General features: G+C 71.2%; 45 protein-coding genes. 19 read left to right on the forward strand and 26 right to left on the reverse strand.

Annotated features, from left to right (window positions below):
• Positions 1 to 87: 87 nt before the first annotated feature.
• From ddaH to AB0L00_RS07305, 4 genes are all read left to right on the forward strand, one after another.
• Positions 88 to 933, forward strand: a complete 846-nt coding sequence (ddaH, locus tag AB0L00_RS07290; RefSeq protein ID WP_364429643.1) for a dimethylargininase — start codon at positions 88 to 90, stop codon at positions 931 to 933.
• 49 nt (positions 934 to 982) lie between these two features.
• Complete coding sequence (gene rocD / locus AB0L00_RS07295) at positions 983 to 2,176, forward strand: ornithine--oxo-acid transaminase (RefSeq protein ID WP_364429646.1); 1,194 nt, start codon at positions 983 to 985, stop codon at positions 2,174 to 2,176.
• Between the two features lie 207 nt (positions 2,177 to 2,383).
• Positions 2,384 to 2,947, forward strand: a complete 564-nt coding sequence (locus AB0L00_RS07300) for a PadR family transcriptional regulator (protein ID WP_364429649.1) — start codon at positions 2,384 to 2,386, stop codon at positions 2,945 to 2,947.
• On the forward strand, positions 2,944 to 4,557 hold the full coding sequence (locus tag AB0L00_RS07305) for a DHA2 family efflux MFS transporter permease subunit (RefSeq protein WP_364429652.1): 1,614 nt from the start codon (positions 2,944 to 2,946) through the stop codon (positions 4,555 to 4,557). Before AB0L00_RS07300 ends, AB0L00_RS07305 begins: the two co-directional genes overlap by 4 nt.
• An 87-nt stretch (positions 4,558 to 4,644) precedes the next feature.
• Here the strand turns inward: AB0L00_RS07305 and AB0L00_RS07310 are convergent, their stop codons facing one another.
• Genes AB0L00_RS07310 through AB0L00_RS07320 form a run of 3 tightly spaced genes read right to left on the reverse strand, consistent with a single transcriptional unit; the run spans position 4,645 to position 7,394 of the window.
• Complete coding sequence (locus tag AB0L00_RS07310) at positions 4,645 to 5,085, reverse strand: DUF6113 family protein (RefSeq protein ID WP_364429655.1); 441 nt, start codon at positions 5,083 to 5,085, stop codon at positions 4,645 to 4,647.
• 6 nt (positions 5,086 to 5,091) lie between these two features.
• Complete coding sequence (gene mshB, locus AB0L00_RS07315) at positions 5,092 to 5,940, reverse strand: N-acetyl-1-D-myo-inositol-2-amino-2-deoxy-alpha-D-glucopyranoside deacetylase (RefSeq protein WP_364429657.1); 849 nt, start codon at positions 5,938 to 5,940, stop codon at positions 5,092 to 5,094.
• Between the two features lie 11 nt (positions 5,941 to 5,951).
• On the reverse strand, positions 5,952 to 7,394 hold the full coding sequence (locus tag AB0L00_RS07320) for a protein kinase (protein WP_364429662.1): 1,443 nt from the start codon (positions 7,392 to 7,394) through the stop codon (positions 5,952 to 5,954).
• Positions 7,395 to 7,492: 98 nt separating this feature from the next.
• Here AB0L00_RS07320 and AB0L00_RS07325 point away from each other — a divergent pair, with 98 nt between their 5' ends.
• The 4 genes from AB0L00_RS07325 to AB0L00_RS07340 all read left to right on the forward strand — a co-directional run bounded on the left by AB0L00_RS07325 (position 7,493) and on the right by AB0L00_RS07340 (position 12,965).
• Positions 7,493 to 9,589 carry a prolyl oligopeptidase family serine peptidase gene (locus tag AB0L00_RS07325; protein WP_364429665.1) on the forward strand — a complete coding sequence of 699 codons (2,097 nt, stop codon included), beginning with the start codon at positions 7,493 to 7,495 and terminating at the stop codon, positions 9,587 to 9,589.
• 73 nt (positions 9,590 to 9,662) lie between these two features.
• Positions 9,663 to 10,862: a SpoIIE family protein phosphatase gene (locus AB0L00_RS07330; RefSeq protein ID WP_364429668.1), complete on the forward strand. Its 1,200-nt coding sequence runs from the start codon at positions 9,663 to 9,665 to the stop codon at positions 10,860 to 10,862.
• Entirely contained in the window at positions 10,859 to 12,460 is a 1,602-nt protein-coding gene (locus AB0L00_RS07335; RefSeq protein ID WP_364429670.1) for an ATP-binding protein, read from the forward strand. Before AB0L00_RS07330 ends, AB0L00_RS07335 begins: the two co-directional genes overlap by 4 nt.
• A 64-nt stretch (positions 12,461 to 12,524) precedes the next feature.
• Positions 12,525 to 12,965 carry a response regulator gene (locus tag AB0L00_RS07340; protein WP_345354282.1) on the forward strand — a complete coding sequence of 147 codons (441 nt, stop codon included), beginning with the start codon at positions 12,525 to 12,527 and terminating at the stop codon, positions 12,963 to 12,965.
• A 15-nt stretch (positions 12,966 to 12,980) separates the two neighbouring features.
• Here AB0L00_RS07340 and AB0L00_RS07345 read toward each other — a convergent pair whose 3' ends face one another.
• The 10 genes from AB0L00_RS07345 to AB0L00_RS07390 all read right to left on the reverse strand — a co-directional run bounded on the left by AB0L00_RS07345 (position 12,981) and on the right by AB0L00_RS07390 (position 25,662).
• Entirely contained in the window at positions 12,981 to 14,720 is a 1,740-nt protein-coding gene (locus AB0L00_RS07345; RefSeq protein WP_364429673.1) for an ABC transporter ATP-binding protein, read from the reverse strand.
• Entirely contained in the window at positions 14,717 to 16,426 is a 1,710-nt protein-coding gene (locus AB0L00_RS07350; RefSeq protein WP_364429676.1) for an ABC transporter ATP-binding protein, read from the reverse strand. Before AB0L00_RS07350 ends, AB0L00_RS07345 begins: the two co-directional genes overlap by 4 nt.
• Before the next feature lie 54 nt (positions 16,427 to 16,480).
• The gene (locus tag AB0L00_RS07355) at positions 16,481 to 17,509 is read right to left on the reverse strand and encodes a dipeptide ABC transporter ATP-binding protein (protein ID WP_364429679.1); all 1,029 of its coding nucleotides are present in this window, start codon (positions 17,507 to 17,509) and stop codon (positions 16,481 to 16,483) included.
• Positions 17,502 to 18,515: an ABC transporter ATP-binding protein gene (locus AB0L00_RS07360; RefSeq protein ID WP_364429682.1), complete on the reverse strand. Its 1,014-nt coding sequence runs from the start codon at positions 18,513 to 18,515 to the stop codon at positions 17,502 to 17,504. The genes AB0L00_RS07355 and AB0L00_RS07360 overlap by 8 nt, the downstream gene beginning before the upstream one ends.
• Positions 18,512 to 19,438, reverse strand: coding sequence for an ABC transporter permease (locus AB0L00_RS07365; protein ID WP_364429685.1), 927 nt, complete (start codon positions 19,436 to 19,438; stop codon positions 18,512 to 18,514). The genes AB0L00_RS07360 and AB0L00_RS07365 overlap by 4 nt, the downstream gene beginning before the upstream one ends.
• Positions 19,439 to 19,498: 60 nt before the next feature.
• Entirely contained in the window at positions 19,499 to 20,425 is a 927-nt protein-coding gene (locus AB0L00_RS07370) for an ABC transporter permease (RefSeq protein WP_364429688.1), read from the reverse strand.
• A gap of 1 nt (position 20,426) precedes the next feature.
• Complete coding sequence (locus AB0L00_RS07375; RefSeq protein ID WP_364429691.1) at positions 20,427 to 22,013, reverse strand: ABC transporter substrate-binding protein; 1,587 nt, start codon at positions 22,011 to 22,013, stop codon at positions 20,427 to 20,429.
• Between the two features lie 231 nt (positions 22,014 to 22,244).
• Complete coding sequence (locus AB0L00_RS07380) at positions 22,245 to 22,985, reverse strand: succinate dehydrogenase/fumarate reductase iron-sulfur subunit (RefSeq protein WP_345354302.1); 741 nt, start codon at positions 22,983 to 22,985, stop codon at positions 22,245 to 22,247.
• Positions 22,985 to 24,919, reverse strand: a complete 1,935-nt coding sequence (locus AB0L00_RS07385) for a fumarate reductase/succinate dehydrogenase flavoprotein subunit (protein ID WP_364429694.1) — start codon at positions 24,917 to 24,919, stop codon at positions 22,985 to 22,987. Before AB0L00_RS07385 ends, AB0L00_RS07380 begins: the two co-directional genes overlap by 1 nt.
• Positions 24,920 to 24,921: 2 nt before the next feature.
• Positions 24,922 to 25,662 carry a succinate dehydrogenase cytochrome b subunit gene (locus tag AB0L00_RS07390; protein WP_364429697.1) on the reverse strand — a complete coding sequence of 247 codons (741 nt, stop codon included), beginning with the start codon at positions 25,660 to 25,662 and terminating at the stop codon, positions 24,922 to 24,924.
• An 87-nt stretch (positions 25,663 to 25,749) separates the two neighbouring features.
• On the opposite strand from AB0L00_RS07390, the gene AB0L00_RS07395 reads away from it, so the two are divergent.
• Positions 25,750 to 26,676, forward strand: coding sequence for a LysR substrate-binding domain-containing protein (locus AB0L00_RS07395; RefSeq protein WP_345354308.1), 927 nt, complete (start codon positions 25,750 to 25,752; stop codon positions 26,674 to 26,676).
• Between the two features lie 14 nt (positions 26,677 to 26,690).
• Here the strand turns inward: AB0L00_RS07395 and AB0L00_RS07400 are convergent, their stop codons facing one another.
• Entirely contained in the window at positions 26,691 to 27,245 is a 555-nt protein-coding gene (locus AB0L00_RS07400) for a hypothetical protein (RefSeq protein WP_364429700.1), read from the reverse strand.
• Between the two features lie 298 nt (positions 27,246 to 27,543).
• Here AB0L00_RS07400 and AB0L00_RS07405 point away from each other — a divergent pair, with 298 nt between their 5' ends.
• The 6 genes from AB0L00_RS07405 to AB0L00_RS07430 all read left to right on the forward strand — a co-directional run bounded on the left by AB0L00_RS07405 (position 27,544) and on the right by AB0L00_RS07430 (position 35,528).
• Complete coding sequence (locus tag AB0L00_RS07405) at positions 27,544 to 28,374, forward strand: hypothetical protein (RefSeq protein ID WP_364429703.1); 831 nt, start codon at positions 27,544 to 27,546, stop codon at positions 28,372 to 28,374.
• A 12-nt stretch (positions 28,375 to 28,386) separates the two neighbouring features.
• Entirely contained in the window at positions 28,387 to 30,297 is a 1,911-nt protein-coding gene (locus AB0L00_RS07410) for a fumarate reductase/succinate dehydrogenase flavoprotein subunit (RefSeq protein WP_364429705.1), read from the forward strand.
• A gap of 1 nt (position 30,298) precedes the next feature.
• Positions 30,299 to 31,069 (forward strand): succinate dehydrogenase/fumarate reductase iron-sulfur subunit, encoded by a 771-nt coding sequence (locus AB0L00_RS07415; protein WP_345354316.1) that lies wholly within the window; start codon positions 30,299 to 30,301, stop codon positions 31,067 to 31,069.
• Between the two features lie 205 nt (positions 31,070 to 31,274).
• Positions 31,275 to 31,856, forward strand: coding sequence for a DUF4282 domain-containing protein (locus AB0L00_RS07420; RefSeq protein ID WP_364429708.1), 582 nt, complete (start codon positions 31,275 to 31,277; stop codon positions 31,854 to 31,856).
• Positions 31,857 to 31,926: 70 nt separating this feature from the next.
• A complete protein-coding gene (locus AB0L00_RS07425; RefSeq protein WP_364429711.1) occupies positions 31,927 to 34,299 on the forward strand; it encodes a serine/threonine-protein kinase in 2,373 nt (790 codons plus the stop codon).
• Complete coding sequence (locus tag AB0L00_RS07430; protein ID WP_364429713.1) at positions 34,296 to 35,528, forward strand: response regulator receiver protein; 1,233 nt, start codon at positions 34,296 to 34,298, stop codon at positions 35,526 to 35,528. The genes AB0L00_RS07425 and AB0L00_RS07430 overlap by 4 nt, the downstream gene beginning before the upstream one ends.
• A 109-nt stretch (positions 35,529 to 35,637) precedes the next feature.
• Here AB0L00_RS07430 and typA read toward each other — a convergent pair whose 3' ends face one another.
• A complete protein-coding gene (typA, locus tag AB0L00_RS07435) occupies positions 35,638 to 37,494 on the reverse strand; it encodes a translational GTPase TypA (RefSeq protein ID WP_364429715.1) in 1,857 nt (618 codons plus the stop codon).
• A 305-nt stretch (positions 37,495 to 37,799) separates the two neighbouring features.
• On the opposite strand from typA, the gene AB0L00_RS07440 reads away from it, so the two are divergent.
• Positions 37,800 to 39,686 (forward strand): serine/threonine-protein kinase, encoded by a 1,887-nt coding sequence (locus tag AB0L00_RS07440; protein ID WP_364429718.1) that lies wholly within the window; start codon positions 37,800 to 37,802, stop codon positions 39,684 to 39,686.
• Here AB0L00_RS07440 and AB0L00_RS07445 read toward each other — a convergent pair.
• From AB0L00_RS07445 to ychF, 10 genes are all read right to left on the reverse strand, one after another.
• A complete protein-coding gene (locus AB0L00_RS07445; RefSeq protein WP_364429721.1) occupies positions 39,681 to 39,980 on the reverse strand; it encodes an MTH1187 family thiamine-binding protein in 300 nt (99 codons plus the stop codon). The two genes, AB0L00_RS07440 and AB0L00_RS07445, sit on opposite strands and share 6 nt — an antisense overlap.
• The gene (locus AB0L00_RS07450; protein WP_364429724.1) at positions 39,980 to 40,387 is read right to left on the reverse strand and encodes a (deoxy)nucleoside triphosphate pyrophosphohydrolase; all 408 of its coding nucleotides are present in this window, start codon (positions 40,385 to 40,387) and stop codon (positions 39,980 to 39,982) included. The genes AB0L00_RS07445 and AB0L00_RS07450 overlap by 1 nt, the downstream gene beginning before the upstream one ends.
• The gene (locus AB0L00_RS07455; protein ID WP_364429727.1) at positions 40,388 to 41,374 is read right to left on the reverse strand and encodes an NlpC/P60 family protein; all 987 of its coding nucleotides are present in this window, start codon (positions 41,372 to 41,374) and stop codon (positions 40,388 to 40,390) included.
• 163 nt (positions 41,375 to 41,537) lie between these two features.
• Positions 41,538 to 42,161 (reverse strand): hypothetical protein, encoded by a 624-nt coding sequence (locus AB0L00_RS07460; protein WP_364429730.1) that lies wholly within the window; start codon positions 42,159 to 42,161, stop codon positions 41,538 to 41,540.
• A gap of 7 nt (positions 42,162 to 42,168) precedes the next feature.
• On the reverse strand, positions 42,169 to 44,448 hold the full coding sequence (locus tag AB0L00_RS07465; protein WP_364429733.1) for a type IV secretion system protein: 2,280 nt from the start codon (positions 44,446 to 44,448) through the stop codon (positions 42,169 to 42,171).
• Positions 44,449 to 44,537: 89 nt separating this feature from the next.
• Positions 44,538 to 47,075, reverse strand: a complete 2,538-nt coding sequence (locus AB0L00_RS07470; protein WP_364429735.1) for an ATP-binding protein — start codon at positions 47,073 to 47,075, stop codon at positions 44,538 to 44,540.
• A 56-nt stretch (positions 47,076 to 47,131) separates the two neighbouring features.
• Positions 47,132 to 50,527, reverse strand: a complete 3,396-nt coding sequence (locus AB0L00_RS07475) for a TcpE family conjugal transfer membrane protein (protein WP_364429738.1) — start codon at positions 50,525 to 50,527, stop codon at positions 47,132 to 47,134.
• A gap of 61 nt (positions 50,528 to 50,588) precedes the next feature.
• Positions 50,589 to 50,852 (reverse strand): hypothetical protein, encoded by a 264-nt coding sequence (locus AB0L00_RS07480; protein ID WP_345355914.1) that lies wholly within the window; start codon positions 50,850 to 50,852, stop codon positions 50,589 to 50,591.
• A gap of 82 nt (positions 50,853 to 50,934) precedes the next feature.
• Positions 50,935 to 51,945 carry a conjugal transfer protein gene (locus AB0L00_RS07485; RefSeq protein WP_364429740.1) on the reverse strand — a complete coding sequence of 337 codons (1,011 nt, stop codon included), beginning with the start codon at positions 51,943 to 51,945 and terminating at the stop codon, positions 50,935 to 50,937.
• 197 nt (positions 51,946 to 52,142) lie between these two features.
• The gene (gene ychF / locus AB0L00_RS07490) at positions 52,143 to 53,222 is read right to left on the reverse strand and encodes a redox-regulated ATPase YchF (protein WP_364429743.1); all 1,080 of its coding nucleotides are present in this window, start codon (positions 53,220 to 53,222) and stop codon (positions 52,143 to 52,145) included.
• Between the two features lie 251 nt (positions 53,223 to 53,473).
• Here ychF and AB0L00_RS07495 point away from each other — a divergent pair, with 251 nt between their 5' ends.
• Complete coding sequence (locus AB0L00_RS07495; RefSeq protein ID WP_364429746.1) at positions 53,474 to 54,688, forward strand: DNA recombination protein RmuC; 1,215 nt, start codon at positions 53,474 to 53,476, stop codon at positions 54,686 to 54,688.
• A gap of 179 nt (positions 54,689 to 54,867) precedes the next feature.
• Complete coding sequence (locus AB0L00_RS07500) at positions 54,868 to 55,392, forward strand: DUF6542 domain-containing protein (RefSeq protein ID WP_364429748.1); 525 nt, start codon at positions 54,868 to 54,870, stop codon at positions 55,390 to 55,392.
• A 7-nt stretch (positions 55,393 to 55,399) separates the two neighbouring features.
• Here the strand turns inward: AB0L00_RS07500 and AB0L00_RS07505 are convergent, their stop codons facing one another.
• Positions 55,400 to 56,347 carry a 4-hydroxy-3-methylbut-2-enyl diphosphate reductase gene (locus tag AB0L00_RS07505; RefSeq protein ID WP_345354349.1) on the reverse strand — a complete coding sequence of 316 codons (948 nt, stop codon included), beginning with the start codon at positions 56,345 to 56,347 and terminating at the stop codon, positions 55,400 to 55,402.
• A 179-nt stretch (positions 56,348 to 56,526) separates the two neighbouring features.
• Between AB0L00_RS07505 and AB0L00_RS07510 the strand changes: the two genes are divergently transcribed.
• Entirely contained in the window at positions 56,527 to 57,519 is a 993-nt protein-coding gene (locus AB0L00_RS07510) for a hypothetical protein (RefSeq protein ID WP_364429751.1), read from the forward strand.
• The last annotated feature ends 152 nt before the right edge of the window (positions 57,520 to 57,671 follow it).

Below are 57,671 nucleotides of genomic sequence, written 5' to 3' on the forward strand. Positions count from 1 at the left end.
CGGACAAGCCGACCTTACGCTGCGGGTGGTGCCTCACCAACCCACTGGGCGCGTAATCGGGCCCGCATTGCCAGGAGCACAACATCGATGACGATGCAGACCCTTGCCCGCGATGGCGCGGGCATCTCGGCGGGGCAGCCGGCACGGACCTACCTGATGTGCCCGCCGACCTACTTCGACGTCCAGTACGCGATCAACGCGTGGATGGACCCGACCACCCCGGTCGACCGTGACCGGGCCCGCCACGAGTGGGAACGCCTGCGCGCGACCTACGTCTCACTCGGCCACACCGTGCACGTCCTCCCGCCCGTCCCCGGCCTGCCGGACATGGTCTTCGCCGCGAACGGTGCGACCGTCGTCGGCGGCATGGTGCTGGGCGCGAGGTTCCGCCACCCCGAGCGCGCCGCCGAGGCGGACGCGCACCGGATGTGGTTCGAGGAGCACGGCTACCGGCGCATCCGCACCGCCGAGGCCGTGAACGAGGGTGAGGGCGACTACGCCTTCGCCTACCGCGCGATCGTCGCGGGCCACGGCTTCCGTACGGACCCGGTCGCGCACAACGAACTGCACGACGCGTTCGGGCTGCCGGTCGTCAGCGTCCGCCTGATCGACCCGCGGTTCTACCACCTCGACACCGCACTGTGCGTGATCGACCCCTTCACGGCGGCGTACTACCCCGGCGCCTTCGACGAGGACGGCCTGATCAAGCTGCAGGCGCTCTTCCCCGAGCTGATCGAGGCGACCGAGGAGGACGCCCTGGCGTTCGGGTTGAACGCGGTCAGCGACGGCCGGAACGTGATCGTTCCGGACGACGCCATGACGCTGATCGCACGGCTCACGGAGCGCGGCTTCCACGTCATCCCGATCGAGATGACGGAGCTGCGCAAGGCGGGGGGCGGCCCGAAGTGCTGCACCCTCGAACTACGCCCGTAGCAGGGACAATGGGACTCGGGAGACCCCGCGGGTCCGAGAAGGAGCACTGTTGAACACGCAGGAGCTGCGGGCGCTGTCGGAACTGCACAGCGCGCACAACTACCACCCGCTGCCGATCGTGATCGCCGACGCCGAGGGCGCCTGGGTGACCGACGTCGAGGGCAAGCGGTACCTCGACATGCTGTCGGCGTACTCCGCCGTCAACTTCGGGCACCGCCACCCGCGGCTGGTCGAGGCCGCGCGGCGGCAGCTCGACCGCGTCACGCTGGTCAGCCGGGCGTTCGACCACGACCAGTTCGGGCCGTTCGTCGCCGAGCTGGCCGAGCTGGCCGGCAAGGAGATGGTCCTGCCGATGAACAGCGGCGCGGAGGCCGTCGAGACCGCGCTGAAGACCGCCCGCAAGTGGGGGTACGAGGTCAAGGGCGTGCCCGCCGAGCAGGCGAACATCGTCACGTTCGAGGGCAACTTCCACGGCCGGACGACGACGATCGTCAGCTTCTCCACCGACCCGGACGCCCGCAACTCCTACGGCCCGTTCACGCCCGGGTTCCGCACCGTGCCGTACGGCGACGTCGAGGCGCTGCGCGCGGCCGTCGACGAGAACACGGTCGGCGTGCTGATCGAGCCGATCCAGGGCGAGGCCGGCGTGAACGTCCCGCCGAGCGGGTTCCTGGCCGCGGTACGCGAGATCTGCACCACCAACGGCGCCCTGATGATCGCCGACGAGATCCAGTCGGGCCTGGGCCGTACCGGCACGACGTTCGCGGTCGAGCACGAGAACGTCGTGCCCGACGTCTACATCCTCGGCAAGGCGCTCGGCGGCGGCATCCTGCCGGTCTCCGCCGTCGTCGCCGACCGCGACATCCTCGGCGTCTTCAAGCCCGGCCAGCACGGGTCGACGTTCGGCGGCAACCCGCTCGCCTGCGCGGTGGGCCGCGAGGTCATCGCGATGCTGAAGACCGGGGAGTTCCAGGAGCGCTCCCGCACGCTGGGGGCGCACCTGCACGCCCGGCTCGGCGCGCTGCCGCCGGAGCACGTCCGCGAGGTGCGGGGCCGCGGCCTGTGGGCCGGCGTGGAGCTGAACGGCAAGGCGCGCCCGGTCAGCGAGCGGCTGATGGAGCGCGGCGTGCTGGCGAAGGAGACGCATGAGACGACGCTCCGGCTGGCGCCGCCGCTGGTCGTGAGCCAGGAGGACCTGGACTGGGCGCTCGACCAGCTGGAGGCGGTCCTCGCCGAGGTGTGAGACTCCCGGCGGCCGACGTGAGGCTGCCGACCGGTCGTTCGCGGAGGTCCGGACCCCGAGGGGTCCGGACCTCCGTCCGTATTACCCCATATCGCCGTAAATGCATTTGCGATCCGTCGAACCGGAGTTCTATCGTCCAAGTGGATTAATCAGTACGGACCAGAAAAGACGACGATGCCACGACCGCTCACGCCTCTCGGATTGGCGGTGCTCAGGCTGCTCCACGACGAGCCCATGCACCCGTACGAGATGCAGCAGCGCATCCGCGACCACGCCATCGACCAGGTGGTCAAGGTCGCGCACGGGTCGCTCTACCACACGGTCGAACGGCTCGCCGGACAAGGACTGATCGAGTCCGTGGAGACGACGCGCGAAGGGCGCCGCCCCGAGCGCACCGTCTACGCGATCACCGAACAAGGCCGGGACGAGGCGCATTCCCGGCTCCGCGACTTCATTCGCCGCCCAACGCAGGAGTACCCGGTCATCGGCATGGCGCTGTCCTTCCTGGCCATGCTGCCGCCGGACGACGCCGCCCACCTGCTCGACCTCCGCGCGGTCGCCATCGAGGGCAAGCTCGCCGCGCACGACATCGTCGTCGACGGCCTGTTCAAGCAGGGGCTGCAGCGGATCCAGCTGATCGAGGTCGAGTACTGCAACGCACAGCTGCGGTCCGAGCTGGAGTTCCTGCGCGCGCTCAGCGAGGACATCAAGAGCGGCCGGCTGACCTGGCGGCCTCCCGGCCGCCCGAACGGGGAGAACAACGTCACATGAGGAAATGGCACGGCAACCCCTGGGCGATCTTGTTGACGCTCAGTCTCGGGTTCTTCATGACACTGCTGGACCTGACGATCGTGAACATCGCGATGCCCAGCATGATCGACAAACTGGGCGCATCGCTGGACGAGGTCCTCTGGGTGGTCAACGCCTACGTCCTCGTCCTCGCGGTCCTGCTGATCACCGCGGGCCGTCTCGGCGACCTGCGCGGCCAGCGGAACCTGTTCATCGCGGGCGTGACCGTCTTCACCATCGCCAGCCTGCTGTGCGGCATCTCGCAGAACCCGGCCGAGCTGATCGCCGCCCGCGCGGTGCAGGGCCTCGGCTCCGCCCTGCTGATGCCGCAGACGATGGCGATCATCATCGCCACCTTCCCGGCCGAACGCCGGGGTGCGGCACTCGGCATCTGGGGCGCCGTGGCGGGGGTCGCGACGATCGCCGGGCCCACGCTCGGCGGGCTCCTGGTGACCGCCTTCGACTGGCGGTGGATCTTCTTCGTCAACCTGCCGATCGGCGTGCTCGTCCTCGTGCTGGCGTTCACGGTCATCCCCAGCGTCCGGATCGAGCGCTCCCACCGTCTCGACCTCGTCGGCGTTCTGATCGCCACGGTCGCGCTGTTCTGCCTCGTCTTCGCCCTGACCGAGGGCCAGCGGTACGACTGGAACGGCGTCATCTGGGCGCTGTTCGCCGCGGCGGCCGTCATCTTCGCGATCTTCCTGGTGCAGCAGCGCACCCAGCAGACCCGCGACCCGCTGGTCCCCTTCGTCCTGTTCAAGGACCGCAACTTCACGGTCCTGAACTTCGTCGGCGCGGTCCTGTCCATCGGGATGATCGGCGTTTTCCTGCCGCTCACCATCTACCTGCAGTCCGTGCTCGGCTTCAGCGCGCTCAAGGCGGGCCTGGTCATGGCCCCGTCCTCCGTCGTCTCGATGTTCCTCGCGCCGGTCGCCGGCCGGATGGCCGACAAGATCGGCGGCAAGTTCATCCTCATGGCCGGGCTCACGCTGTACGCGGTCGGCATGGGCTGGATCGTGCTGATCGCCGACGTCGACTCGAGTTGGCCGACCTTCCTGCCCGGACTGATCGTCTCCGGGATCGGCATCGGCGGCGTCTTCGCGCCGATGGCCACCGAGGCGATGCGCGGCGTCGACCCCCGCATGGCCGGCGCGGCCTCGGGCGTCAACAACACCACCCGCCAGATCGGTTCGGTGGTGGGCAGCGCCGCCGCGGGCGCCATCCTGCAGAACCAGCTCGCCTCCCACCTCCGGGACGAGGCCCAGAAGCGCGCCGGCGCGCTTCCCGCCGAGGCACGCGGCCCGTTCGTCCAGGGGTTCAAGGACGCCGCCAAGGGCGGGCTCGAGGTGGGCGCCGGCCAGACCGGAGCGGCTCAGCACCTGCCGCACGGCCTCCCCCAGCAGGTCGTCCACCAGATCACCCAGGCGGCCCAGAGCGTGTTCGGACACGGCTTCGTCGACGCGATGAAGCCGACGATGCTCCTGCCGCTCGCCCTCGTCTTCGTCGGAGCCGCGTCCTGCTTCGCGGTGCGGGGCTACCGGCGGAACACCGCCGACCGCTCGCCCGAGACGGTCGAGGCGACCACCGGCTGACCTCGGCGGCGGGGTCCCGCGACCCGCGACTCACGAGCACCGAGCGCGCACGTCCACCGGGCGGGCGCGCTCCGTGCGTCCTACGGGTCAGCCGCGGGGCGTCGGCACGGACGTCGTGCCGCGCAGGATCCAGGGACGCGGCGAACGGGTCACCGCGACCGCGACGACGGCGGCGATCGACCCGCCGAAGATGAAGACGTACCCGGCGGTGGTGCCGGTCACGATGAGGTCGCCCTCCGGACGCCGGCTCGACAGCAGCACGACGACGATCAGCCACGGCACGGCCAGGGCGCCCACGCCGAGCTTGCTCTCCATCGCCCACCCGGCGAGCCGGAACGCCGCGAACTCGGCGAGGGACAGGAGGACGGCGGCCACCGGGAAGCCCGCGAGCGTCCAGGAGAACTGGAACGACGTGATCACGCCGAAGATCAGACCGAGCACGACGAGCACGCCGTACGCGACACCCGTCACCAGGGCTGACTCACGCGACGGCTCCTGAGGGGCGTACGGGCCCGTCCATTGCTCCACAGCGGCTCAGGCTACCGGGTGCCTCAGACCGGTCTCGCGGCCGTCCGCTCCGAGCGGGCCCGGCTCCCCGGCGAGGAGCATGTAGTACTCGACGCCCGGGAGCGGCTGGCCGACGTCGTTGGACAGCGCGAAGTACGGCGGATCGACGGTGATCTGCGTACGGTGCGCCCGCATCGCGGCGATCTTGGCCGGCAGGTGGTCGCGGGCGTCGACCCGTGTGGTCACCTGCTCGTCCGGGACGCCGAAGCCGAACTCGGCGACCGAGGCGACCTTCTCGAACGGCCCCCGGCCCACCGCCTCCTCGAGCGTCGACAAGGGCACGGCGGTGGCGTAGAACCGCGCGGGCCGCCACGGCTCGCCGGTGCCGAAGGACGGGTCCGCCGCCCGCTCGAACGCCCGCCACGCGACCCGGTGCGCCTGGATGTGGTCCGGGTGACCGTAGAAGCCGTTCGCGTCGTAGGTGACGACGACCTGCGGGCGGACCTCGCGCATGACGGCGACGAGCTCGGCGGCGGCCTCGTCGACGTCGGCCCGCCAGAAGGCGCGCGGATGGTCGTTGGACGGCACGCCCATCATCCCGGAGTCGCGCCAGCGCCCCGGGCCGCCGAGGAACCGGTGGTCGGTCACCCCGAGCGCGGCGCACGCCTCGGCCAGCTCGCCGACGCGGTACTCCCCCAGCGCGTCGCCGCTCAGGTGACGCAGCTCCTCGGGGATGACCTCGCCCTCCTCACCGCGCGTGCAGGTGACCAGGCAGACGTGGGCGCCCTCGGCGGCGTACTTCGCCATGGTCGCCCCGGTCTCGATCGACTCGTCGTCCGGATGGGCGTGGACGAACAGGATGCGCAGGTCGGCCATGGCCCGCAACGCTATCCGGCGGGCAGGCTCGCCTTGCCGCCACCCTGGTCCTTCCCACCGCCCGTCGGGTCTCCGGTCGGCTCCTTCGGGCCGCCGGTCGTCGGCTCGTCGGTGGGCGCCGAGGTGGTCGGCTCGTGGCTGGTGGGCGCCGCCGTCGCCGTCCGGGTGGGCGACCAACGGTGCGTCGGCCGCTGGCTGTAGCTCGGCTCGGGCCGCGAGCCGCTCTGGACCGGCTGCTGCGGCTCCCCGCTGTCATCGGGCTGCTCGCTGGAGGCCTGGGCGCTCGGCGCCGGGCCGGGCGCCGGCTTGTTCCCATGGTGGCCGGCCGCCCAGACGACCACCGCGGCGAGCGCCACCGCGAGGACGAGCCCGGCCACCGCCGCCAGGACCAGCCCCGGCGACGTGCCGCGGCGGGCCACGCCGGCCGGCTGCGTCATCCCGGCCTGATGCGGCATCGTCGGACCTCCGGCGCCCGCGCCCGCCGCCGCCATGGCTCCGAGGCCGCCCGCCGCGATCGTGGGCGCGGCCGGGGTGACCGGCGTGGTCGGGACGGCGCCGGCCGCCCTGGTCTCGGCGAACGCGGCGCCCTGGTCCAGGATCGCCGTCTGCGGGCCGCCGCCGACCACCGGAGCGGCCGGGGTGACACCCTCCTCGCCCAGCAGGCGCATCAGCAGTTGCTGGGCGGTGGGCCGTACGGCCGGGTCCTTGGCGAGGCAGTCGGCGACGATGCCGCGCAGCGGCTCGTGCACGCCGCCGAGGTCCGGCGGCTCGCTCAGGATGCGGTTGATCACCGCCATCACGGTGTCCTGCCCGAACGGCGCGGTGCCGGTGGCGGCGTACGCCATCGTCGAGCCCCAGGCGAAGATGTCCGCGGCCGGGGTGATCTCCTTGCCGGTGAGCTGCTCGGGCGCCATGTAGGCGGGGGTCCCGATGGCGGAGTTGGTCATCGTCGCGGCCGCGTCGAGGGCCTTGGCGATGCCGAAGTCGATGACCCGCGGCCCGTCGGGACCGATCAGGACGTTCTGCGGCTTGAAATCACGGTGGACGATGCCCGCCTGGTGGATGGCGACGAGCGCGGTGACCGTGCCGATGGCCAGCCGCTCCAGCTCGGCGCCGGACCGGGGGGACTCTCCGGTGACGAGTTGCTGCAGTGACGGGCCGGGGACGTACTCGCTGACGATGTACGGCCGGTCACCGTCCACGTCGGCCTCCAGGACCTGCGCGGTGCAGAACCGGGCGACGCGCTTGACGGCGGCCAGTTCGCGCAGGAACCGGCCCCGCGCGGTGTCGTCCTGAGCGAGGTCACCGCGCAGCAGCTTGATGGCCACCGGGTCCCCGGTGGCCGAGCGGCCGAGGTAGACCGTGCCCTGGCCGCCCTCCCCGAGGCGGCCCGTCACTTCGTAAGACCCCAACCGGTCCGGATCACCGGGCTGTAGGGGACGGGCGTCGGGCATCAATACTCCTGGGGGAAACGGCTTATGGACGGCAACAGTCTTCCGCATGACCGGCGGGCTTGCACGGAGCATGAGCGGCCTGCTGGCAGGATCGAGACATGACGACGAGCTTTCCCCGGCAGAGCGCGCGTACACGGCGTTTCACCCTCGGAGCGCCCCGCGGTTTCCTGGTCTCCCCCGACGGTTCACGCGTCGTGTTCCTCCGCACGCGCGGCGGCACCGATCCCGTCACCTGCCTGTGGGCGCTCGACGTCCCGCGCGACGGCGCCGAGGCGAAGGAACGCCTGATCGTCGACCCGCGCGGCCTCGACCTGCCCGGCGAGGAGGACCTGCCCGCCGAGGAGAGGGCCCGCCGGGAACGCGCCCGCGAGCAGGCGGGCGGCATCGTCACGTACGCCACCGACGAGGGGCTCACGCTCGCCGCGTTCGCGCTGTCCGGGCGGCTGTTCGTCACCGACCTCGGCGCCACCGTCCGCCCCCTGGACGCCGCCGTCCCGGCCTTCGACCCGCGTCCGGACCCGACCGGCGCCCACGTGGCGTACGTCTCCGGCCGCGCCCTGCGCGTGATCGAGGTGGCGACCGGCGCGGACCGCGCGCTGGCCGAGCCGGAGGGCGAGCAGGTCTCGTACGGCCTCGCGGAGTTCATCGCCGCCGAGGAGATGCAGCGCATGCGCGGGTACTGGTGGGCTCCCGACGGCACCGCCGTCCTCGCCGCCCGCGTCGACGAGTCGCCGGTGCGCCGCTGGCACATCGCCGACCCCGCGAACCCGGGGACGCCGGCCCGGGAGGTCGCCTACCCCGCCGCGGGCACGCCCAACGCCGACGTCTCCCTCTTCGTCCTCGGGCTGGACGGCGCGCGGCAGGAGGTCGAGTGGGACCGGGAGACGTTCCCGTACCTCGTCACCGCCCGCTGGGACTCCCGCGGCGTGCTGCTCGTCGTCCAGACCCGCGACCAGAAGACGATGCGGATCCTGGCGGCCGACCCGTCCACCGGCCGGACCACGCTCGTCCGGGAGGACACCGACCCGGTCTGGCTGGACATCGTCCCCGGCGCGCCCGCCCGCACCGGCGAGGGCGACCTCGTCTGGGTGGCCGAAGACGGCCACGACGCGCGCGGGCTGATCGTCGGCGGCGAGCGCGTCACCCCGGACGGCCTGCACGTGCGCGCCGTGCTCGACGTGGACGGCGACACCGTCCTGTTCACCGCCTCCGAGGAGCCCACCGAGATCCACGTCTGGGCGTACGGCCCCGGCGGCCTCGCCCGGCTGAGCGACGGCGCGGGGGTGTACGGCGGCCGCCGGCGCGGCGGCACGACCGTCGTCACCGGAAGCCGGCTCGACCGGTTCGGCGCCGAGACGACCGTGCTGCGCGACGGCGCCCTCGTCGGCCGGATCGCCTCCCACGCCGAGCAGCCGTCCCTGAACGTCGGCGTCACCCTGATCCGGGCCGGCGAGCGCGAGCTGCGCACCGCCGTGCTGCTGCCGACCGGCCACACCGGGGACGAACCGCTGCCCGTGCTCATGGACCCCTATGGCGGGCCGCACGCGCAGCGGGTCCTCGCCGCACGCCGCGCCTTCGCCGAGCCGCAGTGGCTCGCCGACCAGGGGTTCGCGGTCGTCGTCGCCGACGGACGGGGCAGCCCCGGCCGGGGGCACGACTGGGAGCGCGCGATCCACCACGACCTCGCCGGACCGGTCCTGGACGACCAGATCGCGGCGCTGCGCGGGGCGGCCGAGCGATTCCCCCTCGACCTGTCGCGGGTGGCCATCCGGGGCTGGTCGTTCGGCGGGTACCTCGCCGCGCTCGCGGTGCTGCGCCGCCCGGACGTCTTCCACGCGGCGATCGCGGGCGCGCCGGTGACCGACTGGACGCTGTACGACACCCACTACACGGAGCGTTACCTCGGTGACCCCGGCGCGGACCCGGAGCCGTACGAGCGGTCGAGCCTCTTCGGCGCCGTTTCCGGCGGTGACGCGCCCGCGGACGTGACGCGGCCGCTGCTGCTCATCCACGGGCTGGCCGACGATAACGTCGTCGCCGCGCACACGCTGCGTCTATCCTCGGCATTGCTGGCCGCCGGCCGGCCGCACGCCGTCCTACCGCTGTCCGGCGTCACCCACATGACGCCGCAGGAGGTCGTCGCCGAGAACCTCCTGCTCCTCCAGATCAGGTTCCTTAAGGAAGCGCTCGCGTGACCGTTGCCCCCGCGCCCGGTACAGGGCACCATTCTTCAGACGGTGCGACCGGCACCCCGACCCCCGACGAGACGTGAGCGAGATAATCGAGCACTCGACCTCGGTCGTTCCCGGCGACGGCAAGCTGGAGATCCTCCTCATCGAGGACGACCCGGGCGACGCCTTCCTGTTCGAGGAGCTCCTCGACGAGGAGTTGCCCGACGCCGGCATCATCCAGGCGCGCACGCTCCGTGAGGCCCGTGAGCGCCTGCGACCCGGCGTCCACTGCGTCGTGGTCGACCTTTCGCTGCCCGACGCCGAAGGGCTCGACCTGCTGCGTCAGGTGCTCGACATGGCCCCGCGCTCGGCCGTCCTGGTCCTGACCGGCCGCAGCGACGCCGCGGTGGGCGTCGCCGCCGTCGCCGCGGGCGCCGAGGACTACCTGATCAAGCACGAGGTCGACGGTCCGCTGCTGGCCCGCGCCATCCGCTACGCCCTGGAGCGCAAGCGCGCCGAGGACTCCGAGCGCGAGCTCATGGAGGCCCAGATCCGGAGCGAGGAGAACGCCCGGATCGAGCTGGGGCTGCTGCCCGTGCCGCTGATCAGCGACCCGGCCCTGCACCACCACACGCGCTACCGGCCGGGCCGGGAGCGCGCCCTCCTCGGCGGCGACTTCTACGACACCGTGCAGACCTCCGACGGGTCGGTGCACCTCGTCATCGGTGACGTCTGCGGGCACGGGCCGGACGAGGCGTCGCTCGGCGTGCGCCTGCGGATGGCCTGGCGCACCCTCGTCCTGGCCGGGCACTCCGGGACGGACCTGCTGGACACCCTGGACACGGTCCTGTGCCACGAACGCTGGTCCGAGGAGATCTTCACGACACTCAGCATGATCACGATCGCGCCGGACCGGCGGAGCGCGCGGTTCCACATGGCCGGCCATCCCGCGCCGGTGCTGTTCGCCGACACGACGGCCAAGGCGCTGCCCGACGACGCGTACGGGCCGGCGCTCGGCCTGTTCCCCGGGTCCGAGTGGCCGGCGGCGGAGATCGAGCTGACCGGCGACTGGTCGCTCATGCTCTACACCGACGGGCTGATCGAGGGCCGCATCGGCGGCGGGCCGGACCGGCTCGGCACCGAAGGGCTCGTCGAGCTCGCGGCGAGCGCCCGCGCCCGGGGCCTCAGCGGCGACCTCCTCATCGACCACCTCGTCGCCGAGGTGGAGTCCCTCAACGGCGAGGCCCTCACCGACGACCTCGCCGTCGTGATGCTCTCCGGAAAGGCCACCCGGTGACCGCTCCCTCGACACGCCGCCCGCGCCAGGCGCCCGCGTTCCAGGTGGACGCGGAGGGCGTGCCGAGGCTGGGCGTCGGCCACTGGTACAGCCTCGGTCTCGTCCTCCTGCTGCTCGCCGTCGTCGCCGTGGCCACCGCCGTCGGACTCGCGGTCCGGGACGGCAGCGCCGCCCGCTCCGCGCTGCTCCGCCACGTCGACCCCGCCGTGCTGGAGTCCGGCCGGCTCAGCACGTCCGTCTCCACGGAGGGCGGCGCGGTGCGGACCTACGGCCTGACCGGTGACAAGACCGCCCCCGCCGAGTACCGAGCCGCCGAGAACGAGACGGCGGCCTCCCTCGCCGAGCTCACCCGGCTGCTTCGGAGCACCCCCCACGCCGGCCCGGCCCGGGAAGCGGTCGCGGAGGCCGGCTCCCAGGTGGCCGCCTGGCGGCGCGACTACGCCGACCCGCTCACCGCCGGGACCGCGAAGCCGTCCGCCGCCTTCGGCGAACAGCGGTTCGCCGCGGTCCGTACCGCCGTGGCGGCCGCCCGCACGCGGCTGGCCGAGCTGCAGCACCGGTCCGCCGACCGGCTGGACCATCAGGTCGACCGGCTCTACGAGACGCTGGCCGGCGGAGCGATCGTGCTGATCGTCGGCGCGCTCGGCCTCACCCTCCTCATCCGGCGCACCGTGCTGCGCCCGGTCTCCGCGCTCACCGGCCAGGTCCGCCGGGTCTCCCAGGGCGACCTGACGCACCCGCTGCGGGTCTCCGGGCCCGCCGAGCTCGCCGAGCTCGCGGCGCACGTCGACGCGATGCGCAACCACATCCTGGAGGAGTGGCGGGAGGCGTCCGAGGCACGCGCCAAGCTCGACGAGCAGACCAAGGAGCTGCGCCGTTCCAACGCGGAGCTGGAGCAGTTCGCCTATGTCGCCAGCCACGACCTCCAGGAGCCGCTGCGCAAGGTGGCGAGCTTCTGCCAGATGCTCGAACGCCGCTACTCCGACGTCCTGGACGACCGTGGCCGGCAGTACATCGACTTCGCGGTCGACGGCGCCAAGCGGATGCAGTCGCTCATCAACGACCTGCTGAACTTCTCCCGCGTCGGCCGGGTCAACCGCGACATGACGGTCGTGAACTGCGAGACCGTCCTCGCGGCCGCCATGGACAACCTGGGACTGGCCCGTTCCGAGTCGGACGCCGGCATCACCTGGGATCCACTGCCCAAGGTGATCGGCGACGCGACGCTGCTCACCCAGCTCCTCCAGAACCTCATCGGCAACGCGATCAAGTTCCGCAGCGAGGAGCCGCCCCGGGTACGGATCTCGGCCGAGCGCGACGGCGACTTCTGGGAGTTCGCCTGCAGCGACAACGGGATCGGCATCGACGCCGCGTACGCCGAGCGGATCTTCCTCATCTTCCAGCGCCTGCACCCGAAGGACGAGTACACCGGAACCGGGATCGGTCTGGCGCTCTGCAAGAAGATCGTCGAATACCATGGCGGACGGATCTGGCTGGACACCGAGCCGGAGCAGCAGGGCACGACGATCCGATGGACGCTGCCCGCCATCGAGGACACCGACGGCAGCGACGACAGCACGGAGACCTCCGAAGCATGAACGAGCGGAGCGAGCGAATCATAAGCACAGCGACTCTGGTCACTCCTCCGACGAAGGAGGGCGCATGGACCTGACGGTACGGCCCATCGAAGTCCTGCTCGTCGAGGACGATCCCGGCGACGTGGTGCTGACCAAAGAGGCGTTCGACGACAACAAGGTCAGCAACAAGCTGTCGGTCGTCAGCGACGGTGAAGAGGCGATGCGGTTCCTGCGGCGCGAGGCCGACTACGCCGACGCCCCGCGCCCGGACCTCGTCCTCCTCGACCTGAACCTCCCGCGCATGGACGGCCGGCAGGTGCTGGAGGAGATCAAGGCCGACGAGACGCTGCGCACCATTCCGGTCGTCGTCCTCACCACCTCCGAGGCCGAGGAGGACATCCTCCGCAGCTACCGGCTGCACGCGAACGCGTACGTCACCAAGCCGGTGGACTTCGACCAGTTCATCAAGGTCGTCCGCCAGATCGACGACTTCTTCGTCAGCGTCGTCAAGCTCCCGCGCGGCTGACGACCGGCTCCTCGGTCACTCCTGGCCGTGCCAGGAGCGCCACAGCGCCGCGTAGGAGCCCTCCCGGGCGATGAGCTCGTGGTGGTCGCCCAGCTCGGTGATCCGGCCGTCCTCCACCACGGCGACCCGGTCGGCGTCGTGCGCCGTGTGCAGCCGGTGCGCGATCGCCACCACCGTACGGCCGTCGAGGACCGCGGACAGGCTGCGTTCGAGGTGCCGGGCGGCCCGCGGGTCCAGCAGTGAGGTCGCCTCGTCCAGCACGAGCGTGTGCGGATCGGCCAGTACGAGACGGGCGAGCGCGAGCTGCTGCGCCCGGGCGGGCGACAGCGCCGCGTTGCCGGTCCCGACCTCGGTGTCCAGCATCGCGTGGGCCCAGGACGCGTCGACCGCGTCCAGCGCCCGCGCCAGCTCCTCGTCGGTCGCGTCGGGGCGGGCCAGCTTCAGGTTGTCGCGGACCGTGCCCCGGAACACGTGGTGTTCCTGGGTGACCAGGGCGACGTTACGGCGCAGGTCCTCCAGCGGGAGATCCACCAGCGGCACCCCGCCGACGGTGACCGCGCCGGCGCGCGGCCGCAGCACGCCGACCAGCAGCCGGCCGAGCGTGGACTTGCCCGCGCCGCTCGGCCCGACCATCGCGAGCCGCTCGCCCGGGCGCAGCCGCAGGTCCACCCCGTGCAGGACGTCCTGGCCCTCCCGGTAGGAGTAGCGCACACCGTCGACGGCCATCCGCTCGCCGTCGGGCCGCCGGCCGCTCGGCGTACGGTCCGCCGGCACCTCGGCGACGCCGAGCAACCGGGCCAGCGACGCCCCGCCGACCTGCAGCTCGTCGACCCAGGACAGGAACCGGTCGAGCGGGTCGATGAGCTGCTGGACGTACAGCGTCGCGGCGGTGACCTGCGCCAGCGACGCCATGCCGTGCAGGTAGAACAGGCCGCCGATCAGCAGCGTCGCCGCCACCGGCAGCACGTAACCGATCTCCACCAGCGGGAACCACACAGTGCGCAGCCCGAGGGTGTAGCGCTCGGCCTCCCACGCGACGGCGAGGTCGGCGTCCGTGCGCGCGACACGGCGGCCCTCCAGCCCCAGCGCCTCGACGGTGCGGGCGCCGTCGACGGTCTCGCTGAGGCCGGCGGTGACGCCGCCCCACGCCTGGTTCTCCCGGAGGTAGCCGTCACGGGCCCGCTTGAGGTACCAGCGGGTGCCGGCCCACAGCAGGGGCACCCCGACCACGCACGGCAGCGCCGTCAGCGGCCCGACGAGGATCAGCGCCCCGATCGCGAACGCGCCGGTGACCATCGCGATCAGCGTCTCGGGCACGGCGTGCCGGACGGTCCGCGCCAGGGCGTCCACGTCGCGGGACGTGCGGGTGACCAGGTCACCGGTGCCCGCCCGCTCCACCGTGGACAGCGGCAGCTCCAGGACCCGGTCGACGAACTCCTCCCGCAGCCGGGCCAGCACCTTCTCGCCGAGCCGCGCGGACAAGTAGACGGCGTACCGCAGCAGCACGCCCTGCACGACGACGAACGCAAGAATGGCGAGCGCGATCCGGTCGACCGCCGCGTGCGAGGACCCGTCGCGTACGTCCTGGACGAGCTCGCCCAGGAGCCGTGGGGCGACCAGCCCGGCGACGGCGGCGAGGCCGTGCACGGCCAGCACCGTCGCGAGCTCCCGCGGGTAGGCCAGCGTCAGCCGCCGCGCGTAGGCCCGCACCTGGGCGACCGAGGCGACCGGCAGGATCCCCGTCGCTTCGTTCATGACACGCGCTCCTCACTGATCAGGTCTTCGCGGTTCACGGTGGCGGCGTAGGCGGGCTCGGTGCCGAGCAATCCACGGTGGGAGCCGGTCGCCGCCGCCTTGCCGTCCTCGACGAAGACGACCTCGTCCGCGTGGTCGAGCACCAGCGGGCTGGTCGTGCACACCACGGTCGTGCGGCCGTCGCGGAACGCCCGGAGGCGGCCGGCGATCCGGGCCTCGGTGTGGGCGTCGACCGCGGAGGTCGGCTCGACGAGGATCAGCACCTCCGGGTCGGCGGCGAGGGCACGGGCGAGCCGCAGCCGCTGCTGCTGGCCGCCGGAGAACTCCCGGCCGCCCTCGGTGACCGTGGAGCGCAGGCCGTCGGGGAGCTCCTCCACGACGTCCGCCGCGCAGGCGGCGCGCAGGGCCGCCTCGACCCGGGGCGCCGCCCTGTCGCCGCCGAGTTCGTCGGCCAGCCGCCCGGAGAACAGCCGCGCCTCATTGTCGGCGACCAGTACGGCCTCCCGAACGGCGCGCAGGGACAGCTCGCCCAGAGGGATCCCGCTCCAGGTGACCGGACCGTCGGCGAAGCGCCCGAGCCGGTCCGCGATGGCCTGCGCGTCCTCCGGCGAGGTCGCGGCGACGGCGGTGAGCCGCCCCGGCCGGACGACGACACCGGACTCCTCGTCGACCAGGTCGCCGCGGGCCGGAGACCGGGTCCCCTCGTCGGGCAGCTCCGGCGTCATCTGGAGGATCCGGACGACCCGGCGGGCGGCGACGTGCGCCTTGGTGATCTTGTCGGCGGCCTCGGTAAGAGTCCGCAGCGGGTCGATGAGGAACACCGCGTACCCGTAGAAGGACACGAGCTGGCCCGTCGTGATCTCGCCGTTCAGCGCGAACCGCGCCCCCGCCCAGGTCACCAGCGCCACCAGCAGTCCGGGCAGCAGCACCTGCGCGCCGTCCAGCAGCGACTCGGTGCGCGCGACGCGGACGCCCGCCGCGCGGACGGCCTGGGACTCGGCGCGGTAGCGGGCCGCGACGACCTGCTCGCCGCCGATCCCGCGCAGCACGCGCAGGCCGGCCACGATGTCGCCCGCCCGGGTGGCCAGCTCGCCGTTCAGGTCCCGCTGCCGCTGCTGGTACCGGTGCAGCGGGCGCAGCAGCGGCCCGACCGCGAGGGCCAGCAGTGGCACCCCGGCCAGCACGATCAGGCCGAGCTGCCAGGAGGTCGTCAGCAGGATCACTCCGGCCACGGCGATCGAGACCACCGCCCCGCTGCCGCGCCCGACGATGTCCATCGCCGAGCCGATGTGCGACACGTCGGCGATCCCGACGCTGACCACCTCGCCGGTGGCCAGCCGTTTCGGCAGCGTCGCGCCGAGCCGTACGACCTGCCGGGTCGTCACCTGGATCGTGCGGAACGCCGCGCCCAGCCAGTTGACCGTGGAGAAACGGTGCCGCAGCACGCCGGCCGCCGCCTGGACGAGGCCGAGGGCCAGCAGCGCCCCGGACCAGGTCACCAGCGCGCCGGCATCGCGGGCGCTCAGACCCGCGTCGATCGCCCGTCCGATCACGGCGGGCATCAGGGCCTGGCTCACCATCCACAGAATCCCGCACCCGGCGGCGCCGACCATCGTGCCGGCCTGGGCGCGCGCCGCCCACAGCAGGTAGCGCGCGGCCGACCGGTGGTCGGGCGTGCCGGGATCCGCCACTGGAAACGAGCGCATGGGAGACCCCGTTCGAGAGACGGCAGATCCCCCGACGCTACCCAGGCCTCGAGATCAGCCGCGAACGATTTTCTCGTCGGCGAAGTGGCACGCGCTCGGGTGCGACGAGCCCGTCGTGGCGCCGTCCGCGCTCTCCTCGGCGCCGTGCGCGGCCCTCACCTGCAGGAGAGGTTCGTCTGTGGCGCAAACGTCCTGAGCCTTCCAGCAGCGCGTACGGAACCGGCAGCCGGACGGCGGGTTCGTCGGGCTCGGGACGTCGCCCTCGAGTACGACCGGGGTCCCCCGCCGCGTCGGGTCCGGCACGGGCACGGCGGACAGCAGCGCCTGCGTGTACGGGTGCGTCGGGTGGTCGTAGATCTGCTCCTCGTCGCCGATCTCGACGACCTTCCCGAGGTACATCACCGCGACCCGGTCGGAGATGTGCCGGACGACGGCCAGGTCGTGCGCGATGAACACGTACGACAGGCCGAACTCCTGCTGCAGATCGGCCAGGAGGTTCATGACCTGCGCCTGCACCGAGACGTCCAGCGCGGAGACCGGCTCGTCGCAGATGATGACGTCGGGCCGCAGCGCGAGCGCGCGGGCGATGCCGATCCGCTGCCGCTGCCCGCCGGAGAACTGGTGCGGATAACGGTTCACGTGGTCGGGATCGAGGCCGACCACCTCCAGCAGCTCCTGGACCCGGCGGCGGCGCCCGCCCTCCGGGTCCCCGTGGATCGCGAACGGCTCGCCGACGATGTCGCCGACCGTCATGCGCGGGTTCAGCGAGGTGTAGGGGTCCTGCAGGACCATCTGCACCCGGCGGCGCAGCCGCCGCAGCTCCGCCCGGGACAGCGCGAACACGTCCTGGTCCTCGAAGCGCACGGAGCCGGAGGTGGGGCGTTCGAGGGCCATGAGCAGCTTGGCGAGCGTGCTCTTGCCGCAGCCGGACTCCCCGACCAGGCCGAGCGTCTCGCCCCTGCGCAGCCCGAAGGACACGCCGTCGACCGCCTTGACCTGGCCCACCTGGCGCTTGAACACGACCCCCTGGGTGAGCGGGAAGTGCTTGACCAGGTTCTCGATCTGAAGGATCTCGTCAGCCACCGAGCACCTCCTCCGCGTAGTGACAGGCGCTCCAGTGCGCGGTACCGGTCGCGTCGCGCAGCGCGGGCACCTCGTCCGGGCAGCGCTCCTCCCGCACCCTCGGGCAGCGCGGATGGAACGGGCAGCCCGCCGGGATCGCCGCGAGGTTCGGCGGCGACCCCTTGATCGGGGTCAGCGCCCGGTCCCGTACGTCGACGCGCGGCACCGACGCCAGCAGGCCCTCGGTGTACGGGTGCGCGGGCCGGGCGTACAGCTCCTTCACCTCGGCCTGCTCGACGACGCGGCCGGCGTACATCACGACGATGCGGTCGGCGACGTCGGCGACGACGCCGAGGTCGTGGGTGATGAGGATCAGCCCCATCGCCATCTCGTCCTGCAGGTCCCGCAGCAGCTTCATGATCTGCGCCTGGACCGTGACGTCGAGGGCCGTCGTGGGCTCGTCGGCGATCAGCACGTCCGGCTCCAGGGCCAGCGCCATCGCGATCATCACGCGCTGGCGCATGCCGCCGGAGAACTGGTGGGGATAGTCGCCCGCCCGCGCGGCGGCCGAGGGGATCCGCACCCGGTCCATGAGCTCGATCGCGCGCTTGCGCGCGTCGCCGCGGGACATCCCCCGGTGCACGATCAGCATCTCGGCGATCTGGTCGCCGACCCGGTGCACCGGGTTCAGCGCCGACAGGGCGTCCTGGAAGATCATCGCGATCTTCGCGCCGCGGTAGATCCGGCGCTTCTTCTCCGGCAGGCCGAGCAGCTCCGTGCCCCGGAATCGCACGGCGCCTCCGGTGACGTACGCCGGCGGGGTGTCGAGGATGCCCATCACGGCCTGCGCGCTGACGCTCTTGCCGGACCCGGACTCGCCCAGGATCGCGAGGGTCTCGCCCTCGGCGAGCGTGTAGGAGAGCCCGTTCACGGCGTTCACCGTCGAGCCGCGCATGCGGAACTCGACGTGCAGGTCCTCGACCTGGAGCAGCGGTGTCCCCGGAGCGGGGTCGGGTGTGTTCGTCATCGCAGTTTCGGGTCCAGGGCGTCGCGTACGGCGTCGCCGAGCAGCAGGAAGCTCAGCACGGTCGCCGTCAGGAGTACCGCGGGATAGATCAGGAGGTACGGGTAGTCGGTGAAGACGTCCTGAGCCTGGCTGAGCTGCAGCCCCCAGGAGACGGTGGGGTACCGCAGGCCGACACCGAGGTAGTCGAGCGTCGCCTCGTACCCGATCACCACGCCGACGTTCAGCATGGCGTAGACGAAGACCGGCGCGACGGCGTTCGGCAGGATGTGCCGGACCATGATCCGCACGTCGCCCGCACCGAGCATCCGGGCGGCCTGGACGTAGTCGGCGTCCCGGACCGCCAGCACCTGCCCGCGCATGAGGCGGGTCATGGTCGGCCACCACAGCACGCCCAGCACCAGGGACATCGACCAGACGCCGTGGTCCGGGAAGGCGGTCAGGATGACCAGCGCGCCGAGCACGAGCGGCAGCCCGAAGAAGATGTCGGTGATCCGCGAGATCAGCGCGTCCAGCCAGCGGCCGAAGTAGCCGGACAGCGAACCCAACGTGATCGACAGGGTCAGCGCGATCCCGGTCACGACGAAGCCCACGATCATCGGGGCGCGGGCGCCGTGCACGATCTGCGCCCAGTAGTCACAGCCGTGGGTGTCGTAGCCGAACGGGTGGCCACCGGCCCCGAAGGGGTTCCACGACGACGGTTTGTGCTTGGCGAACCGCACGTCGCACCGGTCGTTGACCCCGCGACCGGTGAACAGCCCCGGGAAGACCGCCATCAGGCCCATCACGAACAGGATGGCCATCGACACCCAGAAGATCACCCGGCGGCGCAGGTCGCGCCAGGCGTCGCTCCACAGCGACGCGGACGCTCCCACGACCTCCGATCCGGTCTGGGCGACGGCGAGGGTGTCGGTGGATTCACTCATGCGCCCTCCTTCGTCGGAGGAGTGACCGGGCACGCTGTGTCGTCGATTCGCTCGCTGCGCTCACTCATAGCGGATCCTCGGGTCCAGGGCGCCGTACAGGATGTCGACCACCAGGTTGGCCAGCAGGAAGATCAGCACCAGGAAGGTGGAGATGCCCACGACCGTCGGGCCGTCCTTGATCTGGACCGCCTGAAAGATCTGCTGACCGATCCCGGGCAGGTTGAAGATGCCCTCGATGACGATCGCGCCGGCGAGCAGGTTGCCCAGGTCGACGCCCAGGTAGGTGACCACCGGGATGAGCGAGTTGCGCAGCGTGTGCCGGACGATGACCCGCCGCCGCGGCAGACCCTTGGCCCGCGCGGTGCGCACGTAGTCGGCACGCGTGTTCTCCACCAGGCTGGTGCGCGTCAGCCGGGCGATGTAGGCCAGGCTCAGCGAGCCGAGGATCATCCCCGGCAGCAGGTAGCTGTACGGCCAGCCGTCGTCGGTACCGGCCGTCGGGAACCAGCCGAGCTTCAACCCGAAGATCAGCTGCGCCGAGTAGGCCAGCACGAAGGTCGGGATGGCGATGACGAAGGTCGTGCCGCTCAGCACCAGGGAGTCGATGATCCCGCCCTTGCGCAGGCCGGCGAGCACGCCGAGCCCGATGCCCACGACCAGTTCGAAGATCCAGGCGGTGAGGGCGAGCTGGACCGTGACGGTCCAGCCCGTCGCCATCAGGCTGGCGACGGACTGGCCGTTCAGGGTCTCGCCGAAGTCCCCGCGGGCGATGCCGAGCAGATACCGGCCGTACTGCGTGATCAGCGGCTCGTCGAGGTGGTAGTGGTGCCGGAGCGCCTCGTAGACCGACGGCGGCATCGGCTTGTCGCCGCCCAGTGCCCGGATCGGGTCACCGGGCAGCGCGAACACCGCCACATAGATCAGAAACGTCGTGCCGATGAGCACGGGCACCATCTGCAGCAGGCGCCGGAGGACGAAACGCCACACGCTACTTGACCGTCACCTGGTCAAGGTGAACCAGCGGCTGCACGTACGGGTCGACGTGCACGTCGCCGATGTGGCTGGAGTAGCCGGCCTGGTCCTGCCAGTTCCACAGCGGGGTGAGCGGCAGGTCCTTCAGCACGAGGTCCTCGGCCTGCTGGTAGTACTTCTGGCCCTCCTCGGGCGTGCTCGCCGCGTTGCCCTTCATGATCAGCGCCTCGCAGGCCGCGCCGTCGTACCCGCTGCGGGTCGGCTTGGCGCACCGGGGCGTGAGGTAGTCCTCCGCGCTCGGGTAGTCCATCGTCCAGTTGCTGCGGTACGGGCCGGTGGCCTTGTGGTCGACCAGCTTGGAGATGTAGTCCGACGCCTGGATCTTGTCGAAGGTGATGTCCTTGATGCCGAGGTTCTGCTTGAGCTGGTTGGCCACGTCGGTCATCCACTGCTCGTACGTCGGGTCGGCGTTGGAGAACAGCAGGTGCAGCGTGCCGTTGAAGCCGCCGGCCTTGTCGAACAGCTGCTTGGCCGCCGTCGGGTTGTACGTGCAGGCCTCCCCGCACGCGCCGGCCCGGTAGCCCGGCACGATCGGCGCCAGCAGCGAGCCGGTGGGCTTGTAGACCCCGTTGAAGACGGCGTTCACGATCGACTGCCGGTCGATCGCCATCGAGATCGCCTTGCGCAGGTCCGGGTTGTTGAACCGGCTGTCGTAGAGCGGGAACTCCAGGAAGTCCATCGTGCCGCTCGGCACGCTGAGGTACCGGTTGCCCAGCAGTCGCTTCGCCTGGGGCACCTGGGCCGCCGGGATCTGGGTGTCGAAGTCGACCCGGCCGGCCCGCAGGTCGGTGTAGGCGGCGTCGCGGCTGGCGTACGTCTTGAAGATGACGCCGTCGGACTTGGCCGGTCGCGGCCCCTTGTAACCGGGGAACTTCTTGGTCTTGATCTGCCGGTTGTGCTCCCACGAGCCGTCCATCATGAACGGGCCGTTGCCGATCGGCTTCTCCTCGTACGCCTTCAGGTCCGTGAAGGCCGCCTTGGGCATCGGCGCGGTGCCGAGGAACGACAAGATGTAGGGGAGCTGGCTGAACGGCTGCGACAGCGTCACCTGCAGCGTCTGCGGGTCGACGACCTTGAGGCCCTTGAGCGTGTCGACCTTGGGCTTGCCCTTGTCCGGGTTGAGGTCGGCGTAGCCGTCGATGGCGGAGAAGTAGTAGTTGTTGCCCCAGCCGTTGGCGCCGTTCGCGGTGTAGTTCCACGCGTCGGCGTAGCTCTGCGCGGTCACCGGCTCGCCGTTGTGGAACGTCAGGCCCGGCTTGATCTTGATCGTCCAGACCTTCTGGTCGGTCGAGTCGACCGACGCCGCGTCCTGCGGAACCGGCTTGCCGTTCGCGTCCAGCGTCATCAACGTGTCGAACAGCGCGCTCTCCACGTTGAGGCCGTACGCATCATTGGTATTGCCGGGGATGAGGTGCTCGGGCTCGATGTTGGCGAAGGTGAAGACCTTCGGCTTGTCACCACCACCGCCACCGCCACCGCAGGCGGACGCCGCGAGCGCCACCGCGGTCAGGGAGATGAGCCAGCGGCTCTTTTTCACGGTCATCAGGCCGTCCACCTCCGGGATCGTACGGGGATCGGCCCTAGCCTGGAGTAATACGGCCACACAACGGTAGATGTTAACGTCAACCGTTTCGATATTGAAATATACCTACCAACGTTCCCGTCCCCGCTGGTCGCGGAAGCACCACAAAGTGCTCACGGCCCGGGGGGAAGGGGGGACGTACCTTCCGCCCGGGCCGTGAAGTCCGGTCGCCGCGCGGTGCGCGGCGGGGTTTCAGCCTCGCGACGCCTTGAGCAGGTCGGCGTTGAGGCGGGAGATGGTCTCGAACGGGATGCCCTTCGGGCAGACCGCGGTGCACTCGCCGGTGTTCGTGCAGCCGCCGAAGCCCTCGGCGTCCATCTGGTCCACCATCGAGGTCACCCGGTCGTACCGCTCGGGCTGGCCCTGCGGCAGCAGTCCGAGGTGGGTGATCTTCGCGGCGGTGAACAGCATCGCGGAGGCGTTCGGGCACGCCGCCACGCAGGCACCGCAGCCGATGCAGGTGGCCGCGTCGAACGCGTCGTTGGCGTCGGCCTTCGGCACCGGGATGGCCGCCGCGTCGGGTGCCGAGCCGGTCGGCGCGCTGACGTAGCCGCCGGCCTGGATGATCCGGTCGAACGCCGACCGGTCCACGACCAGGTCCTTGATGACCGGGAACGCCCGCGCCCGCCACGGCTCGATCGTGATGACGTCGCCGTCCTTGAAATGCCGCATGTGCAGCTGGCAGGTGGTCGTGGCCTTCTCCGGGCCGTGCGGCGTGCCGTCGATGACCAGCGAGCACATGCCGCAGATGCCCTCGCGGCAGTCGTGGTCGAACGCGACCGGGTCCTCGCCCTCGAGGATGAGCCGCTCGTTGAGGACGTCGAGCATCTCCAGGAACGACATGTCCGGCGAGACGTCGTCGACCTCGTACGAGGCCATGCGGCCCCCGTCGGCGGCGTTCTTCTGCCGCCAGATCTTCAGCGTGAGCTTCATTACTTGTACGACCTCTGGGTCATCTTGACGTACTCGTACTCGAGGTTCTCCTTGTGGAGGACGGGCGCGTGGCCCGTGTACTCCCAGGCCGCCACGTAGGCGAACCTCTCGTCGTCACGGAGCGCCTCGCCGTCCGGGGTCTGCGACTCGGCGCGGAAGTGGCCGCCGCAGGACTCCTCGCGGTGCAGCGCGTCGATGCACATCAGCTCGGCCAGCTCGAAGAAGTCGGCGATGCGGCCGGCCTTCTCAAGGTTCTGGTTGAGCTCCTCGTTCTCACCGGGGACCTTGACACGGGTCCAGAACTCCTCACGCAGCTCGCGGATCCGGTCGAGGGCCTTGCGCAGGCCCGCGTCGGTCCGCTCCATCCCGCAGTACTCCCACATCACCGCGCCGAGCTCACGGTGGAAGGAGTCCGGCGTACGGTCGCCGTCGATCGACAGCAGCTTCTCGATGCGGCCCTCGACCGCCGCGCGCGCCTCGACGACGGCCTCGTGGTCCTCGCCGATCTTCTCGAACGGGCCCTTGGCGAGGTAGTCGCTGATGGTGTTCGGCAGCACGAAGTAGCCGTCGGCCAGGCCCTGCATCAGCGCGGACGCGCCGAGCCGGTTGGCGCCGTGGTCGGAGAAGTTCGCCTCGCCGACCACGAACAGGCCCGGGATCGTGGACTGCAGGTCGTAGTCGACCCACAGGCCGCCCATCGTGTAGTGCACCGCCGGGTAGATGCGCATCGGCACCTCGAACGGGTCCTCGCCGGTGATGCGCTCGTACATCTCGAAGAGGTTGCCGTACTTGGCCGCGACCGCGTCCCGGCCCAGCCGCGCGATCGCGTCGGCGAAGTCCAGGTAGACGCCCAGACCGCCGGGGCCGACGCCGCGGCCCTCGTCGCAGACGTTCTTGGCGGCGCGGGAGGCGATGTCACGCGGGACGAGGTTGCCGAAGGACGGGTAGATGCGCTCCAGGTAGTAGTCGCGCTCGTCCTCGGGGATGTCGGCCGGCCTGCGGGTGTCGCCCTTCGTGACCGGCACCCAGACCCGGCCGTCGTTGCGCAGCGACTCCGACATCAGCGTCAGCTTGGACTGGTGCTCGCCGCTCTGCGGGATGCAGGTCGGGTGGATCTGCGTGTAGCAGGGGTTGGCGAACAGCGCGCCCTTGCGGTGCGCCCGCCAGGTCGCGGTGACGTTGCAGCCCTTGGCGTTGGTCGACAGGAAGAAGACGTTGCCGTACCCGCCGGAGGCCAGTACGACGGCGTCGGCGAGGTGCGTCTCGATCTCGCCGGTGACCATGTCGCGGGCCACGATGCCGCGCGCCACGCCGTCCACGACGATCAGCTCGAGCATCTCGTGCCGGGAGAACATCTCCACCGTGCCGGCCGCGATCTGCCGCTCGAGGGCCTGGTACGCGCCGAGCAGCAGCTGCTGGCCCGTCTGGCCGCGGGCGTAAAACGTCCGGGAGACCTGCACGCCGCCGAACGACCGCGTGTCGAGCAGGCCACCGTAGTCGCGGGCGAACGGCACGCCCTGCGCCACGCACTGGTCGATGATCTCGACGCTGACCTGGGCGAGACGGTAGACGTTCGACTCGCGGGACCGGTAGTCGCCGCCCTTGACCGTGTCGTAGAACAGGCGCTGGATGCTGTCGCCGTCGTTGCGGTAGTTCTTCGCCGCGTTGATGCCGCCCTGCGCCGCGATGCTGTGCGCGCGCCGCGGGCTGTCCTGGTAGCAGAACGACTTGACCTGGTAGCCCAGCTCGCCCAGCGTCGCGGCGGCCGAGCCGCCGGCCAGGCCGGTGCCGACCACGATGACCGACAGCTTGCGCCGGTTGGCGGGGTTGACCAGCTTGCCGCCGAAGCGCCGCTTGTCCCAGCGCTCCTCGATCGGGCCGGCCGGCGCCCTGGTGTCCTCGATCGGGGCGCCCTCGGTGAACAGTTCGCTCATGGCTAGTTCAGCACTCCGATCGTGACCATGACGGGAACGGACACGAAGCCGATCACCAGCAGCGCCGCGACGACGTCGGCGACCAGCCGGACGGCGGGGTACCGGCGCTGCCGCCCCCACCCGAGCGTCTGGACCGCGCTGAACAGGCCGTGCCGCAGGTGCAGGCCCACGAGGATGACGGCGACGACGTAGAAGAGCGTGATGTACCAGCGGGACGGGTCGAAGTCCGCGATGACCTTGTCGTACGGCTGGGCGTCGCCGCCCTTCGGGTTCACGGCGCCGAACGTCAGGTCCAGTAGGTGCCAGATGACGAACAGCAGGATGACGATTCCGCCGTACCGCATGACGTGCGTGGCGTACCGGTTCTCGTGCGCCTTCGGCCGCGCGGCGTACCGGACGGGACGGGCCTGCCGCGCCTGGCGGGCCAGGGACACCGCCGCCCAGATGTGCAGGAGCACGGCGACGGTGAGGACCACCTCGAGGATGGTCAGGAAGACGCGGTGCGGGATCGCGGGCTCACCGACCGACCGCAGCCAGTGCGAGTAGTGGTTGAAGTCCTCGCGACCCAGGAAGACCTTCAGGTTGCCGATCGCGTGGGCGATGAGGAACAGGACGAGGATGGCGCCGGTCACCGCCATGACGGCCTTCTTGCCGACGGAGGAGCGGTACCGCTTCAGCGGACCGGCCGCCGGCGACGGCGTCTTGGGGCGAGGGCGGGTGGCCACCGGCGTGGATCGAGACACGGACGACACATCGCGGAAGGTATGTCCGTTTCCATGGTGGCGTCCAAGACATGATGACGCTCGTTTCCATAGCCGTAGGCTATAGAGGTGCAGTTGCAGCAGCTTTCGTACTTCGTCGCCGTGGCCGAGGTGAGGCACTTCACACAGGCGGCGGAGACGCTCCGGGTCGCCCAGCCGTCCCTGTCCAAGCAGATCAGGACGCTGGAGGCGGAGCTGGGCGCCCCGCTGTTCAGCCGGGCCCGGGGCAACATCACGCTGACGCCGGCCGGCGAGGCGCTGCTACCCCTCGCGCGGCGGATCCTCGCGGACGTCGAGACCGCCCGGCGGGAGATCCAGGATCTGACCGGCCTGCGCCGCGGGCGCGTACGGCTCGGCGCGACCCCGTCGCTGTTCGCCGGGCTGCTCGCCGACGCGCTGATGCGCTTCCGCACCCGCTACCCGGGCATCGAGCTGCGCGTCGAGGAGGGCGGCTCCCGAGACCTCGTCCGCGACCTGGCCCGCGGCCAGCTCGACCTCGCCCTGATCATCCTGCCGCTGCAGAGCACGGACCCCGCCCTGGAGACGACGCCGATCCTGCGGGAGGACCTCGTCGTCGTCTCCCCGCACACCGACGCGCCGGAGCGGTCGTCGCTGCGGATCGAGGACCTGCGGTCACGGCCCCTGGTGATGTTCCGCCGGGGGTACGACCTGCGGGAGGCGACCCAGGCGGCGTGCCGGCAGGCGGGGTTCGAGCCGCGGTTCGCGGTCGAGGGCGGCGAGATGGACGCCGTGCTGCGGTTCGTCGAGGCCGGGATGGGGTCGGCCGTCGTGCCGTCGATGGTGCTCGCCGGGCGTCCCGGGCTGGTGGCCACTCCCCTGGCGCCTCCCGGGCTGCAGCGCACGATCGCGCTGGCTCACCGTAAGGACGTCGACCCGACGCACGCCGCGCGGGCGTTCCGCGAGACCCTGCTCGGGTTCCTGTGCGACGCGGAGGCCGACGCCGCGCTGCCGCCCGGCGTCACGCGGCTCGACTGAACCGGAACGTCACCTCAGCTGATCAGTTCGACGTGCGGGGCGAACTCGCGCAGCGCTCTGACCAGGCGGCGCCGGCCGATCCGCCAGCCGCCGAGGCGCGTGGAGACCAGGCGCGGCCGCTCTTCCTCCTCCGGGGCGTACCCGCGCAGCGCCACGGCGCCGTGGCCGGTCGAACCGCCCTCGGCCGGGTGGAACTCGATCGCCGCGACGTCGTCCCAGGAGAACCACTGCCCCTTGGCGCCGTCCCCGGACGGACACCAGTAGACGCCCTTGCGCGCGACCGCGAACGCCACCCGCCCCCGTACGACGCGGCGCAGGTAGACGACCGCGAGGACGAACAGCCCGAGAGCGATGAGCGGCATCAGACAGCGGGCGGCGAAGTTCACCCAGTCGTCGACCCCCGGATGCGCGGCGGGCCGCCAGCGCGCGTTCGCGGGGCGGCGCAGCTCTCCGATGACGAATCCGGCGACGAGCACCGCGCCGACGACGGTGGGAACGAGCGGGCTCCACCAGGCGTATCGAACGACGTACGCCCCCGGGCCGAAGCTCGACCGTGACCGCTGTCCCATCTTTGCACTCCTGTCCGGCCGGTCCCAGAAGTCGCATCTTAGGCCGTCTCAGAAGAATGCAATCGGACACTGGCGGACCAAGCGCTCATTAGGTAGCATAGTTAGCAAATGTGGATTTCTGCCACATTAGGCACATAATTAGCGTGGTTACTCGCCAGTAAGTGGGCAGTTTCACATTCGGTGACCGCGCCTCGTATCTTGCTCGTGACAACTCCCTAATAACGTGGAGCGCCCCGCAGAGGAGAGGCTGGAGTATAGGCGGCCCTCCCAGGCGATGTGCCTTCGATGGAGACTCCGGATGACGCAGACGACGGTGGACGCGCCGGCCAAGGATCGGGCCCGGATCCCGGCGCGCACCCTACGTACGGACCGCTGGTGGAACTACCCGCTGACCACGTTCATCGTGTTCACGGCCTGGGTGATCTACGCGACCGTGCGCTCGATGATGGGCAGCAGTTTCTGGGTCGAGAAATATCACTACCTGACGCCGTTCTACTCGCCGTGCGTCAGCAAGGCGTGCCCGGCCGAGGCCGCGGACTTCGGCAGGTTCGTACCCGACCACCTGCCGTTCTTCATCCCGTACGCCCTCATCTCGCTGCCGTTCCTGCTCGGGTTCCGGCTGACCTGCTATTACTACCGTAAGGCGTACTACCGGTCGTTCTGGCTGAGCCCGTCGGCGTGCGCGGTGCCGGACAAGAGCCCGGTCCGTAAGACGCCCGGCGGCTACTCCGGCGAGACGCGGTTCCCGCTCATCCTGCAGAACGCCCACCGCTACTTCTGGGTGATCGCGGGGCTCATCTCCATCGTCAACACCTGGGACGCCATCAACGCCTTCCACGGCAAGGACGGCGGCTTCGGCATCGGGCTCGGCACCATCATCCTGTGGATCAACGTGATCCTGCTGTGGGGCTACACCCTGTCCTGCCACTCGTGCCGGCACGTCATGGGCGGGCGCCTGAAGAGCTTCTCCAAGCACCCCGTCCGCTACTGGCTGTGGACGCAGATCAGCAAGCTGAACACCCGGCACGGGCAGTTCGCGCTGATCACGCTCGGCACGCTGGCGCTGACCGACGCGTACGTCGCGCTCGTCGCGCACGGCTCATTCTCCGACCTGCGGATCTTCAACTAAGGACGACCACAAGTGACTGACATCGAGAGGCTGCAGTACGACGTCGTCGTCATCGGCGCCGGCGGCGCCGGGTTGCGCGCCGCGATCGAGGCGCGGCTGCAGGGCAAGAAGACCGCGATCATCTCCAAGTCGCTGTTCGGCAAGGCCCACACGGTCATGGCCGAGGGCGGCGCGGCGGCCGCCATGGGCAACGCCAACCCGAACGACAACTGGCAGGTCCACTTCCGCGACACCATGCGCGGCGGGAAGTTCCTCAACAGCTGGCGGATGGCCGAGTTGCACGCCAAGGAGGCCCCCGACCGCATCTGGGAGCTGGAGGCCTGGGGCGCGCTGTTCGACCGCACCAAGGACGGCAAGATCAGCCAGCGCAACTTCGGCGGCCACGAGTACCCGCGCCTCGCCCACGTCGGCGACCGCACCGGCCTGGAGCTGATCCGCACCTGCCAGCAGAAGATCGTCGCCCTCCAGCAGCAGGACCACGCCGAGTTCGGCGACTACGACGCCCGGCTGAAGGTCTTCGCCGAGACGACGATCACCCGGCTCCTCAAGGACGAGCAGGGCCGGATCTGCGGTGCCTTCGGCTACATCCGGGAGACCGGGAGATTCGTCGTCTTCGAGGCGCCCGCCGTCGTCCTGGCCACCGGCGGCATCGGCAAGTCCTTCAAGGTGACCTCCAACTCCTGGGAGTACACCGGGGACGGCCACGCGCTCGCGCTGCTCGCCGGCGCGTCGCTGATCAACATGGAGTTCGTGCAGTTCCACCCGACCGGCATGGTCTGGCCGCCGTCGGTGAAGGGCATCCTCGTCACCGAGTCCGTACGCGGCGACGGCGGCGTGCTGAAGAACTCCGACGGCAAGCGCTTCATGTTCGACTACATCCCGGACGTCTTCAAGGACAAGTACGCCACGTCCGAGGAAGAGGCCGACGGCTGGTACGACGACCCGGACAACAACCGGCGTCCGCCCGAGCTGCTGCCCCGTGACGAGGTCGCCCGCGCGATCAACTCCGAGGTGAAGGCCGGCCGCGGATCCCCCCACGGCGGCGTCTTCCTCGACATCGCCTCGCGGCTCAAGCCGGAGCAGATCATCAAGCGGCTGCCGTCGATGCACCACCAGTTCAAGGAGCTGGCCGACGTCGACATCACGGCCGAGCCGATGGAGGTCGGCCCGACCTGCCACTACGTCATGGGCGGCGTCGAGGTCGACCCCGACACCGGGGCCGCGCTGGTGCCCGGGCTGTTCGCGGCCGGCGAGGTGTCCGGCGGCATGCACGGGTCGAACCGCCTCGGCGGCAACTCACTGTCCGACCTGCTGGTCTTCGGCCGCCGGGCCGGGCTGGGCGCCGCCGAGTACGCCTCCGCGACCACCGTCTCCGTCCCGGACGCCGAGGTCGAGGCCGCGGTGGCCGAGGCCCTCGAGCCGTACGAGCGGGGAACCGGGGAGAACCCCTACGCGGTCCACCAGGAGCTCCAGCAGACGATGAACGACCTCGTCGGCATCATCCGCCGCGAGGACGAGCTGGAGCAGGCGATCGAGGCGCTCGGCAAGCTCCGCGACCGCGTCAAGAACGTCGCGGTCGCGCCCTCGGCGGGCGCGACGGTCAAGGAGGGGCAGGGGCCCGCCTACCACCCCGGCTGGCACCTCGCGCTCGACCTGCGCAACATGATGATCGTCTCGGAGTGCGTCGCGCGCGCCGCCCTCGAACGCCAGGAGAGCCGCGGCGGCCACACCCGCGACGACTACCCGAAGATGTCCGCCGACTGGCGCAAGGTCAACCTGGTGTGCTCGTTCCGCGACGGCGGCGTCGAGCTGAAGCGCCAGGAGATGGAGCCGATGCGCGAGGACCTGCTCTCGCTCTTCGAACTCGACGAGCTGAAGAAGTACCTGACCGAGGGCGAGCTCCCCGCTGAGGAGAAGAACTGAGATGGGCTACAAGGCGAAGTTCCGGGTCTGGCGCGGCGACGCGGGCGAGGGCGAGCTCAAGGACTACACCGTCGAGGTCAACGAGGGCGAGGTCGTCCTCGACGTCATCCACCGGTTGCAGGCCACCGAGGCGCCCGACCTGGCCGTCCGGTGGAACTGCAAGGCCGGCAAGTGCGGCTCCTGTTCCGCGGAGATCAACGGCAGGCCGCGGCTGATGTGCATGACGCGGATGTCGACGTTCACCGAGGACGAGACCGTCACGGTCACGCCGATGCGGACGTTCCCCGTCATCCGCGACCTGGTCACCGACGTCTCCTACAACTACGAGAAGGCCCGCGAGATCCCGGCCTTCGACGGCGGCGACGTCAAGCCCGGCGAGTTCCGGATGCAGCAGGTCGACGTCGAGCGCTCGCAGGAGTTCCGGAAGTGCATCGAGTGCTTCCTGTGCAACAACACCTGCCACGTCATCCGTGACCACGAGGAGAACAAGGAGCACTTCTCCGGCCCCCGCTTCCTCATGCGGGTGGCGGAGCTGGAGATGCACCCGGCCGACGTCCACGACCGCCGGCAGATCGCCCAGGACGACTTCGGGCTCGGCTACTGCAACATCACCAAGTGCTGCACCGAGGTCTGCCCCGAGCACATCAAGATCACCGACAACGCGCTGATCCCGATGAAGGAGCGCGTCGTCGGCCGCCGGTACGACCCGCTGGTCTGGCTCGGCTCCAAGATCGGCGTGGTCAAGCGGGGCAAGGAGACCCCGAAGGCCTGACACTTCTCGTCCGCACTGCGCCCCGGCCGTCGGCCGGGGCGCAGTCGCGGTTCGGGCCCGAAGGCGGCGGCGTCGCCCGGCCGGCGTAGGAGGGACGGCCGACGTGATCGGATTAAGCGGACAAACGGGATCAGCACGGCCTGGTCATGTGAACTGAGACCCGCGGCGCTCTAGCCTTTGACGCGTGGAAGCCGAGGAGACAGAGATGTCCAACGCCCCTGACGATCCCGGGCACCGCCCCCCACCCCCGCGGCAGGGCGACCCTCAGCCGTACCAGGGCGACCCTCGGCCGTACCAAGGCGATCCTCCGCCTTACCAGGGCGATCCTCAGTCCTACCAAGGCGGACCACCGTACGGCGGATACGCTCCTCCGCCACCGAACCAGCCACCGCCTCCGGCCGGCCCCTGGCAGGGCCCCCCGCCGGGTTACGGTCCTCCTCAACCCGGCCCCCAGGGCTCACCCCCCTATACCCCCCGCCCCACCGGCAAGGGCTTCTTCGGCGCACTGCTCGACGCCAACTTCGACCACATGGTCACGGTCAAGCTGGCGAAATTCATCTACTTGGTCTTTCTGACGTTGATCAGCCTGTTCGCCCTGGTCATCCTGTGGTACGGGTACTCGATCCTCAAGTGGAACACGATCCTGGGCATCATGGTGATCTTTGCGGCACCACTGACCTGGATCTTCTACGTCCTCATCGTTCGGGTCTCCATGGAGTTCGTGATCAATCAGTTCAAGATCACTGAGCATCTGAAGGCGATCCGTGAGCGGGGAGATCTGCGCTGATCGCTGTGGTCGGCCGGGGTGGGGGCGTTAGGCTCTCGGAGGCACCTACTGATGGGGCGAAGGACGGGTAGTGGCGGACATCGAAGGGCCGTCCGAGACGCGGCGCGAGGAGTACGAAACCCGCCGGGACACGGTCCCCTCCCAGCGTGACGCACCGGGTGTCACCCGCCGCGACGGCGAAGTGCCCGCGCCCTCCCTCGTCCGCCTCCCCGCCGACCTCGCCGACCGGTTCACGGTGCTGGGGGAACTCCCCGCGCAGGGCGCCGAGTCCGACCTGTTGCGCGTCCAGGACGGCACCGGAGCAGAACTCGTCGTCAAGATCTTCCGACGGGGCTTCACGGCCGACCGCTCGGTCTGGCAGAAGCTGCCGACGCTGGACTCCCCTCATGTCGTACGCATCCTCGAGACGGGGCATGCGGAGGGCCGCGACTACGAGGTCATGGAGTACGTCCCCGCGGGCAACCTGCGGATCCTGGGGTCCCCGTTGCCGCCCGCTCTGGTCGCCGAGGTGGTGGCCCAGCTCGCGGGCGGTCTGGAACGGCTCCACGCGGCCGGGATCGTGCACCGCGACCTGAAGCCGGAGAACATCCTGGTCCGGAGCACGGCCCCGCTCCGCCTCGCCATCACCGACTTCGGCCTGAGCCGAGTGATCGAGCAGAGCGTCGTGTTCGCCTCCTCGTCGCGGACCCTCGCGTACGCCGCACCGGAGTCGCTGTCCGGGCAGGTCTCGCCGGCGCGTGACTGGTGGTCGCTCGGCATCATCGTGCGGGAGCTGCTGACCGGCCGGACCCCGTTCGCGGGCATGAGCGAGACCGCGGTGGTCGACCACCTCGCGACCCGCACGATCGACTGTAACGACATCGCCGACCCACGGATGCGCCTGATCTCCCAGGGCCTGTTGACCCGCGATCCACGTCGGCGATGGGGCGGTGCGGAGGTCGGACGGTGGCTCGACGGCGAGAACCCCGCGGTCGCGGCGCCGACCCCGCCCAACGCGTCGCCACTCGCCGCCGGCACCGCAGCGGGCGCCATCGCCTTCGGCGGCCGGACGTACACCGACCGAACCGAGTTCGCGCGCGCGGTGGTGGCCGACTGGGAGTCCGCGGCCCGCTACTTCTTCGGGACCATGTACACCCCGGTGGGGCCGAGCGAGGCATGGCAGGCGCTGCGCGGCTGGCTGAACGGCTTCGACGACGATCCGGAAGGCCGCATCCGCCTCATCGACCAGCACCTCACCGGCGACGCTCCGCCCGACGTCAAGCTGCTGCACCTCCTGCGCTGGTCGGATCCCACCCTCGAGCCCCACTTCCTCGGGCTCCGGATGCTCCCCGAAGACCTGCCTGTTCTCGCCGCCATCGTCGATGACGAGCGGCATCCGGACCACCGCACCGCGGCGCGTGCGGTCCGTGCCCTCTGGGAGCACCGGTTGCCGCCCGTCCTGGCGGGTTTCTCCGGGACGGAGGAACTCGTCGCCGTCGACCACCGCTGGCGGGGGCTGGTGACGGCGTGGAACCGGCAGGCGGAGTGGCTGCGGTCCCAGTTGCCCCGATCGGCGAACCGCCTTCCCGACGCCGGCGCGGTCGGCCTGGACGAGCCCCCCGCCGTGCTGGCCACGCTGCTCGCACTGGCCGGACGCCCGGAAGAGGCGCAGGAATCGCTGGCGGGGGCGGCCGGCCGGGCCCGGGACTCGGTGCGGGAACCCGTGCCCTGGTTCTCGTGGCTGTCCGATCAGGCGGGGGACGATCCCCTCCGGTTGCTCGCGGTGGTCCGGACGGCGCCGGACGCCGCGTTGGAGGTCGAGGCCGCCGCTCGCCACCGGTTCGAGACCGAACAACGATCCGCCGAAGGCCACCGACGCTGGGAGCAGCGCGAGCGGCACCGGCTGGCCGGCCGCCGGTCGGCGGTGATCCGCGCCGCGCTGTGGACGCTCCCGCTGGCGGTCCTGTGGATCGGCGGGAGCCAGGTGATCCTGGGCATCGTCCGGCTGGCGTCTTCGGAGCGCGGTAGTCAGGCGGTCGACACCTCCGGGTTCACCGTGCCGTTCCTCCTGATCGGCGTCTTCGCCTGGCTGATCGACACCGGGGCCGAGGTCTTCCTCGCTTCCAGGCTCGGCGCCGACTACCTGAACTCCGGGCCATGGGGACCGCTGGCGAAGTTCTTCGGTTCGACGAGTCGGGCGTTGTCCGGCGCTTCGCAGGCCGTGTCGCGAAGGAACCGGCGCACGAGCAATCGGGGCTGCGGAGTCGTGGTCCTCATCTGTGTCCTACCGCTCCTCATGATCCTGATCCTGATCCCCGCCTTGATCGCCGTTTCGTGGCTGCTCTGGCTGGCGGCACTGGTCATGGTGCCGCTCGCGCACCTCGTGGTGACGGGAGTGCGCATGCAACGGTGGCGACAAGGACATGAGCAGGCGCGACAGCAGACCGTGGGAGGACGACTGTGAGCAGCGGTGTGGAGGCGGACATCGCCCTGGACGCGGCGGTCATCGCGTCGCTCGGCCTCGTGCGTGTCATGGGGGGTGCGGCCGGGCTGGCGGCGACCGGCGCCGGCGCGCTCGCCGCCCTCGCCGAGGGACGCGCCGAGGCGCAGGAGGAACGCCTCCGCGAGGCGCAGCAGTTGGAGGAGACCGTCAGTGAGGCGCTGAACCGCACCGCTCGGATCGCCGCGCTGGCACAGTCGGCTCGCGACCACGGCGTCGCCGTCGAGTTGCCGGTCCCCATCGAGGTCGCCGGCCGGTCCGCCGAGGAGCTCGCAGCCTGGATCACCGAGGCGGACGCGCGGCTGGCGGTCGCGGAGGAGTCTCTGGCTTCGGCGATCGCCGAAGCGGCCACCGGACGCATCTTCGAGGCCGCCGCACGGTCGCTCCGGGCGACGCCGGAGAACGGCCGGTCGGCCGCCGCATCTCGCCCCGCGACCTCCCCGGACGAGCTGACCCGCCTGCTCAGGCGGTTGGTGCCGGACGCCGCCGACGCGGACCGGCGGGCCGTCACGGAAGCCGCCGAACAGGCCGCGCACGCACCGACGGCGTCGGAGACCGAAGGGCGACTCACCGAGGTCCGGATCCGCATCCAGGACGCCAACGAACGCGCCCGAGAGCGCCGCGACGGCCGGGCCGCCGCCCTGCGGTTCCTCCGGGAACTGGAGGGCCACCCCGCCGCGGATTCCGTACGGCCGCGGCTCGGCGAGGTGGCCGACGGCACCCGCGCCTTCGACCAGGTGCTGCGCGCCGAAGCCGCGTGTCTCGTCGAGGAGGCGCAGCGGCAGGCCGAACAGCGATACGTGGCCGAGGTCCTCCGCGCGGCGTTCGGGGAGCTGGGCTACGAGGTCGACGAGGGCTTCGAGACCTTGACCGCCCAGGACGGGGAGGCGGTGCTGACGCGAGGCGACTGGCCGCAGCACGCGGTCAAGGTCCGCGTCGACGGGACGCGGCAGGTGCGCATGGCCCTACTGCGGACCGAACCCGCGGAGAGCGACGAGCAGCGCCGCCTCGACGTCGAACGCGAGGAGCAGTGGTGCGCCTCGTTCGACGCCGCCAGAGAGCGCCTGGCCGAGGCGGGCGTCCACGCGGACGTACGGTGGCGGGTCGAGCCGGGCACGCAGCGACTGCCGGTGGCGGGACGACAGCGGTCGGACCGGCAGCAGCACGAACGCCTTCGCGAGCGCGGCAGGTGAAGCGGGGCACCGGGCGGCTGCTCGGTACCCCGCCGTACGTCGTCGGGCCCGGTACGGGATGACCCGGACCGGGAGGTCGGCCATGGCCGCACCCGGTGCGGCCCCGGTCTCAGGCCTGGCCGCGCTTGGCGCGGGCCCGGGCGCGCTCCCGCTCCTTCGAGTCGAGGATGACCTTGCGCAGCCGGATCGCGTTCGGCGTCAGCTCGACGCACTCGTCGTCGGCGACGAACTCCAGCGCGGCCTCCAGGCTCAGCACGCGCGGCGGGGTGAGCCGCTCGAACGTCTCCGCCGTCGAGGACCGGATGTTCGTCTTCTGCTTCTCCTTGGTGATGTTGACGTCCATGTCGTCGGCGCGGGAGTTCTCCCCGACGATCATGCCTTCGTACACCTCGGTGCCGGGCTCGACGAAGAGCGAGCCGCGTTCCTGCAGGTTGAACATGGCGTACGCGGTGGCGGCGCCGGTGCGGTCGGACACGAGCGAACCGGTCGGCCGGGTGCGCAGCTCGCCGAACCACGGCTCGTAACCCTCGAAGACCTGGTGCGCGATGCCCGTTCCGCGCGTCTCGGTGAGGAACTCGGTGCGGAACCCGATCAGGCCGCGGGCCGGCACGATGAACTCCATCCGGATCCAGCCGGTGCCGTGGTTCGTCATCTGCTCCATGCGGCCCTTACGGACGGCGAGCAGCTGGGTGATCGCTCCGAGGTACTCCTCCGGGGCGTCGACGGTCAGGTGCTCGACGGGCTCGTGCAGCTTCCCGTCGATCTCCCTCGTCACGACGCGGGGCTTGCCGATCGTCAGCTCGTACCCCTCCCGGCGCATGGTCTCGACCAGGATGGCGAGCGCCAGCTCGCCGCGGCCCTGGACCTCCCAGGAGTCCGGACGCTCGGTCGGCAGCACCCGGATGGAGACGTTGCCGACGAGCTCACGGTCCAGCCGGTCCTTGACCAGCCGCGCGGTGACCTTGGTGCCCTTCTCCCGGCCCGCCAGCGGCCCGGTGTTGACGCCGAGGGTCATGGAGATGGCCGGCTCGTCGACGGTGATGAACGGGAGCGGCCGCGGGTCCTCGGGGTCGGCGAGCGTGTCGCCGATCATGATGTCCGGGATGCCGGCGATGGCGATGATGTCGCCCGGGCCCGCCTGCTCGGCCGGCTTGCGCTCCAGCGCCTCCGTCATCATCAGCTCAGTGATCTTGACGCGCTCGATGGTGCCGTCGTGCTTGCACCAGGCGACCTGCTGGCCCTTCTTGATCTGCCCGGCGTGCACGCGGCACAGGGCGATACGGCCGAGGTAGGAGCTGGCGTCGAGGTTCGTGACGTGCGCCTGCAGCGGCGTGTCCGGGTCGTACGCCGGCGCCGGGATCGTCTCCCGGATCACCTGGAAGAGCGGTTCGAGGTCCTCGGAGTCCGGCAGGCCGCCGTCCTCCGGCTTGGTCAGGCTCGCCCGGCCGGCCTTGGCCGAGGCGTACACGATCGGGAAGTCGATCTGGTCCTCGGAGGCGTCGAGGTCCATGAACAGCTCGTACGTCTCGTCGACCACCTCGGCGATCCGCGCGTCCGGCCGGTCGACCTTGTTGACGACGAGGATGACCGGCAGCTTGGCGGCCAGGGCCTTGCGCAGCACGAAGCGGGTCTGCGGCAGCGGCCCCTCGGAGGCGTCGACGAGCAGGACCACGCCGTCGACCATCGACAGGCCTCGCTCGACCTCGCCACCGAAGTCGGCGTGCCCGGGCGTGTCGATGATGTTGATCGTCATGCCGCCGTGCCGGACGGCGGTGTTCTTCGCGAGAATGGTGATGCCCTTCTCGCGTTCGAGGTCGTTCGAGTCCATGACCCGCTCGTCGACGTCCTGGTTCTCACGGAACGCGCCGGACTGCCAGAGCATGGCGTCGACGAGCGTTGTCTTGCCGTGGTCGACATGGGCGACGATGGCGACGTTACGGAGATCGTCCCGGGTGGCGATGGGCATACGTGCGGGTCTCGCTTCGTGGTGTGGGATTCGCCGCGGGATCCACGCGGCACCCCCATTCTACTTGGCCTGCCGAGGACGCCGATCGCGTCGCCGTACGCCGGACCGGCCGGCCGCCGGGGAGGGCGAAATCGCCTCGCGAAGCAGCCGTTCCCGTGGCAACCGAACACCAGGGCCGGGCGTCGAATGTTGGGCGGGACGTCTCGATCCTGGCCGGAGCATTCAACGAGGCGTCCCGCCCACGATCTTGCGCCTCCGGCGCCGGGGTCACATGATGTGCCCTCGACGGCATCGAGGAGCGCACAGTGAGCCAGTGGACACTCCCGGGTCACACGGAGCTGCGCGAGCTGGGTTCCGGTGGTTTCGGGCGCGTCGTGCTCGCGCGCGACGACGCGTCCGGCGGCCTCGTCGCGATCAAGTACCTGTTCACCGACCGACTCGGCGGGGACGCCTTCCTGACCGCGTTCCGGGACGAGGCCCGCGTTCTGGCCATGCTGGACAGCCCGTACGTCACGCGGCTGTACGGATACGTCGAGGAAGGCGACCACGCGGCCATCGTCATGGAGGCCGTCGACGGCGCCTCCCTCCGCGCCGTGCTCGACGAGCACGGCCCGGCGGGACCCGAGGCCGCCCTCGCAGTACTGAGGGGATCCCTGCTGGGGCTCGCCACGGCACACGCCGCCTCGGTTATCCACCGCGACTACAAACCGGCGAACGTCCTCGTCCGGCAGGACGGCCAGAGCAAGGTCGCCGACTTCGGCATCGCCGTGCGATCCGGGCGATCGAGTGCGCCCGCCGGTACGCCGTCGTACATGGCGCCGGAACAGTGGGCCGGCGAACCGGCCGGCCCCGCGACCGATGTGTACGCCGCGACCTGTGTCTTCTTCGAGTGCGTCACCGGCCACCGACCGTACGGCGGAGACCAGGCGGCCCTTCGGAGCGCGCACCTGACCGCACCGGTTCCGCTGGACGAGCTCCCCGAGCCGGTGCGGCCGCTCGTCGCCCGCGGGATGGCCAAGGATCCGGCCGACCGGCCACCGGGAGCGTCGGCCTTCGTGGCCGAGCTCGAGGAGGCCGCGAGGGCGGCCTACGGACCGGACTGGGAGCGCAACGGCTGGAAGCGCCTCGCCGAGGCCGTCGCGGGACTGGCCGCGTTGCTGCCTCTGTCCGTGCTGCTCGGCACTGCTCCGGGTGGCGCAGGCGGAGCGGGAGCCGGCGCCGGCGCGTCGGGAGCCGGTGCCGGCGGAGCAGGCGCGGGCAGCGGTGCCGGCGCGGGCGGCTCGACGGGTACCGGGGCGGGCGCCGCCACCGGGTCAGGCGGATCCGCCGGTCGTGCGATGGGCGGAAGGCTGCTCGGCAGGACCGGCGTCAAGATCGGCGCCGGCGCCGCCGGAGCGATCGCCGTCGGCGTCATCGGGACGATCGCGGCACTGCCACACGGCAAGGACCACGCGACCCGGCCCGCGCCGGTCGCCGCGCGGACGCCCTTCACCATCTCCTACGGCTCGGTGGAACGGACGTACACACATCCGGCGCTCACCGTCGCAGGCAGCTACGTCCGTGTCGGCGGACTACGGGATCCGGCGATCGAGCAGGCGGTCAACCGGGTTCTGCGGCTACCGCTCGACCAGCAGCTGCGCCGATACGAGAGCGCCCGGCAGTCGGACGGCCCGGCCTCGGGACGCCCTCGGGTCACCACCACCGTCGAGCTCGGAGTGGGCGGTCCTCGGCTGGTGTCGGCCCGGTACCGGTTCACCGCGCGCCAGGCCCCCCTGACCGCGTTCGACTCCGGTGGCACGCGCGCTGTGACCGTCGACCTGGTCACGGGTCGGCGGCTGAGAGCCGGAGACATCCTCCGCGACACCGTCTTCACGAGATCCGGCCTGCGGGATCTCGAACGGCGGGTCGGCACGGCGGCTCCCGGCGGGGCGTTCTGCGGCGGGGAACAGAAGATCGACCCGATCACGCTCACGGCGTCGGCGATCGACACCGACGACAAGGACAAGCGGGCGATGGATCTGATGCCGACCAGGGACGGGCTCGAGTTCGACGTCGTGCCGCCTATGCTGGGTTACGTCTGGGCGTGCGCCGACACCGTGGTCACCGTGCCGTACGGCAGGATCTCCGACCTCGTGCGGCCGGAGATCCTCGCGCTCATCCGCGCCGCGTCGCCCGCGCCCTCGCCGTCATGAGTCCGTCCTCAGGTGACGTTCGACGGACTCGACCTTGCTCGTGAGTCCGTCCGTGATTCCCTCGCGGATGTCCGCCTTCAGGACGAGGCTGACTCTCGGGCTGTGGGCGGCGACCGCCTCGACGGCGCGCTTCACCACGTCCATCACCTCGTCCCACTCGCCTTCGACACTGGTGAACATGGCGTCCGTGCGGTTGGGCAGGCCGCTCTCCCGGACGACGCGTACCGCCTCGGCGACGGACTCTCCCACCGACTCGCCGACGCCCAGCGGTGAGACCGAGAAGGCGACGATCATCAATACTCCTTGAGGTGCTCGCGTACGGCCTCGACGACGGGTACGTCGGCCGGCAACCACGGGACGTCGAACAGCTCGGCCGCGGTCAGCCAGCGCAGCGCGGAGTGCTCTCGAGCCTCCGGCTCTCCGCGCACGATCGCGGCCGTCCAGACCCGCATCACCAGTCCATTGTGCAGCGGGCAGTCCGCGCCGATCCGGGTGCCCACCGCCACGTCGACGCCGAGTTCCTCGCGGCATTCCCGAACGAGCGCGTCCTCTTCCGTCTCGCCGGGTTCGACCTTGCCACCGGGGAACTCCCACCCGCCGGCCAGCTCCGGCGGGTCGGCGCGCTGCGCCGCCAGGAGCCGCCCATTGTCGATTATCGCCGCCCCCACCACCAGAGACGGACCCGTTCTCGCGAGTCCCACTCAGAGCCTCTTCGTCGGTCCGTTGTGACCGTTGTGCGCGGTCGGACGGGTGAAGCCGACTGCACCACCGGGATAGGTCTTGTAGTTCTGCAGTTTGACCACGTCGCCGGTGTGCGGCGCCACGATCATGATCCCCTTCTGCGGGTTGTAGACCATGCCGACGTGACCGGGACCGGTGTGCCCCGGCAGGTACTCGAAGAACACGAGGTCGCCCGGTTGTTCCTGCCCTCGCGGCACCGAGGCGCCCCACCAGTACTGATCGTCGGACAGCCGCGGGATGGTCACCCCCGCGGTCTTGTAGGCGGTCATCGTCAGGCCGGAGCAGTCGAAGCTGTTCGGCCCGGTCGCCCCGTAGACGTACGGCTTGCCCAACTGCGCCTTGGCGAAGGAGATCACCTTGGCGGCGACCGCGTTCGGCGCGACGGGCGCTCCGTTCATGTCATTGCAGTCCGGGCCGTTCGCCTGGACGACGTTGAAGCTGCCGGACGCGTACTTCTTCGCCCAGGACAGCACGTTGTTGACGTAGGACGTGAGGTGGTTGTACGCGAAGATGGCGTCGCGCATCCGGTCCGGCGCGCCGCTGGCCTTCAGGTAGCGAGCGGCGGCGGGGATGGCGTCGGCCGGGTCGTAGCGGCTCTTCTTGCCGTCCCCGTTGCCGTCCACGCCGTACGTCGCCCACGTGCCGGGGATGAACTGCATCGGCCCACCGGCGTGCGCGTAGTTCTCACCGCTGGAGACCCCGGGCGCCTTGAGCTGACCGTGGTGGGTCTCCACGTAGCCGATGCCCGCGAGCACGTTCCACGGGATGCCGTACTGCTGACCGGCCTTCTTGTAGAGCGCCAGATAGTTGGACGGGATGCCGTTGGCGTCGCCGGACTGCTGGGGCTGCGATGCCGCCCCGGAGGTGTTCGTGCAGTTCGCACCGTTCGTCGCGTTCTGGAAGAACTGGTTGGCCCCGAAGAACAGCGGGATCGACACCAGACTCATGAAGAACAGCGCCGCAGCGCCGCCGGCGATGATGATCGGCAGCCGGACCGCACCGTGGTCCGATCGCGTGAAATGAAGAAGAGAGACAATACGACGGCCTTCGTTCCGGCCCCTCGAGCCGACGCCGATCCGCAAGTGCCGGCGAAGCCTCATCTCTTTCCTTTCACTTGTCACCTACGTTGGCCTGGGCGAACGCGTAGACGACCCAGCCTCCACCGGACCTCGTCACCGTGACGGCGTACTGCTGGCTGGTGTCGCTGGAAGCTCCTCCCTTGTTGATGTGCTGGGTTCCGGTGACGAGGAAGATGAACTGGTCCTTCTCCATGTCGCGGAGCGAGTCCAGATGCGCGTCGGAGGTCGAGACCTCCCTGTCCTGCTTCCGCTGGTCCAGCAGACCCGGCGCCGACGAGTCGCGCTGCAACTGCGCCGTGACATCGGCGGCCACCAGGCCCTGCATCCGCCCGAGATAGGCGCTGGGCTGCTCGTCGTAGCGGTAGGTGCCGTAGGCGATGGTGAAACGACGGGCGACGTCCGCCGCGGCGCTGAAGTCCTTCTGCGTGAACGGCAGCAGCGAGTAGATGTCGTACGTGCCCCCGCTCGGCGGCGGACCCGTCAGTCCAGGCGCGGTGAAGGACGGCACGGACGGCGACGGAGCGGAGGTCGATCCCCGAGCCGAACTCTTGTGCCGGCCGCTTCCATTGCCGATGGTCAAGATCAACCCTGCTGCGGCGAGGAGCACCACCAACGCGGCGAACAGGATCTTGCGCTGGCGATCGGTCAGGTCCATCGGCTCCTCATCGCTCGTCGCCGTCCTCGCGCTTCACCGGACGCAGCCAGAACGGCATGGACGGACCGTCCTCGCGCGACCTGCCCGACCACAGCGGCGGCGGCGCCTTGCCCTCCGGGCTGCTGTCATCGCGCCCCCCGGACGTCGAGGCGGGGCCGGGCCTCGCTCCCAAGGACCCTCCACGCGCCGGAGGGCTCTTCTTCGCGCCGCCCGAAGCGGATGGCGGAGCCGTACGGCCGCCCGATCCACCACCGAACCAGCCCCGGCGACCGCCGCCGTTGGAGGCGCCGCTCTGCTCACCACCGCCGCCGGACCGGCTGCGGCCTCCGTTCTCGCCGCCACCTGCCGGTCGCCGCGGTGGCGTGCGGGTGCCGGAACCCTGCCCCGCGCCGGTCTTCCCGGCGGCACCCCAGCTGGCGCCGGTGGGCGCGGCAGGCGGACGCGCACCGCCGCCGGCGGCACTCGGTCGGCGTTCCTCGCCGGACGGGGAGTCGGCCGGCGGCCGAGGAGCCGGCGGGCGGGCTGCTCCGCCCGATCCGGACGGGCGTGGGCTCCAGAGCCCACCGCCGTTCGTCCTCGGGGTGGGCGCCGCGGCCTGCGCGCGCGGCGACAGGTTCAGCGGCGGAGCACTGCCCCGCGTCGCCCCGGCGGCCTTCGCGGCGAGCTGTGCGGCGCGTCCGCGCCGGTCGGCGGCGCCGACCACCTCACGGCCGGCCGTGTCGAAGTCGGCTCCGTCGTCGCTCCTGAGGGCCGGGGCGCCGGCCAGAGTGCCGGAGTCACGCTTGCCCCAGCGACCGAGCCGGTAGCCCGCGGCGCCGGGGACGGCCGCGGTCGCGATCGCGGTGGTCCGCTTCCGCGTCTCCCGGATCGCCTCCTCGACCTGCTGCTCCCCCTTGCGGGAGCCGACGGCGGAGTAGCCGACCGCGGCGAACAAGTGCTGGAACGGCTTCCGGTAGACGAAGGCCGCCAGGGTGACGAGAGAGATCAGCAGGATCTGCAGGCCCCACGGCAGGCTCTCGGCCATGACCAGGCCGTAGCACCACAGCAGGAGGGCCAGCACGCCGATCAAGGCCGCCTGCTTCAGCAGGGTCGACAGGAGGAGTTCGAACCAGCGCACCGCGATGACCCGGCCGATGCCCGGATGGATGCCGATGCCCAGGAAGATCGGCCCCGCGACGAGAAGCAGCAGGAACGAGATCTTCAAGATGATCAGCATGACCGAGACGACCAGCACCAGCAGTCCGGCGACCAGGGCCGCGAGCAACGCTCCGAACCCCACTGCCAGACGCGACGTCCAGTCCTTCCCCTGGAAGAGGGAGTACGCGCCGGGGAAGTTGTCCTTGATGTTCTTGGTCACGCCCTTGTAGGCGTCGGCCTTCTTCCCGAGATCTGGTTTCTGTCCGTTGGCGCTCTCGGAGAGATCGACCGCTTGGGAAGCCAGGAGCGTGCCCGCGTTGTCCTGGACGATCTTCGCCTTCGGGTCGTCGGTCCCGAACTCGCCCATCAGCCAGGGTTTGCAGACGAGCGTCACCCACAGGCCGTTGGCGTTGCGGGTGACCGCGTCGTTCGTCGCCGGCTGCGGCGGCTTCCCCTTCTGCGGAATGCACGTCGTGGTGTCGGCGTCGCTCTGCGGAAGAGCGGCGTTGAAAGCCGCGGTCGCCCCGTTGGAGACCTTCGTTCCCAATGTTGTGAAGTCGCCGGGTCTGCCGATCAGCCAGATCAGTGCGACCATCGCCAGCACCATCCAGATGGTGCCTTCCGCCACCCGGCTGGCGCGCCGCCGGATCAGTCCCCACCAGGCCAGCCACAGGGCACCGAGGATGACCACCCACGACCAGTACTTGGCGCCGAAGGTGTTCCCCATGCTCCGGATCACGCCGTCGACCGTCTTCTTCAGCCACCCGAGGAGGGACTCGGACGCCGCCGCCTGGTAGATGGTGATGGTCGTCCGGTCGATCGCCTGCGCGAAGACGAAGACGGTGTTCGCGATGTTGTTACCGATCATCGCGGGCATGTCGGAACAGCCCATGTCCACCGCGTGCCACGACTGACCGCGCGTCCCGTACCGGTCGTAGTACGTGAGCTGCTCCGGTGTGTCCTTCGCCGTCTTCTGCAGCTGCTCGCTGGGATAGTTCGGCGGCTTCACCATGCCGTCGATACCCGAGCCGTACTGCTCCGGCGCCGGGTGATCGGCGGGCGCGCAGGCGTCATTCGGGTTCGAGCCCGGCGCCGTCGGAATGGGATCGGCGCTTGCGAAGCCCAAGGGGCTCAGGACAAGCAGCGCCATGAGCGTAAGAATGAGAAGCGACCGGCGCTTAGCCCGTGGTCTGCCCTTCGCCGGTTGTCGTCGTCGGCGGTGGCGGACGCCTGACACCCTCATCGGGGGACCTCCTGGGTGACCTCTGTGGCGGGGTCGCGGGGGGCGGTGGAGGGACGGGATGGTCGCTCGTTCCCACTATGCGGGTCCGATGCTTTGTCCGCACTGATTTCGTCGGGCTTGGAGCGTGTCGGGTTGGTGTCGAGCCAGCGGAGGAGCTCCTCGGAGACGAGGTCCACACCGATCCGGCCGGCGCGGCCGTCGAGGTCGCGGAAGATGCACTCGCCGTTGCCGAGGTTGCGCAGCACGGCGCGGTGCTCGTCGGAGTTCTCGACGCCGATGAGGGCCATCACGTTGCCGACCTCGTTGCGCTCGGTCGAGCGGAACGAGTAGACGGACGAGAGGCAGTTCGTGACCTGCTCGTTGAGGAGGTCGCCGGCGTTCTGGGAGACGAGGATCAGGGCGGTGTTCCGGGAGCGGCCCATCCGGGAGACCTCCGGGATGAGCTTGGCACCCTCGGGCGTCTGCGTGATCGCCCAGGCCTCGTCGAGGAAGATCGCCTTGGGCAGGTGGCGGTCGAGGCCGTGCATCAGCCGACGGGCGAACTGCGACACGAGGTACATCAGGGCGACGGAGAGCCGCTGCTCGTACGAGTAGTCCTCACGGTTGATCGCCACGTCCGGCAGGGTCAGACCGCCGAGCGTGAAGACCGTCGTCCAGCCGGCGGTGTCGATCCGCTCGCCGCCGGACGGGTCGAAGCACAGGCGGGCGAGCCGCATCTCCGACATCGAGCGCAGCACGGCGCCGAGGTTCTTCGACGCCGGGTCATCGGAGGCGTCCAGGTAGTCGACGACCTTGCCGAGGGAGGGCTGCGGCTGGTTGGCGACCGCGCCGACCGCCTGGATCATGGCGGACTCGCGCTCCTCGGACATGCGGGGCAGCAGCAGGCGCAACGTCTCCGTGGCCATGGTCTTCTTGGCCGCGAGGTCGTCGCCGAAGCTGAACGGGTCGAGGAGGCCGGGAGCCGCGGAGCCCAGCGGCAGGACGCGGGCGCGGCGCCCGCGCCGGCGCAGCAGCTCGACCAGGGACTCCGCGTCGCCCTTGGGGTCGATGGCGGCAATTGTGACCCCGCGCAGCGCCATCTGGTACAGCAGCAGCAGCGCCAGAGTCGTCTTGCCGCCGCCGGGCTCACCGGTGATCGCGACCGCGGTGGGGCGGTTGCGCGCGGCGGCGACGAGCGGGTCGAAGTGCACGATGGACCGGGCACGGCCGAGCGTCTCCCCGATGTACGGCCCGACCCAGCCGGCGGACGTGTCGTCCCGCCGGTCGCCGAGGTCGACGGTCGCGGTGGGCATGCCGCCGGCGATCGTCCTCAGCGGCTGCCGCTGGGCGTACGCGTTGACGCGGATCCGGTCGCCGGGCAGGGACTCGCAGAACAGCGAGAACTGGTCGCCGGTCGAGCAGACGATGTCGATGCCGAGGTCGCGGTAGTGCTCGACGACCGCGTCGACGCGCTGCTGCAGGAGGTCCTCGGTCGGCGCGGAGACGATGAGCCGGTGCCAGCCGTACACGAACGGCAACCGCTCCTTGGTGATGCCGTGCTCGAGCATGCGGGCGGCGTCGATCTGCTCGGCCAGCGCGATGGGCGCCTCGGCTCCGGCCTCGCGGATGTGCTGGTCCATGTCGCGGGCGTGCGCGAGCTTCCGGGAGACGTCCTTGGACGCCTTGGCCGGTGGGACGAGCTTCATCCGCGCCGACACCTCCACCGGGAAGGGCAGGGCGTCGGCGAAGTGCATCCACGGCTCGCCGTCCGGGAACGGCATCAGATCCGGGAAGCGGGCGAACGACAGGTACGCGACGTACGACGAGCCGTCCGGCTGCTCCATCCGGAGGTTCGACCGGCCGTTGACGATCGTGCCCTCGACGAGACTCTCGATCTCGCCGGCGCCCCAGGTGCGGCGCGGGGTGGCCGAGGGCGGCGGATCGGTCAGGGCGCCGCTGGCCGCGTGCTGGAACAACCAGGCGATCTCCGTGGACGACGCGTGCCGGGCGTACAGGGCGCTGCCTCCGAGGGAGCGGCCGAGCCGCTCGGACTGCTCGGTCCAGCGGGCGATCTCCTTCACCGGGATCGCCTCGTCGTGCAGCCCGAGGACCTCCTCGCTGCGCTTGTACAGGCCGAAGAGCTGCTTGAAGGCGCCTCCGGAGAGCTGGGCTCCAACTCCGCGCTGGCCGAGGCGCACGCCGAGGTAGACCTCCTTGGTCCAGAAGTCCTTGGACCAGACGTGGGCGTACATCTCCTCGAGGTACTCACGCCAGCCCTGGCCCCCGTCCGAGGTCTCGTCGAGGGCGAGCGCCCACTCGGCGGCCGGATACGTACGGTGCACGATCCGCAGGTGGATCTCGGCGTCCTGCATGCGGATGCCGGCGAGCGCGATGGTGATGTTGGTGGCGAGCGCCTCGCGCTCTTCGTTCGTCGTGAACTCGTACGAGACGGTCGGCAGCCGGAAGTACGCCCAGGCGGCGTTGTCGGTGAGGAGGATCCGATCGTCGAAATACCGTACGGCCAGCCGGCTGCGGGCCTTGGACGCCCTGCTCATCGGTTACTCCTCGTCCTTACTGAACACTTGGTCACGCGCTGTCGGACGCCGTCCGCTCATCGGGAGACCTCCTGCTGGGGGTAGCGTCCCGGCGTCTGGACGAGACCGCCCGCCACGACGCCGCCGAGCGCGATGTACGCCTTGCGGGTCGGGGCCCGCAGCGAGCGCAGCTCGTTGCGGGGAGCGCGGTCGAGGCTGAGGTGGTCGTCCCAGGGGATGCGCACGAGCGCGCGGCAGCGGCCCCTGGCGACCGACTCGGCCTGCTCGACGTCGTCCATGCTGCGGCGGCTCACCCCGTTGATCACGGTGACGGCCCGGGACCGCAGATCCTCATATCCGTGGCCGTCGAGCCACTCGAAGGTCATGGCCACCGCCCGCGGCGCGTCGGAACTGGCCGGTGCGACCAGCACGATCTGGTCGGCGTACGGCAGCACCCGCGCGACCACGGCCGCCGCGGCGTCCAGCAGCGTGATCGAGTAGAACCGGTCGAGGGTCCGCATCGCGAGGGCGTAGTCGCGGTCGTCCAGTGCCTGAACAGGGTTCTTGCCGGCCGCCACCACCTCCAGCCCGGACTTGGAGATGGAGGTGTACCGGCGCATCATCTGGTAGCCGGTGACCTGCTCGGCGTGGGCGATCAGCGAGGTGAGCGTCTCCCGGGTCTCGGTCCGGGTGCGCCGCGCCATGGCGCCGGGGCCGGGGTTCACGTCGACCGCGACGATCCGGTCACCGCGGTGCTGGGCGAAGGTGTGCCCGAGCATGAGGGCGGTCACCGTCTGCCCGGCGCCGCCGGTGCAGCCGAGCACGACGACGCGCCGGGCGCCCGCGAAGGCGGTCCGTACGCGCTGTTCGTAGTCGCCGTCACCGTTGCCGCCGCCCGAGAAGATGCGCCTGCGGCCGCGACCGTCGTCGCCGCGTCCCTCGTCCTCGTGAGCCGCCTGCGGCATCGGTCCGGGACGAACGGGCGAGGCGGGACCGGACCGAACGGCGCGCGCCGGCGACTCCGGCGGCGCACCGGCCGCCGCCTCCGGCCGACCCTGCCAGGGCTGCTGCCCCGTACCCTGCCGGGACGGAGCCGACGGACGGGCCGGCCGGGCCGCCGGAACCTGCGCGGGCCTCGTCGGCTGCGTCCGAGGGGGCTGCGCCGGTGATTGCGCCGGCGGCTGGGCAGGGGCCTGCGGTGGTGAGGTGCGCGACGACGGGTGTCCGGCGGCCGGGGCACGCGGGGGTGCGGGCGGCGCCGCCGGCAGCGGAGGGGTGGGTGGCGTCACCGGACGGCCGGGTGCCGGTGGCGTCCAGTTCGGCGCCGGTGACCCGGCGTCCCGGGCGGCCGGCCGCGCCTCGCGGGACGGCGTGGCCTCATCGCCGTGCGAACGGCCTCGTACGGGGGTGGCGGGCCGGGCCGGGCGACCTGAGGCGGTGTCACGCGGCGGGGCGGCACCGGCGTCCGGTCGCGAGGCCGAGGGGCGCCGCGACGGGGTCGGCCACACGATCTGGTCGGTGCGGGCCGCGGCGATGTCCTGCTCCTCGTCGGCCGGCGCCGCCGGACCGCGATCGGCCTCCCCGGCGTCGTCCGCCGCCGTACGCCGCTCGCTCGCCGCGCCGGAGGTCGCCCCCTCGTGCTTCGCCGCACCGGGGGCCGACGCCCCGTGCTCCGCGGCGGCGGGAGACGCCGGTGCCCCACGCTCGGCCGTGCCCGAAGCCGGCGTCTCGCGCCGCACCGCGCCCGGAGCCGGCGTCGTCTCGCGGTCCGCCGGGCCCGAGGCCGCCGGTGCACCACGCTCTGCCGTGCCGGGGGCCGGCCCCTCGAGCTCCGCCGCGCCCGAAGCGGCCGGGGCCTTGCGCTCCGCCGTGCCGTCCGCCGGCGGTCGGCCGGAGGAACGGACCGGATCGTCATTGCCGGTCGGCGGCTCGGCGAAGCGTGCGGCCGGGGAGTCATCGGCGGGTTTGGCGTGCCGCCCGTGCGGCAGCGGGATCACCGATGCGGAGCGCGATCCTTCGTCGGCCTGCCCCGAAACCGCCGGCCGGACCGGCGGGCCGCTGTCCGCGGGCTCGCCGGGACGGTCGGTGGCCGATGGCCGCGCGGCGGCCGGTCGAGCGGCCGGCGGCTGAGCGGCTCCAGGCGGGGCGGGCGTCGGGCCGCTCGGCGGCGTGGTGCTCCCTTCTCCGGGAGCGGACGCGGGCGAGGCGTCGGGGTGCGCGACGGGCCGAGCGGGAGCCGCGTGCCTGCCGACGGGGCCGGCGGGGCCTGCCGCGGCCGGCTTGGCCGGCTTAGCCGGAGCGTCCGAACGAGCGGGCGTCTCCGGACGGGGCGGGGCGGTCGGTCCGGTGGGCCTGGCCGCCTGCGGGTCCGCCGGCCGGCCGAGCGTGGGCGGGACCGGCCGGGGGTTCGCGGCGGGCGTCTCCGGCTCGTGGGAGATGTTGCGCGGTCGCGTCGGGCGACGCGGCGCGTCGAGGTCCCGATCCCGACCCCGCGCGGGGGTGGTGTCGGGTCGCTGCTCACCGGGTCGTCCGCGCTCGCCGGCGCGCCGATCCACGGTCTCTCCGTCCGCCGGCGCCGGACCGGCGGCGCGCGCGGCCGGGGTGGCGGGCGTTGGCGCGGTGGTCGGCGTGTCCGCGGTGGCTGGCGTGACCGGGGCCTCCGGCCTCGCCGGGAGGCCGGGCCTGGCGGGCGCGCCCGGTGTCGTCGAGGGGTCGGCGGACGCGGGGAAGCCGGGGACGGCCTGCGGCGCCGTCGGCTGCGGACGGCCGGGCCGTGCCGCGGCCGGCGGCGAGGCCGGCTCGGGGCGCACCGGCTGCGGTCGGGTCGGTTCCACGGCGGGCGGGGTGAGACGTCGTTCGCCGGGCGCGGCCGGCGGCACGACCGTGCTGCCGTCGTGCGGCGTCGGCTGCAGGCTCGGCGCCTGCGGACGCTGGGCGATGGCCGGCCGGCGGGGCGCGCCGGTGGGCGCCTGCCCGGCGCCGTTCCCGGTGTACTCCAGGACGGGCGGCGCGGCCGCGACCGGCGTCGCGGCCGGCTCGGGGGTGGGCGGGAGCTCGACGGACTGTTCCGCGGCCCGCGCGACGTGCAGCCGGTCGCCCGCGAGGCGGCCGCGCCGCCAGACCCGGCCGACGATGACGACCTCGCCGGGCTCCCGGATCGGCGTCAGGCGGGCCCACGTACGTGCCTCGGTGAGGTAACGGACCTGGGAGATCAGCAGCTCGGTGAGGCGTTTGCCCTCGATGACGGGACGGGTGGCCAGCCAGGTGAGCAGGCCGGGTGGGACGAGATAGACGACGTGCCAGGGCGCGTGGAACGGCACTCCGACGACCTGGAGCAGGATGATCCAGGGCAGGAAGACGCCGACGAACACACCGATCTGCACCAATGGCAGTGGCATCGGAAGCCGCAGGTCGTAGAGCTTGTAAAGCCGCTTCTCGATGCGCCAGATATTGGTGTACGTAGGCAGATCCACCCGGGCCCCACTCCCCTAATTGAGACCAGCCATGACTAGACCAGCATGACACCGGCTGTGTTCAGGACGTTTTGATTCCAAGGGCGGTCGCGATCGCCTTGGCCGTCGTCTCGATGATATTGGGGACGTAAAATATGACTCCAATGCCGATCGCGAGCAGGATGAACTGCACAAATCGCGTGATCTCCCGCGTGAAGAGGAAGAAGATCGCGACGATGGAGACAACGACCAGGAACAACGGCCCGAAGATGTCGCGCAGCCATTTGGCCAGATTGTCGGTGTCCAAGCCGTTGTTAGGCGCCGCCTCCACATGATGCGGCAGCATCGCCAGCATGTGTTGCATCATCGGGCTGGCCTTCCTTGGTCGGGGAGTGAATCGTAGCGTTCGGGACGGGTCGGCAGTGACCTCACGATCCCGCCGGAAGTGTAGAAGCCTGGATGTCCCTGACGAACCAATATCCGCCCTTCTTCACCATTGTGAGCTGGTAGGTCTGCTCTAGCGTGCCACCCGACGTCTTGGGCTGACCAGCGGGAATCTGCCACACGACCGTCGTGGTGACGGTCCGCGACGCGGCGTCGCCGCGCGGGGCGATGATCTCCTTGATCTGGCCGAAGGTGACGCTGGCGCCCAGCCCGGTGACGGGCGGGTCGGAGTACCGCTGGAGGGAGCCGGCGTCACTGGCCGCGTACGCCTTGAAGAAGTCGTTCAGCGGTTGCTGGATCTCGCTCTCCAGCGCGGAGTCGCGGTCCTGGGCGACCGCGGGGACCGACGCGGTCGCGGGCGGCGGGAGCATGGCGGGGCGACCGGTTATCGCCATCGCCCCGTCCTTCGCGTAGACCGGAACGGCCAACTGGAACAGCCGCCCGTTGGCCCGCGTGAGAAGGGTGACGACGCCGTGCTCGGCGTCGGTCGCGCGCACCGACGCCACGTACGCGGACTGCAGCACGGATTTCCCGGTGCCGTCCCAGCCGAGTTGCGGGTCGAGCCCTCCGGCGAGGAACGGGGCGAGCAGTTTCGGCCGGTCGGCGGCCGTCGCCTGGTCGTAATTCAGATAGACCCCGGCGAATGACAGGGCGTAGGCCGAAGCCGCCGCCTCCGGGAACTTCGGTTTGCTCGTATCGCTGGTCGTGGTCGGATTGGACCGGTCCGCGGTGAACCGGTCGAAGGGCGCGCGCACGCCGTTGACCAGCACGACGATGAGGAAGGCCCAGAGGACGACCCGCCCGACATAGATGAACCAGCGGCCGCCGGAACCGCCCCAGCCACGGCGGTCGCCACCACCTCCGCCGGAGCCGCCGCCGCGCTTGCCGCGGCGCCCCTTCTCGTCCGGAGAGTCCCAAGGGTCTGCGGGCGAGAATCCGCCCGGTGGGTAACCGGACGCACCGGCGTCTACAACGCCGGACGACCTGCGAGCCATCATGCCTCCGCTCGCGCCTACCCCCCGGATCGGCGCGCCGTGTATCCGTCTATCCGTCTGGTCGAGTTCGGTTTACCACCTTAACCACGGCGGTCAATTGTTCCAGTGTCGAGCGAGGATGCACAGTCCCGCCGCGCGGTTGTGGACAACTCGGTAGCCGGTGGAGCATTACCGGACAGCGAGGTTCGTCTCCCCTGCTAGACGTTGAAGCGGAACTCCACCACGTCGCCGTCCTGCATGACGTACTCTTTGCCCTCCATCCTGGCCTTTCCGGCCGCACGGGCGGCGGCGACCGAGCCCTCGGCCACCAGGTCCTCGTAGGACACGATCTCGGCCTTGATGAAGCCCTTCTGGAAGTCGGTGTGGATCACACCCGCGGCCTCCGGGGCGGAGGCGCCCTTGCGGATCGTCCAGGCGCGGGCCTCCTTGGGCCCGGCGGTGAGGAAGGTCTGCAGCCCCAGCGTGGCGAAGCCGACGCGGACCAGCTGCAGCAGACCGGGCTCCTCCTGCCCGGTGGACTGCAGGAGCTCCAGGGCCTCCTCGTCGGGCAGTTCGATCAGCTCGGACTCGATCTTGGCGTCGAGGAAGATCGCCTCGGCCGGGGCGACCAGCTCCTGCAGGCGGGCGCGCAGCGTCTCGTCGCCGAGCTCGTCCTCGTCCACGTTGAAGACGTACAGGAACGGCTTGGCGGTCAGCAGGTGCAGCTCGCGCAGCGGCGCCGGGTCGAGATCCGAGGCGTAGAGCGTCACGCCGTCGTTCAGCGTCTTCTGCGCCGCCCGGGCCGCCTCGACGACGGCGAGCTTGTCGCGGTCCTTGGTCGTCCGCGCCTCCTTCTCCAGACGCGGCAGGGCCTTCTCGAGCGTCTGAAGGTCGGCGAGGATCAGCTCGGTGTTGATGGTCTCGATGTCACGCGGCGGGGCGACGTCGCCGTCGACGTGCGTGACGTCCGAGTCCTCGAACACCCGGATGACCTGGCAGATCGCGTCGGTCTCCCGGATGTTCGCCAGGAACTGGTTGCCGAGCCCCTGCCCCTCGGACGCGCCCTTCACGATGCCGGCGATGTCGACGAACTGCATGGTCGCGTGCACGATCTTGGCCGAGTCGTACAGCTTGGCCAACTCGTCGAGGCGCGGGTCGGGCACCGCCACGATGCCGACATTCGGCTCGATCGTCGCGAACGGGTAGTTCGCCGCGAGAGCGGTGTTCTTGGTCAGCGCGTTGAAGAGGGTCGACTTGCCCACATTGGGCAGGCCGACGATTCCGATGGACAGGCTCACGGACGCAGAGTCTACGGGCCCGCCGGGACCGCCCGTACGGCCCGGATGCGCCGATGAACGGGCCGTACGCGCTGCCTCCCCGCCGGACCGCGCCGCCTCCCCGCCAGACCGCGCGACGCGAGCCGGCGACCGATCCGCGCGACGCCGGTGAGCGGGCCGTACGCGCCCCGTCGCCCCCGCCGAGCGGACGGGGTGACGGCTCGTCCGCGCGTCGGGCCGACATTCTCGTACTGCTTTGTCACGATGCGGACATGGACGTTCTGCTCGGCCTCGTGATCGGCCTGGTGGTGGGTACGGTGCTCGGGATCGCCTGGGCCCGGAGCCGGACCGCCGTGGTGACCGCGCGGGCCAAGGCGGCCGAGGAGAAGCTCGCCTACGTCGAGCAGGGACTGGCCGAGCGTTTCCAGTCGCTGTCGGCGCAGGCCCTGGACGCGAGCAACCAGCGCTTCCTCGAACTGGCCGGCACCCGGCTGGCGACCGCCAACGCCGAGGCGGCCGGAGAGCTGGACAAGCGCATCGCCCCGCTCAGGGACACGCTGAGCAAGGTGGAGGCGCAGCTGCGCGAGGTCGAGACCGGACGCCGCGAGTCGCACGCCATGCTGGCCAAGCAGGTGGAGTTCGTGCGGCAGAGCTCCGACCAGCTCCGCCAGGAGACCCAGACGCTCGTACGGGCGCTGCAGCGGCCGGAGGCGCGCGGGCGGTGGGGAGAGCTCCAGCTGCGCCGCGTGGTCGAGATCTCCGGCATGACCCGGCACTGCGACTTCGACGAGCAGGCCGTCGCCGGGAACGGGCTCCGGCCCGACCTGGTCGTACGGCTGGCGGGCGGCAAGAACATCGTCGTCGACTCGAAGGTCTCCCTGGCCGCGTACCTGGACGCCGCCGGCGCGGACGGGCCGGGGGTCTGGGAGGCCCGGCTGGACGCGCACGCCCGGCATCTCCGTGAGCATGTGGACCGGCTGTCGGCCAAGTCGTACTGGCAGTCCTTCAGCCCTGCGCCGGAGTTCGTGGTGCTGTTCGTGCCGGGCGAGGCGTTCCTGGCGCCGGCGCTGGACCGGGACCCCGGCCTGCTGGAGTACGCGATGCGGCGCCGGGTGCACATCGCCACACCCACGACGCTGATCAGCCTGCTGCGCACGGCGCACTACGCCTGGCAGCAGCAGGCGCTGTCGGAGAACGCCCGCGCGGTGTTCGAGCTGGGCCGGGACCTGTACGACCGGCTCGGGACGCTCGGCCGCCACGTCGACCAGCTCGGCAAGTCCCTCACCAACGCCGTCGTGGCCTACAACCGGACGATCGGGTCGCTGGAGAGCCGGGTCCTGGTGACCGCCCGCAGGCTGAACGAGCTGGGCGTGACCGACGCCGAGCTCGACGCCCCGACGCCGGTCGAGGAGCCCGCCCGCTCGCCGTCCGCGGCGGAGCTCGCGGACGACGCCGAGCGGGAGCGCCAGATCCGCCTGCTGCCCTGACGCCGTGTCGCGAGACGCGGCGTGCTCGGGCGGGCTACCGTGGAGCAAGGCACTGTCGACTCTGGGACGGGCTGGTGGCAACGGACACGCGCGGGGACCCTGAGACGGCCCCCGCTCCGAGCGGTCGGTCGAAGCGGCGTCCGGCCGCGTCTCCGGGACGGTCACGAGCACGTTCGGCGGTGACGCTGACCGGCCGGGGCGGCGCGGTCGTGGTGTTCTCGTGCACGCTGCTCGGCGCTCTCATCGGCGGGCTGTTCGGATTGCGGTCGGCGCAGGGCGTGCTGTTCGTCGCGGGGTGCCTGCTGGCGGTGTCGATGACCCGCCGCACGGACCTGCTCACGCTCGTGGTCAGCCCCCCGCTGCTGTTCTTCCTGGTGAGCCTGCTGTCGGCGGTCACCGGGTCGATCGGGGAGAAGTCCCTCCTGGTGAGCGTCGCCGTCACCCTGGCGGCCAAGCTCACCTCGAGCGTGCCATGGCTGTTCCTCGGCGCGGTGCTCGTCGTGCTGATCGCGGTGCCCCGTGGCCTGCCCGCCAACCTGCGGGAGCTGCGCGCCCGGGTCGCGGCCGACAACCCGTTCCGCGGGCGCACCGCTCTGGGCACCCGCAGGCGCGGCCGGACCGACGAGGACGACGATCCGGTCCGGTGGGACGAGGGCGGCCCTGGACGGCTCCCGGCCGCCAAGGCCCCCTCCCCGGAGGACTGAGGCCGGGCTACGCCGACCGCAGGTCGCGGCGGAGTTCGTGCGGGAGCGCGAAGACCATCCGCTCGCGTACCGACTCGACCTCTTCCACCGTGTCGAAGCCGAACTCGGCGAGGCGGGCGAGCACGCCCTCGATCAGCTCCTCCGGCACCGACGCGCCGCTGGTGAGGCCGACCGTGTCGACGCCCTCGAGCCAGGCGGGGTCGATCTGCTCGGCGTAGTCGACGAGGTACGAGGCCTGGGCGCCGTGGTCCTTGGCCACCTCGACGAGGCGCTTGGAGTTCGAGGAGTTCTGCGAGCCGACCACGATCACGAGCTGCGACTCGGCGGCGATCTCCTTCACCGCCACCTGGCGGTTCTGGGTGGCGTAGCAGATGTCGTCCGACGGCGGGTCGACGAGCTTGGGGAACCGCGCGCGGAGGGCCTCGACCGTCGCGTTGGTCTCGTCGACCGACAGCGTGGTCTGGGAGAGCCAGACGACCTTCTCCGGGTCGCGTACCTGGAGCTTGGCGACGTCGTCGGGACCGTCGACGAGCTGGATGTGCTCCGGGGCCTCGCCGCTCGTGCCGATGACCTCCTCGTGGCCTTCGTGGCCGATCAGGAGGATGTCGTAGTCGTCGGTCGCGAAGCGCCGGGCCTCCTTGTGGACCTTGGTGACCAGCGGGCAGGTGGCGTCGATCGTACGGAGGCTCCGCCCGGCGGCCTCGTCGTGGACGACCGGGGCGACCCCGTGCGCGGAGAACACGACGATCGCGCCCTCCGGCACCTCCTCGGTCTCCTCGACGAAGACCGCGCCTCGTTCTTCGAGGGTCTTCACCACGTGGACGTTGTGCACGATCTGCTTGCGGACGTAGATGGGCGCGCCGTACCGCTCGAGCGCCAGCTCCACCGTCTGCACGGCGCGATCCACACCCGCGCAGTAGCCGCGCGGCTTGGCCAGAAGAACCCGACGAGTCATGTGTCCCATGGTAGGTGTGATCGGGGGGCACCGGTTTCGGGCGCAGAAAAACCCGGCCACGGCGCGTGAACGGTGCTGCACCGTAGGGCAGAGTGGTGGATAACAGATTCGTCATACCGACCAGTCCGCGCCCGCGAGGCCAGTCCGCGCCCGCGAGGCTGGAGGGAGCTGAAACAACGATGACACCATCGCCGCGCCGCCTTAAGGACCAAGTCCGGGAGACCGTCAGCGAGCTCCCCATCCATGCCGCACGGCTCGCCGTGATGGGCGTCGGCCAGGCTCTCCTGCTCACCGACCGGGTCCGCAAGGACTACAAGGAGGCCCGGGAGTCGGGTCTGACGCCGGTGCTCGGCCGACTGATCGACGACGCGGAGGACCTGACCGGCCGGCTCGTGGGCAAGGTCACCAGCCGGGTCGCCCCCGACGGGCGTACGGGTGCCGAGGAGGGCGCGGCGCCCTCGCAGAAGGGTCCGGAGATCGCCGTCGGAAAGCCGGCGGCCGCCGCGGGCCGTACGCGACCGGCGACGGCGCGCCCGAAGCCGCCCTCCCGTTCCACGGCCGCCTCGGGCAAGGGCCGGCCCGCCGCTCCGTCCCGGGCGAAGGGCGCCACGCCCGGCGCGCGGCCGGGCGCGGCCGCGCGCCGGGCCGGGGCGGCGGAGCCGAAACCCGCGAAGCCGGGGGCCGGACCGACCGGGGATACCGGGGCCACCGGACCGGCCGGGCCGTCCGAGGCCGCCGCGGCGGCGACGGCGGAACCCGCCTCGTCGGCCGCCGCCGAGCGCACCCGGCCGGCGGCCAAGAGGACGCCGCAGGCCAAGGCCGCTCCGGCGAAGGCTCCCGCGTCGTCCACGGCTCCGGCCAAGGAGCGGAAGACCCCTCCGGCCAAGGCCACACCCGCCACCCGCGCCCCGGAGCAGGCGCCCCCCACGCGGACCACGGCTTCAGGGGCGACCGCGAGCGCGCCGAGCGCCGAAGCGGGGACGACGGCCGGCCGGGACCTGCCCGTCGCCGACTACGACCACGCGACCATCGCCTCCGTACGGGCCCGGCTGCGCAACCTGAACGCGCGCCAGGTCAACGAACTGCGCGACTACGAACGGGCGCACGCCGCGCGCGCCGAGTTCCTTCGCATGTACGAGAACCGCATCGCCAAGCTCCGCGGCCAGGCCTGACCCGCGCCGCGACACGGAGGCGAACAGGAACAGGTTCGGGGCGAGGAGCGCTCCGGGACCTGGAGCGAGGACGACGACGGCCGTGGCCGGGGCAACCCGGCCACGGCCGTTCCGTTCCGGACCCGCGTACGGAGCGCGGGCGGGTCTGCGTG

The organism is Actinoallomurus sp. NPDC052308, assembly GCF_040679195.1.
GTDB lineage: Bacteria > Actinomycetota > Actinomycetes > Streptosporangiales > Streptosporangiaceae > Actinoallomurus > Actinoallomurus liliacearum.

Excerpts from the sequence above, each read along its gene's own strand:
- ddaH (WP_364429643.1), top strand. The coding sequence starts at position 88 with ATGACGATGCAGACCCTTGCCCGCGATGGCGCGGGCATCTCGGCGGGG.
- AB0L00_RS07305 (WP_364429652.1), top strand. The coding sequence starts at position 2,944 with ATGAGGAAATGGCACGGCAACCCCTGGGCGATCTTGTTGACGCTCAGT.
- mshB (WP_364429657.1), bottom strand. The coding sequence starts at position 5,940 with ATGGCCGACCTGCGCATCCTGTTCGTCCACGCCCATCCGGACGACGAG.
- AB0L00_RS07320 (WP_364429662.1), bottom strand. The coding sequence starts at position 7,394 with ATGCCCGACGCCCGTCCCCTACAGCCCGGTGATCCGGACCGGTTGGGG.
- AB0L00_RS07325 (WP_364429665.1), top strand. The coding sequence starts at position 7,493 with ATGACGACGAGCTTTCCCCGGCAGAGCGCGCGTACACGGCGTTTCACC.
- AB0L00_RS07340 (WP_345354282.1), top strand. The coding sequence starts at position 12,525 with ATGGACCTGACGGTACGGCCCATCGAAGTCCTGCTCGTCGAGGACGAT.
- AB0L00_RS07345 (WP_364429673.1), bottom strand. The coding sequence starts at position 14,720 with ATGAACGAAGCGACGGGGATCCTGCCGGTCGCCTCGGTCGCCCAGGTG.
- AB0L00_RS07350 (WP_364429676.1), bottom strand. The coding sequence starts at position 16,426 with ATGCGCTCGTTTCCAGTGGCGGATCCCGGCACGCCCGACCACCGGTCG.
- AB0L00_RS07360 (WP_364429682.1), bottom strand. The coding sequence starts at position 18,515 with ATGACGAACACACCCGACCCCGCTCCGGGGACACCGCTGCTCCAGGTC.
- AB0L00_RS07365 (WP_364429685.1), bottom strand. The coding sequence starts at position 19,438 with ATGAGTGAATCCACCGACACCCTCGCCGTCGCCCAGACCGGATCGGAG.
- AB0L00_RS07375 (WP_364429691.1), bottom strand. The coding sequence starts at position 22,013 with ATGACCGTGAAAAAGAGCCGCTGGCTCATCTCCCTGACCGCGGTGGCG.
- AB0L00_RS07380 (WP_345354302.1), bottom strand. The coding sequence starts at position 22,985 with ATGAAGCTCACGCTGAAGATCTGGCGGCAGAAGAACGCCGCCGACGGG.
- AB0L00_RS07385 (WP_364429694.1), bottom strand. The coding sequence starts at position 24,919 with ATGAGCGAACTGTTCACCGAGGGCGCCCCGATCGAGGACACCAGGGCG.
- AB0L00_RS07400 (WP_364429700.1), bottom strand. The coding sequence starts at position 27,245 with ATGGGACAGCGGTCACGGTCGAGCTTCGGCCCGGGGGCGTACGTCGTT.
- AB0L00_RS07405 (WP_364429703.1), top strand. The coding sequence starts at position 27,544 with ATGACGCAGACGACGGTGGACGCGCCGGCCAAGGATCGGGCCCGGATC.
- AB0L00_RS07415 (WP_345354316.1), top strand. The coding sequence starts at position 30,299 with ATGGGCTACAAGGCGAAGTTCCGGGTCTGGCGCGGCGACGCGGGCGAG.
- AB0L00_RS07420 (WP_364429708.1), top strand. The coding sequence starts at position 31,275 with ATGTCCAACGCCCCTGACGATCCCGGGCACCGCCCCCCACCCCCGCGG.
- typA (WP_364429715.1), bottom strand. The coding sequence starts at position 37,494 with ATGCCCATCGCCACCCGGGACGATCTCCGTAACGTCGCCATCGTCGCC.
- AB0L00_RS07445 (WP_364429721.1), bottom strand. The coding sequence starts at position 39,980 with ATGATCGTCGCCTTCTCGGTCTCACCGCTGGGCGTCGGCGAGTCGGTG.
- AB0L00_RS07455 (WP_364429727.1), bottom strand. The coding sequence starts at position 41,374 with ATGAGTCTGGTGTCGATCCCGCTGTTCTTCGGGGCCAACCAGTTCTTC.
- AB0L00_RS07460 (WP_364429730.1), bottom strand. The coding sequence starts at position 42,161 with ATGGACCTGACCGATCGCCAGCGCAAGATCCTGTTCGCCGCGTTGGTG.
- AB0L00_RS07465 (WP_364429733.1), bottom strand. The coding sequence starts at position 44,448 with ATGGCGCTGCTTGTCCTGAGCCCCTTGGGCTTCGCAAGCGCCGATCCC.
- AB0L00_RS07470 (WP_364429735.1), bottom strand. The coding sequence starts at position 47,075 with ATGAGCAGGGCGTCCAAGGCCCGCAGCCGGCTGGCCGTACGGTATTTC.
- AB0L00_RS07480 (WP_345355914.1), bottom strand. The coding sequence starts at position 50,852 with ATGCTGCCGCATCATGTGGAGGCGGCGCCTAACAACGGCTTGGACACC.
- AB0L00_RS07485 (WP_364429740.1), bottom strand. The coding sequence starts at position 51,945 with ATGGCTCGCAGGTCGTCCGGCGTTGTAGACGCCGGTGCGTCCGGTTAC.
- AB0L00_RS07495 (WP_364429746.1), top strand. The coding sequence starts at position 53,474 with ATGGACGTTCTGCTCGGCCTCGTGATCGGCCTGGTGGTGGGTACGGTG.
- AB0L00_RS07505 (WP_345354349.1), bottom strand. The coding sequence starts at position 56,347 with ATGACTCGTCGGGTTCTTCTGGCCAAGCCGCGCGGCTACTGCGCGGGT.
- AB0L00_RS07510 (WP_364429751.1), top strand. The coding sequence starts at position 56,527 with ATGACACCATCGCCGCGCCGCCTTAAGGACCAAGTCCGGGAGACCGTC.